A 52,906-nucleotide genomic window follows, 5' to 3' on the forward strand; every position below is an offset into this window, starting at 1 on the left:
GCCTCCAACTAGGCACGTCGACCCCCCCCGCCCCGGGGGGGGGGCGCCGGAGGTCTCAGGCGTCGTCGTCCGACACCCGGGACGTGTCCTTGCAGCCGGTGGGCGCGCCGCTCAGCACCGGCAGCAGCCCGCCGCAGGTGCTCACCGGAAGCGACACCGGCTCGACGATCTCGTCGTTGAAGACGATCACGTCGCCGATGAGCGGCCGCGGCCCCTGGGCGGGCGCCGCGCCCGGTGAGGCCGAGGCGTACGCGGGCGCCACGGACGCCAGCAGCCCCGCGCCGGTCAGCAGCGCGACCGCTAGGCTGCGGCGACCCGATCCTGCGCGACACCGCCGGGCTGCTGTTCCCGGTGCGCCTGCTGGACGTGCCGCCCGCCTGCCATGATCCGATCCATCACGGCCAGTGCGAGCGCCGAGACCACGAAGGTGAGATGGATCAGTGTTTTCCATACGAGTTCCCTGTCGGTGATGGCCGGCCGGGCGGCGTTGATGAAGATCTGCAGGAGGTGCACCCCCGAGATCCCGATGATCGCCATGGCCAGCTTGACTTTGAGGACGTTTGCGTTGACGTGGGACAACCACTCGGGCTGATCGGGGTGTCCGTCGATGCGCAGCCGTGAGACGAAGGTCTCGTAGCCGCCGATGATGACCATGATCAGCAGGTTCGAGACCATCACGACGTCGACGAGCCCGAGGACGATCAGCATGATCGTGGTCTCCGGAGGATTGCCGCCGAAGCCGAGTTCGACCAGGTGGGCGAGTTCGACCATGAACCGCCACACGTACACGACCTGGGCGACGATCAGCCCGAGGTAGAGCGGCGCCTGTATCCACCGGCTGAGGAACATGACGTAGCCCACGTGGTGCAGCATGCTCCGCGGCCGGGGAGCGGACTCGGACTCGGCCACGGTCAACTGTGGCGGCCTCACTACGACGTGAAGATGTTGACCCGGTCGACGATGGCCTGGACATTGATGTTCCCCGGTTCGTTTCGGCCCTCTGACCCGAGGACGATTGGGGGAACGGCGGCCGCCGCCGCCAGAGCGAGGACCGCTGCGCTGGTCAGGATTCGGAACTTCAATGGGGACTCCTCGACTGCTGCTGGTCGGGCACGGGGATGGCGCTGTCGGACGGGGGAAGGGCCGGGATCGGCGGTGCGGCATGGCGCGCCGCACCGCCTTGCGCGGTGGCCCGTGATGGCCGGTCAGGGATGCAGGCAGCCCGCCGCGGGGATCTCCGTCGGGGCCTGAGGGGCCATCGGGTCCACCAGCGTGGTCAGGCCGGTGGCGGACTCGGCGGCGCAGGTCACCGCGTGGGCGGGGTCGACGACGGCGTGAGCGGGCGCCGCGAACAGGGCGGCGGACAGACCGCCGGTCAGAGTGGCGGTCAGAGTGGCGGTCAGGACGGCCGCGGCAAGGGCGGCGCGGCGTGGGACGACAGGCATGAGTACCTCCTGGGGACGGTGGAATCAACCACCGACTTGCTACCCAGAGTAATCATCCAGTAACGCTGAGTTAAAGATTCCTCATGAAGCGGGGGATTGGCAGCCCGTCGACCGGTCCTGGGCGTCCATGACCTCGTCGGCGTGGTCGTGCGCCCAGACGCCGAACGCCTCGATCGGGCTCAGCAGGGTGCGGCCCAGGTCGGTCAGCGCGTACTCGACGCGGGGCGGGGCCTCGGCGTAGGACCGCCGGTCGACCAGGCCGTTGAACTCCAGGCGGCGCAACGTCTCGGTGAGCACTTTGGGGCTGATCCCGCCGATCTCCGCGCGCAGTTCCCCGGGGCGGCGCGGGCCGTGGCGCAGCGACCAGACGACGACCGCGTTCCAGGTGTTGGCGATCAGGTCGAAGGCCAGTCTGGCCTGGCAGTCGGCGAGGAACACGTGAGCCCTCCGATAGGCACCGATTGGTGTGTGACGACATTTCTACAGTCCTTGTCCTAGTAAAGCCCTTTCAGCTCACGGAGGACGACCATGAAGATCGGGATCTTGGGCGCCGGCGGCATGGCCGACGCGCTCGGCACGCAGTGGATCAGGGCCGGGCACGAGGTGACCGTCAGCGGACGCGACCCGGAACGGGCCCGCGCCCGCGCGGAGAGCATGAACGCCCAGGCCGGACGCCCGGCGGCACGGGCGGGGAGCTGGGCGGAGGCGGCCGCGTCCGGCGACGTGGTCATGGTGGGCGTCCGGGAGGCGGGGCTGGCCGACGTGCTGGCTGCCGCCGGCCCGGCCCTGCGCGGCAAGCCGCTCATCGACGTGACCAACGCCGCCGCCCCCGACAGGTACGACGCCACCCGTCCGCTCGCCCGCCGGATCGCCGACCTCACGGGCGGGCACGTGGTGAAGGCGTTCAACCTGTGCCACGTGGACGTGTGGCGGATGACACCGCCCGTGTTCGGCGGACGCCCGCTGGCGGTGCCCCTGTGCGGCGACGACCCCGGGGCGCTCGATCTGGTCCGGGGCCTGGTCCGCGACCTCGGCTGCACCCCGCTGGACGGCGGCGGCCTCGACCGGGCGGCGCAGCTGGAGGCGACGGCCGCGTTCGTGATCGGGCTCTGGTTCGGCGGCGCGGACGCCCAGGCGATCCTGCCCCCGCTGGCCTCCTCGGGGGCGCACGACCCGTCGTGAGCGTACGCCGCAGGGCGTAGCCGGGATGACGACGGAGGGCGGATGCCCGGCGACGGCGGCGGCGCGATCCTGGGGGCGTCCACCCGAGGTCGAAGGAGAGTCCAGTGGTCACCCAGGTCGTCAAAGGGAGCGGGTACCGGACCGCGTTCAAGGCCCTCGCCACGCTCAGCATGCTGGCGGTGCTGCTGCAGGCCGTCACGGCGGGGCAGCTCATGAGCGGGGCCGGCACGGGCCTGCACGGGGCGGGGGCGGGCGCGGTCCACCTGCTCGGGCTGCTCCAGCTCGTCGCGGCCGTGCTGATGTGGCGGCCGGGGCGCGGCGCCGGGTGGCCCGCGCTGGTCAGCCTGGGGGTGCTGCTCCTCGGCTTCCTGCAGTCGATGCTCGGCGGGTCGGGGGCGGTGGCCGCGCACGTGCCGCTGGGCATGACGATCTTCGGGCTCAGCGTGTGGCTCGTCGTCTGGGCCTGGCGGCGGTGACCGTCCCGGCGGGACCGGCCGAGGGGGCGGTCAGGTCCCGCCGGGGTGGCGGGCCAGGTGGTCGGCCTGGCGCACGGGCTCGGGGAGGCGGTAGCGGGGGGTGAGCAGCAGGGTCTGGGACGTGGCGGTGTCCAGGCCGATGCGGTGTCCCTGGGAGACGTAGACCGGTTTCGTGTCCCGCCGCGTGCGCAGCGCCCGGCCCACCGTGACGCCCTCGTGGACGATCGGCGTCCAGTCGCCGCGCTCCCGGCCCGGCGGCTCGTGCTCGCCCACGAAGGGCGTCTTGGCCACCCCGATCGCGGGCAGGCCGGTCAGCACGCCGAGGTGGCAGGCCAGGCCGAAGCCGCGCGGGTGCGCCAGGCCGTGGCCGTCGCAGACCAGCAGGTCGGGGGTGACGGCCAGGCGTTCGAGCGCCTCGACCAGGGTGGGCAGCTCGCGGAAGGCGAACAGGCCGGGCACGTACGGGAAGGCCGCCTTGCCGTGGGCCACCGCCCGCTCGACCGGTTCCAGGGTCGCCGCGTCCAGGACGACCGCCGCCGCCGTCACGTCGTCGTCGCCGTGGTAGTGCACGTCGAGGCCGGCCACCAGGGTGAACTCCGTGGGCCCGGAGAGCTCGACGCGTCCGCACAGCCGGTCCTGGACGGCCTCGGCCTCGGCGACGTCGCCCGGCCAGGGGTGAAGTCTGTTTACCCGCACCCTGCCCAAGTTAGGGCCTTTCGCGCCCGGCCTTGACCGCAAGGCGCCGGACCGGGCCGTCCCCGTGCCGGGACCGCCGAGCCGCCACCGCCCGGCTCGGGCCGCCGTGGCAGGGGCCGGGCGGTGGCGGTGGGTCAGTAGGCCTTGATGTCGTAGGAAGCCGCCACGGCCGTGGCATACCCCCAGGCGCAGTGCGCTTCCGACTGCGTGCCGACCCACTGCCACGAGCCGTAGGACTTGACGGTGTAGGAACCGTTGGAGCAGGTCGCGATGGCCCGCACGTAACCCGCACCGCCGGTGCAGTTCGCCCAGGAGTAGGCGGCGTTGTAACCGATCCCGGCGCGGCAGTTGGACGGGAGGGGCTCGGCACTGGCGGCGGAGGGGGTGAGCGAGACGGCGGCGGCCGCGGCGACCAGGGCGGCGGCAAACTTGATCTTCATGGCCAGACGCTAACTCACGGCGGCGGCCTTGACGCCTCTCTGGACCAGGGATGATCGTCCGGATCTCGTCATATGATCAGCGGCCGGGCTCCGTAGGCGCCCGCGTCGCCGACGGCCCATGAGAGCGGGCGCAGCGGGGAACTCCTTCGGGGGACTCCCCGTTCGCACGGTGAGGAGAAGGAGGCGCGCCATGAACGAGGAGGCACGAACAGGGCGCTCTCCTGGCCCGTGGAAGGCTGTCGTCACCGGCTTGGGGCTGGTCCTGGCGACGATAAGCGCAGCGGTGGGCATTCTGTCCTTTCTGGGCGACGAGGCGGAGCGGGCGGAGGCCCGGCGGGACCGAGCCAGGACGTCGCCGGCGGTTCAGCAGCCAGAGCCTGCCCCGACCGTCAGCCCCACGTCCGGCCCCACGTCCGGCCCCACGTCGCAGGCGCCCACCCCGGCACCGACGCCGCCCGTCCACGAGACCCTGCCGCGCTCCTTCCTCGGCGTGTGGTCGGGGACCCTCACCCAAGGCGGCAGCTCGTACCGAGTGCGGCTTCGACTGCGGAACGGAGAGGCGGGCGAGCCGGTGGGAACCGTCGCGTACGAGCCCTTGCACTGCGCCGGCGAGCTCACACTCCGGAGCGCCTCTCCCGAAAGCCTGGAACTGGCCGAGACGCTCACCAGCGGCACAGGGTGCACGCCCGAAGGGAACATCGCCCTCGACCGCCACGCGAACGGCACCCTGACCTACAACTACTTCCACATACGAGGCGCGGTCACCACCACGGGGACGTTGAAGAAGACGGGAAACTGACCCCCGCCAGGCCGGCGCCACCGGCCCGCAGTCCTGCCGTGGCGCTCAGGCCCGGTCGGCGGGCGTCCGGCCGCTGACGATCTTGGCGAAGCGCAGCGCCACCTCGCGCCAGACCGGCGTGGAGACCGGCTCGTCGGCCACCGCCCCGGCGTAGACCTCCGCGGGGTCGAAGCCGTCGGGCGTCCACTCGCGTACCCGCGCGGGCAGCACCTCGGGATGGAACTGCACCCCCCACGCCCGCTCGCCGACCCGGAACGCCTGGTACGGGCAGGCACGCGTCTCCGCCAGCCACACCGCCCCGGCGGGCAGCCGGGTGACGGCGTCCTTGTGGTGCTCGATCGCGGGCACCACCGGTGGCAGCCCCTGGAACAGCGGGTCGTCGGCCGCCTCGGGCCGGAGCGTGACCGGCAGGCTGCCGTTCTCCGGCGCGCCGGTGTCGCCGGTCACCTCGCCGCCGGCCACCTCGGCGAGCATCTGGCCGCCCAGGCAGATGCCGAACAGCGGCACGCCCTCCTCCAGCGCCTGGCCCACCAGCCGGCGGGCGCCGGCCAGCCACGGGGCCCGGTCGTCCTCGGAGGGCAGGTAGCCGCCGCCGAGCATGATCATGGCGTCGTGCCGGTCCAGCCGGTCGGGCAGCGGCGCGCCCTCGTGCGCGAGCACCACGTCGAGCCGCAGCCCGGCCTCCTCCAGCCAGCCGCCGAGCCGGCTCGGACCGCCGCTCCTGCTGTTCTGCACGATCAGGACGTCACCCATCGCGGGTCTCCACTCTCCGATGTCCGGGGTTCAGGGCAGGTTCGCCGCTCGGGCGGTGTGCCGCAGCAGCAACGCGGTGGTCACCGGGCCGACGCCGCCGGGCACCGGGGTCAGCGCGCCCGCCACCTCCGAGACCGCCGCGAAGTCGACGTCGCCGGTGAGCCCGCCGTCGTCGGTGGGGTTGGTGCCCACGTCGATCACCACCGCGCCCGGCGCGACGTGCGCGGCGCCGATGAGCCCGGCGCGGCCGACGGCGGCCACGAGCACCTCGGCCCCGGCGGTGACCGAGGCCAGGTCACGGGTGCGCGAATGGCAGACGGTGACCGTGGCGTGCCGGTCGAGCAGCAGGTGGGCCAGCGGCTTGCCGACCACCGTCGAGCGGCCGACGACCACCGCCCGCCGCCCTTCGAGCGGCACCTCGTAGTGGTCGAGCAGGGCCATGACGGCCGCCGCGGTGGCGGGCGGGAACGCGGGCAGCCCGGCGGCCAGGCGGCCGAGCGAGAGCGGGTTCGCGCCGTCGACGTCCTTGCGCGGGTCGATGGCGTCGGCCAGCGCCTGCGCCGAGGCCCCGGCGGGCAGTGGCGTCTGGAGCATGACCCCGTGGACGGCGCCGTCGGCGCTGAGCCCGGCCAGCGTCTCGTGGATCCTGTCGGGGTCCGCGTCGGCGCCGAGGTCGACGATGTCGCAGGCGACGCCGACGCCCGCGGCCGCCTTGGCGATCGAGCGCACGTACCACAGGCTGGCCTCGTCGGCCGTGGCGACCACGACGGCCAGCCTGGGCTGCGGTCCGGCGGACGCCTCGGCCTGCGTCTGGGCCTTGATCGCGGTGGCCAGGTCGCGGCCGGTCAGCGTCCTCATCGGGTGATCTCCTCGCGTACCTCGGCGGTGATCCGGTCGGCCCCGGCGACGGCCGCCTCGACCCCCGCCAGGCGGGCGGTCAGCTCCTCGCGGACCGGCTCGTCCTTGATGCCGCGCAGGTTGACCTCGACGTTGATCCGGGCGGTGGTGAGCGCGGCGCGGGCGGCGTCGGCGGCTGCGGCGACGTCGGTGACGACGTTGCGGTTGCCGATCGGCAGCAGCAGCTCGCAGAGCTCGACCAGCCGCGTGGCGGTCTCCACCACCCGGGCCGGGGGCTCGGCCGCGCCGGCCAGGGCGCGGGCGATGGAGACGCTGCGCTCCTCGCCCTTGGGCAGCCGGTAGGCGTCGGAGACCATGGTGAAGGCGGCCGCGTCCTCCTCGGCCAGCCGCAGTGCCCCGGCCCGCAGGGCGTCGGTCTCGCCGATCACCGCGGCGACGGTCTCGGCGTGCTCGGCGTACCGCTCGCCGGTGGTGTAGCGGGCCACCATGCCGAGCAGCGCGGCGGACTGCGCCGCGTGCAACGCGGCGGTGGCCCCGCCGCCGGGGGCGGGCACCTTGTCGGCCAGCTCGGCCAGGAAGTCGACGATCTTCGAGTCGCGCATGGCCGCATTCTGCCAGGCCCGGTACGCCGCTACTCGCGGTGCATCGGCCTGGTGACGTCATGGGCCGCGGTGCCCGGCGGCAGGTACGGCGACCCGGCCGCCCCGTAACCGGAGCCGTAGTCGGAGCCGTAGTCGGAGGTGTGGACCGACGGCCGCCCCAGGGACCGCCACCGCGACGGGAACAGCGACACGACCAGCAGGGCCACGCCGAGGAACAGCATGACCCCGGTGTACAGGGCGGTCTGCATGCCCGCCGCCAGCGTCCCGGTGACCAGCCCGTCGGGGATCACCCGGACGCCGGCGCTCAGCTCCACCGCGGGCACCAGGCCGAGCGCGGTGAGGGCGAGGCCGCCGAGGAGCGAGGCGATGGGTGACAGGCGCGAGCCGGCCAGGAACGCCAGACCGGCCCCGGCCGCCGCGACCACGCCGAGCCCCAGCCACGAGATGGTGTACCTGGTGGCCATGGTGAGGCCGATCTCGCCGATGCCGTACATGAGGCAGGCGGCGATCAGTGGAGGAAGGAGCAGCCCCGCGACCACTCCCAGACCATGACGGGCACCGTTGGACATGATTAACCCCGTTTGTTCGGCTGGCTCACCAACCTACCGTGATCGCCCGATCAGCGCTTGATGGTGTACTTGTCCCCGTACACCTTCCAGGTCAGCGGCGGCCTGAGGTCGAGGTTGCCCTTCCTGAGGAAGACGCGCTGCATGGTGTCGACCCGGGTGGTGTCGTCGTGGGCGTCCTCGGCCTTCATCGCCGCCTTCCTGGCGTCGAGGAACGCGTTGAGGTAGGCGACCTCGTCGCCGCCGCGGGCGGGGGAGGCGGCCCTGGCCAGCGCGGCCTTCCTGATGCCGCCGAAGCTCAGCTTGTCGGAGCCGGGGCCGTGCATGACCATGGCGTCGTAGTAGGCGAACTGGCCCAGCGCCCGCAGGCCGTCCTTCTTGGCCCGGCGGACGGCCGGGTCGAAGTAGACCCGGTCGCGCTCGTGGTTCTGGGCCCGCCGGAAGGCCGGGTCGGCGGCGGCCTTCTTCCAGTCCCTGACGAACGGCTTCCCGAGGCCCTTGTGGGAGTCGGTGCCGTTGACCTTGCGCAGCGCCGGCAGGTATTTGGCCAGCACGTTCCCTGGCCTGCGCCGGGTGTAGAGCTCGACCAGTTTCAGCATGTCGCCGGTGCCGGAGCAGAAGCCGATGATGCCCGCGGTGTAGCCCCGTTCGTCCTTGATGTCCTCGATGTAGCCGTACTGGGCCTTCCAGTCCAGCGAGGAGTTCTCCGCACTGGACACCAGCCGCATGGCGATGTCCTTCTTGTGCGGATCGTTAAGGTCTGGGGTAGACGCGCCGGTCAGGACGAGGGACAGCGAGAGGAACGTAGCGGTCAGCACCGCTGCAAACTAGCGCAGCGGGCGCAAAGCCGCGAGCTGCTCCGCAAACGGGACGACCTCCCCATCGTCTCCGGACTGCCGCGGAGCCCGGCCCGCCAGCAGGCCGGCCAGCTCACCGGCGGCCCGGTCGATGCGCTCGCCGAGCCCGTCGGTGAAGGCGTCACCGCCGCCGCCCCAGTCCTCCGAGGCGGCGTAGACAGCGGTCGGCACGACGATGGCCCGCAGGTACGCGAACAGCGGGCGCAGCGCGTGCTCCAGCACCAGCGAGTGGCGCGGCGTGCCGCCCGTGGCCGCGACCAGCACGGGCGTGCCCGCCAGGGCCGTGTTGTCGATCACGTCGAAGAACGACTTGAACAGGCCGCTGTAGGAGCCGCTGAACGTCGGCGTGACCGCGATGAGCCCGTCGGCCTCCGTCACGGCCTCGATCACCTCGCGCAGCCGGGCGCCGGGGAAGCCGGTCACCAGGTTGTTGGCGATGTCCACGGCCAGGTCGCGCAGCTCGACCACGCGCACCTCGGCCTCGCCGGCCAGCCGCCGCCGGGTGGCCTCGGCCAGGCGGTCGGCGAGCAGGCGGGTGGAGGACGGCTGGGTCAGACCGGCCGTGACGACGACGAGCTTCATGGGGGGATCTCCCTTTCTGGAGGTCAGACCTCGACGGCCTGGGACGTACGGGCCTGGAGCAGCGAGGCGTGCGTCGGCGCGTCCGGGACGCCGGCCGGGCGGTCCTTGGCCAGCTCCTTGCGCAGCACCGGCACGACCTCCTCGCCCAGGAGGTCGAGCTGCTCCAGCACGGTCTTCAGCGGCAGGCCGGCGTGGTCCATGAGGAACAGCTGGCGCTGGTAGTCGCCGAAGAACTCGCGGAACTCCAGCGTCCGGTCGATGACCTGCTGCGGGCTGCCCACGGTGAGCGGGGTCTCGGCGGTGAACTCCTCCAGCGACGGCCCGTGGCCGTACACGGGGGCGTTGTCGAAGTACGGGCGGAACTCGCGGACGGCGTCCTGGGAGTTCTTGCGCATGAACACCTGGCCGCCCAGGCCGACGATCGCCTGCTCGGGCGTGCCGTGCCCGTAGTGGGCGTACCGCTGGCGGTAGAGGTTGATCAGGCGGATGAAGTGCTCCTTGGGCCAGAAGATGTTGTTGGCGAAGAAGCCGTCACCGTAGTACGCGGCCTGCTCGGCGATCTCCGGGCTGCGGATCGAGCCGTGCCACACGAACGGCGGCACCCCGTCCAGCGGGCGCGGCGTGCTGGTGAACCCCTGCAGCGGCGTGCGGAAGCGGCCCTCCCAGTCCACGACGTCCTCGCGCCACAGCTGGTGCAGCAGCGCGTAGTTCTCGACGGCCAGCGGGATGCCCTGGCGGATGTCCTGCCCGAACCACGGGTAGACCGGCCCGGTGTTGCCGCGGCCCAGCATGACGTCCACCCGGCCGTCGGCCAGGTGCTGGAGCATGGCGAAGTCCTCGGCGATCTTGACCGGGTCGTTGGTCGTGATCAACGTCGTGGCGGTGGACAGGATCAGCCGCTCGGTCCTGGCCGCGATGTAGCCGAGCATGGTGGTCGGCGAGGACGGCACGAACGGCGGGTTGTGGTGCTCGCCGGTCGCGAACACGTCGAGGCCCACCTCCTCGGCCTTGAGCGCGATCGCCACCATCGCCTTGATCCGCTCGTGCTCGGTCGGGGTCCTGCCTGTGGTGGGGTCCATGGTCACGTCGCCCACGCTGAAGATTCCGAACTGCACTTTAGTCACCATCCATGACTGTTGAATCTTTGACAGGTACCGTAGCGTCCGGCCGCGTGCGGTTATTCCATCATCTCGTGGGGCGTCCCCGTCAGGCGCCCGCGCGGGCACGGAAGGCCGCCGCCTTGGCCCGGTTGCCGCAGCCGCGCATGTCGCACCAGCGGCGGGTGCGGCGGTGGGAGGCGTCGACGTACAGGCGGGTGCAGGGGTCGGCCTCGCACTCGCGGATCAGTGCCGCCTGCGGGCCGCCGAGCAGCTCGATCGCCGCCCGCGCCGTCGCGGACAGCGCGCCGCTCAGCCCGCCGCCGCGCCGCAGGCCGCGCTCGCCGAGCACGACGCCCGCGGGCGCGGGCCGGGCGGTCTCGTTGAGCAGGTCGCGGTCGGCCCGGTCGTACGGGCGGCCCTCGCGGGCGGCCGTGGCCAGCCGGTAGACCGCCTCGCGCAGGGCCGCCGCCCGCGCCAGGTCGTCGTCGCCGGTCGCGGGCGGCTCGTCGAGGAGCCCGGCGGCGACCGTCCAGCGGGCGAGGTCGGCGGGGGCGGCCATCAGGTCGATGCGCGCGCCCCGGCGGTGGCCGATGGTGCCGGCGAGGTCGAGGCCGAGGTTGCCGCTGACGAAGGTGAAGTCCACGACTCCGATGGTAACCGCATTGACAAGTTACTTTCGGCGCTGCGAAGGTTGCTAACCACTGAATGCGGTTATTTGGGGGCGTACGTGACGACACTCATCACCACTCGCGGCGGGACGCGCCGCTTCGGCGCGCGGCACCGATGGGTCGTGCTGTCCGTGGGCGTCGGCGCCCAGGCCGGCTTCTCGGCCATGTTCTCCGGCATCCCGGTGACCGCGGTCTTCATGCGCTCCGGCTACCACCTGTCGCTGGGGTCGCTCGGCCTGGTGCTGTCCTGCCTGGGGCTCGGCGTGGCCGCCTCCGACATCGCGTGGGGCATGCTGACCGACCGGTGGGGCGACCGCCGCGTGCTGCTCGCCGGCCTGACCGCCACGGGCGCGCTGCTGGTGATGATGGCCGCCGCCGTCACGCCGTCCGAGAACGTGGGGGTGGCCCTGCTGGCCGCGTGCCTGCTGGCCGCCGGTGCGCTCGGCGGCAGCGTGAACGGCGCTTCCGGACGGGCCGTCATGACCTGGTTCGCCGACGGCGAGCGCGGGCTGGCGATGAGCGTCCGCCAGACGGCCATCCCCGCCGGCGGCGCGGTCGGGGTCGCCCTGCTGCCCTGGCTCGCCGAGCGGTACGGGTTCCGCGCCGTCTACGCCGTACCGGCCGTGTTCTGCCTGCTGGCGGCGGCGGCCACCTGGCGCTGGCTGCACGAGCCGGCCCACGCGACCGCCGCGGCCGCCCCCGAGCCCGGCCCCTCACCGCTGCGCCGCTGGGACGTGTGGCGCCTGGCGCTGGCCAGCGGGCTGCTCACCGTGCCGCAGTTCGCCGTGCTGTCCTTCACCGCGGTCTTCCTGCACGACGTCAAGGGGGCCGGCGCCGCCCTGGCCAGTCTCACCGTGCTGATCGCCCAGCTCGGCGGCGGCGCCGCGCGCATCTGGACCGGCAGGCGCACCGACCGCCGCGGCGGGCGGCGCACCTGGATCCGCGCCATCGGGACGCTCTCCGGGGTCGTGATGGCCGCCGCCGCGGTGCTCACCTCCGCGCCCACGCCGGTCACCGTCGCCGCCCTGGCGCTCGGCGGCCTGCTGGCCAACTCCTGGCACGGCATCGCCTACACCGAGATCGCCGCCATGGCGGGAGCGGCCAGGGCGGGCACCGCGCTCGGCCTGGAGGGCACCGCCTGCTTCGCCTCGGGCTTCCTGACCCCGCTGCTCGTCCCCGTGGTGCTCGCCCTCGCCTCGTGGGAGGCGGTGTGGGGGCTGGCCGCGCTCGCCCCGCTGCTGGCCGTGCCGCTGGTGCCCGGGACCGCCGTCACAAGGCGTCGACGGCCGGGGATCGCCTTCACAGGGCGTTGATGGCCGCCGGGCCGAGGATGTGCTCGGGAGCGCCGCGCTCGGCCACGGTGATCATCGCCTGGCCGATGCGCTCGGTCGTCGTCACCTCCGCCGGGAACAGCCGGCGCAGCAGCGGGTAGAGCGGCGCGACCACGACGTAGGCCAGCCGGTACCAGCGGGTGCGCGAGGTGATGCCGTGCATCGGCTGGATGTATCCCGGACGGAACATGTAGGCGTGGAACGGCAGCGCGAGCAGCGCGTTCTCGGTCGCGCCCTTCACCCTGGCCCACATCGCGCGGCCGTGCGCGTCGGTGCCGGCGCCCGAGACGTAGACGAAGGTCGAGGACGGGCTCAGCCGGGCCAGCGTGGTGCCGGCCGCCAGCGTGTAGTCGTAGGTGACGCGCCGGTAGTCCCGCTCGCTCATGCCCGCCGAGGACACACCCAGGCAGAAGAAGCACGCGTCGTAGCCGGACAGCTCGTCCTCGATGGGGGACAGGTCCGACAGGTCGGCGTGGACGATCTCGCGCAGCTTGCCGTGGACCGTCCCCGTGGGCGACCGGCCGACCGTCAGCACGGCCGTCACGCGCTCGTCGAGCAGGCACTCCCTGAGCACGCCGCGCCCGACCATGCCGGTCGCCCCGAAGATGATCACTCTCATGGTTCAGCCAGATCCCACCCGCCGCGCCGCCGCAGCACCCCCAGATAGTACGCCGCCGACAGCACCGCGATCCCGGCCGTGACGTACAGGCTGGGCCGGCCGATCACCGGGTCCAGCGCGTTGAGGTAGATCACGTACGCCAGCGCGGCCAGCGCCGCCACCGGCGCGAGCGGGAACCACGGCATCCGGTACGCCGCGTGGCCGGTCGTGCCGTTGCGCCGCCCCGCGAGCGCGCCCAGGCACAACGCGGCGTACACGGCCACGATCGAGGTGCCGGTCACCACCAGCAGGAAGCGCTCGTCGATGAAGCAGCAGGCCGCGCTGACCACGCCGGTCAGCGCGGTGGCCACCCACGGCGAGCCGTACCGGGCGTGGATGGACGACAGCATGCGGCTGACCGGCGCGGGCCAGGCGCGGTCCCGTCCGGTGCTGAACAGCATGCGCGAGGTGATGAGGATGATGGCCAGCACGGCGTTGAGTATGGCCAGCGCGACGGCCAGGGAGATCACCGTGTTGGCCAGCGAACCGGCGCGGGCGGTGACGAAGTACTGCATCATGTTCTCCGCGCCGAACAGGCCCTCCAGCGTCGGCGCGCCCACCAGCACCGCCGTCACCGGCACCAGCTCGGCCGCCACGGTGACGCCCAGCGCCCACAGCACGGTCCTGGCGATGCTCTTCGGCGCGTCGTGGACCTCCTCGCCGAAGTAGACCGCCGAGCCGTACCCGTTGTAGGAGAAGATCGCCACGGCGGTCGCGGCGCCGATCAGCCCGAGCGAGGCGGGCACCAGCGCGCCGCCGTCCCCGGCGACCACGGGGTGGGCGATCAGCTCGATCGGCGACCGCTGCGGCCGGAACAGGCCGAGTGCGGACACGACCACCAGCGCGATCATCTCGATGGCCAGGAAGATGCCGGTCACCCAGGCGTTCAGCTTGATGTCGAAGACCGCCACGACCGTGGTGAGCAGGCACGTCACGGCCGCCACCAGCGGCCCGTCCAGGCCGGGGAGGACGACCGACAGGTACGCGCCCACGCCCAGCGCGATGACGGCGATGATGAGCAACTGCGTGATGAGGATCAGCCCGAGCACCACGAACCCGGGCAGCCGGCCGAGCGTCCGGGCGGTGATGGCGTACTCGCCGCCGGTGAGCGGGAACGCCGAGCCCAGCTCGGCGTAGACGAAGGCCATGAACACGCCCACGACGGCGCCGGCCAGGTAGCTGAGGATCGCGCCGCTGCCGGCCTGGGAGATCACGCCGGGGGCGATGATGAAGACCGAGGACGCGGGGGTGATGGCGGACAGGGTGAGGAGGAGGGTGCCGAGGAGCTTGAGTCCCCGGTGCAGGTGTGGATGGGCGGCCGTTGTTGCCACGACGCCTCCTTGGGGGGTTCCTTGAGCGAGTATCAAAGAACTAACCGGGGCCTGCGTCAAGGAGGGCTTGCGTTTTTTGAAGGGCCTATGAAGAATCTCGGCCATGGCGCGACCCAGCCGGGCCCGGGAGAAGCGGGCCGAACTCGTCACCGCCGCCCGCCGGGCGGTGCTCGAACGCGGCATCCTCGACCTGCGGCTGCGCGACGTCGCCGAGGTCGCCGGCATGTCGGCCGGCTCGGTGCTCTACTACTTCCCGAGCATGGCCGACCTGCTGCAGGAGGTGCAGCGCGAGGCGGTCGACCGGTTCTGCGCCGCCCGCGAGGCCGCCGCCGCGCGCGAACCCGACCCCCGGCGGCGCCTGGTCATCACCATCGGCAGCGGCCTGCCCGCCGGTCCGGACGACGAACTGTGCGTGCTGCTGTACGAGCTGGGGGCGCACGCCCGGCGCGACCCGGCGTACGCGGCCCAGCACATCAGGCTGTACGAACGGCAGGTGGGCCTGTACGCCGCGATCCTGGAGGCGGGCTCGGCGACGGGCGTCTTCACGTTGACGCGGGACGCCAGGACGATCGCCCGGAACCTGGTGGCGCTGGAGGACGGGCTGGGGTTGCACCTGCTGGACGCGGTGCGGCCGTTCGACACGGAAACCGCCCGCGACCTCCTCCTCTCCTACGCCACAGACACCACCCAATGCCCCCTCCCGACCCCATAGACCTCGCCCTTCTCCACGTCAGCCACGCGCCTCCCTCTCCGCGTTCCGGAGTGTGTGGCCCTGCTGCCCCCAGCCGCCCCGCGCCACCGACCAGTACGAGGGAACATTCGTCCAATCCTTCGCCGCACCCCGGCCGAGACAGTGGCCCCATGACCAGTTTCACCAGCGACAGCACCAAGAGCACGACCCTCTCCCTGGACGACGGCGACCTCCACGTCTACCGGGACGGCCCCCGCGACGCCCCCGCCCTCCTCCTCGTCCACGGTTCCGCGTCCTCGGCCCGCTCCTGGGACCAGTTGGTCCCCCTGCTCACGGGCTCCCACCACGTCATCCGCATCGACCTGCTCGGCCACGGCCGCTCCGCCAAACCGGACGACCGTGACTACACCACCCCGGATCAGGCCCGCCGGGTCGGCGAGGCACTGGACCGGCTCGGTGTACGGCGGGCCGTAATCGCAGGCCACTCCAGCGGCGGCGCGGTCGCCACCGCCCTCGCCGAGGAACGTCCCGACCTGGTGTCCGCGCTCGTCCTCATCAACACCGGCCCCAGCCTGGACGCCTTCATCGCCCCGGCCTCGGCCGCGTTCACCCCCTCACAGTGGCCGCCGACCGACGAACAGCTCCGCCGGTTCGCGAGCACCGGCTTCAGCCGTCCGGGCTACCAACTGCCGGACGAGCTCCTGGACGAGGTGCGCTGCATGACCCTCCACACGCTCGCCGCGACCATGCAGGGCACCCGCGACTACCTGCAACAACGGCCGCTCCCGGACCGGCTGGCGCCCCTCGGCGAACCGCTACTGGTGATCTTCGGCGAGGACGACCGCCGATGGCGTTCCTCGTCCGCCGCCGACTACCGCACCGTGCCTGGCGCGGAGGTCGAACTGCTGCCCGGCCTCGGCCACACCCCCATCCTTGAGGACCCCGAACGGACCGCCGTCCCACTCCTGGCCTTCACCACAACCCACGCCAACCAGCCCCACTGAACACACCGAAGCGGGCACACCGAACGCCCCCGCCGCAAAGCGGCTGCATGCACCGACAAGACGCCGACCCACAGCCGGCCACGCAGCCGCTCCGCCACCGGCCAAGGCGCAGACCGAGGGCCGGGCGGCTCCGTACGGGCCCCGGCAAGCTCACTGGGCCGTGCGCCAGCTCTGCTCCTCCACCAGTTCCTCACTCCGCCAGCCACCGGCCGTGCGCCGCATCCGGTGGTGGTACCACCCACCGCCGTGCACGAACCCCCTGGCATCGGACGCGGCCATCTCCCGGGTCGGGGCGAGGGTGTCGGTGAACGGCGCGCTCACCTGCGCCTGGTCACCGGTGAGGACGATCCGCGCGGCCCCGATCAGGTGCAGGCGTCCCGGCCAGTGCGGCAACACCTCGGCGAGCCAGCTCTTGACCTCCGCCAGACCGCCCCTGATCCCGCCCGCGGACCGGTAGTCGATGACCGCGTCGGGGCTGAACACCTCGTCGAGCAGGTCCCACTCACCGGAGTCGACGGCCCGCGAGTAACGGGCCAGCAGGTCGGCGATCTCCAGGCGGTCGGCGATTTCCTGAGCGTCCATGCCCCTGATCGAACCAAACGCTTGCTGCCAACACCAGGCCCGCAGTCCGGGAACAGCCGGAAACGCATCAGCCAGGCCGGCGATCCGCCGGCCTGGCTGATGAGAGATGGTGGACGATACTGGGATTGAACCAGTGACCTCTTCCGTGTCAGGGAAGCGCTCTCCCGCTGAGCTAATCGTCCTTGCAGAGGTGGCGACGGGATTTGAACCCGTGTGGACGGCTTTGCAGGCCGCTGCCTCGCCTCTCGGCCACGCCACCGAGCCGGAAGCTCCGAGCGGAAGACGGGATTCGAACCCGCGACCCTCACCTTGGCAAGGTGATGCTCTACCACTGAGCCACTTCCGCGTGCGCCCTGCTCGTGCCGGGCGACGAGAGAACTCTAGCGAATCCTCGCCGAGTCCCCAAACCGGAGCGCTTCCGCGCAGGTCGTCCTAGGTGTGGCCGCCGTTGACGGTCACGCGCTGGCCGGTGACGAACGCGCCGCCGTCCGAGGCGAGGAAGGACACCGTGGCGGCCACGTCGGCCGGCGTGCCCATGCGGCCGAGCGGCACCTCGGCCAGGTAGTCGGCCAGGGAGTCGGCTTCGTCGGCGCCCGCGTGCCGCTCCACCGGGATCCAGCCGGGGGCAACGACGTTCACCGTGATCCCGTACGGACCCAGCTCGCGCGCCCAGGTCTGGGTCATGGCGTGCTGGGCGGCCTTTGCGGCGATGTAGGCGGACATGCCGGGCAGCTTGCGGTCGACGATGTCGGAGCCGATCTGGATCACCCGGCCGCGTCCCCGTTCGCGCATGCCTGGCAGTACGGCCTGCACCAGCAGCGTGGGGCTCTTGACGAAGAACAGGAGCTGGTCGAGGTGGTCCTGCCAGGTCAGCTCCTCGACCGCCACCGACGGCTGCGGCCTGGTCGCGTTCACCACCAGCACCTCCACCGGCCCGAGGCGGGTCGCGACGCGGGCGACCAGGTCGGCGGTCTGGCCCTCGTCGGTGACGTCCCCGGCGAACGCCTCCGCCGCGCCGCCCTCGGCCCGGATCTCGGCCACCACCTTCTCCGCGCCCGCGCGGTCGGAACGGTAGTTGACGGCGACGGCCAGACCGTCGGCTGCCAGCCTGCGCGCGATCACGGCTCCCAGGCCGCGCGAGGCTCCGGTGACGAGGACGACACTCATGCCGCGCACTCTAACTCCCGCCCAACGCCGCCCGCGCGCCCCGGAGCGGGCCGTTCCGAGGGGGCGCGCACGGCCGCAGGGCGTCGGGTCCAGCGTGGAGGTGAAGGCATGGGGCCGCGTGAGGTGGTGCCGCGGCACCACCTCCCGTCAGCGGCCCAGTTGCATGCCCGCCGGATGCGGCCCCTCCGTCTCCAGCCGGTACTCCCGCCCCGACACCGCCCGGTTGTCATCGATGACCTGCTCCGAGGCCGGCTTCTCCCCGCCCATGACCGCCTCCTGCATCCGCGAGAAGCGCTCGTGGGCCTCCTGCACGTAGCCGGTGCCCAGGGTGGTGCAGTCGATCTGGGTGGCCAGCAGCTCCCGCAGGTACGCCTTGTTCGGCTCGAACGTCACCGGCGGCGGCAGCTCAGGAGCCAGCACCTGGTCGGGATCGCGCCCGTCGAACCGCTTGAACAGCTCGCAGGCCAGCCGCAGGTGCTCGATCTCCATGTTCAGGTGCAGCTCCCAGACGGCCTTCACCTTCGGGTCGGACTCGGTCTCCATGAACGAGTGGTACAGGTAGCACTCGTTGTACTCGTGGTTGAGCAGCATCTCCCACCAGCTCTCGCCCGGGTCGACCAGCGACTCGTAGTGGGTGACGTGCTCCTCCTCCACCATGCCGATCTCCTGGTAGAGGCGGCGCGCGATCGGCTCCATGGCCATCGGCCCGACGTTCATGTAGTAGTTCATGGTCTGCTGCTCGGCGGCCATCACGGTCAGGGCGTGCAGCTTGGACAGCGGCTCGGTGCGGTGCCGGTCGTAGGGCTCGCGCACGTTGTCGACCGGGTCGCGGTGGTGCAGGTACGTCGGCCGCCCCGGCATGACCTCGGTGACCCCGTCCACGATCTTCTCGGCCTTGCGGTGCTCGATCATCTCGTAGAGGTTGGCGTACCGGTAGAGGTGGTCGAAGTCCTCCAGCACCCCGAACTGGTACGCCTGCGTCAGGTACGGGTCCGGCTCCATCCGGGCCACCCACGCCGTCAGGTCCACGGCGACCTGCTCGTACGCGATCGTGGTCTCCAGCACCGACGAGACGCCGGGCAGCAGCCAGTTGACCACCTTCTGCTGCTGCGCCTCGATGTAACGCACCCGGGCGAGCTGCCGCTTGAGCTCCAGGTCGGTGCAGTGGCGGGCGAGCTGGTGGCTGAACAGGATCGCCTCGGTCTCGATGCCGTTCATCGTGATGATCCGGCAGCGGGTGTAGGGATCGACGTGGTCGGGATCGATGGGCGGGACGTCGAGCTCCCGCCAGTTGCGCAACTGCTCGTCCAGCGGGATGCCCCGCTCCTGGAGTGGGTCGAAGGCCATGTCGCTGCGCCTACCCGCGCCATAGTGGGGCAACCTCCGCGTTGCGTCGCCGAACGACCCGCGTTCGGTAAGGAGGAGCGTGCCGGACCGGCGCCCGGGTAGGCCGCTGGACGTGGCTGAACACGATGTCATCGACGTGCTGATGGCCCAGCACGGCCAGATCAGGGACCTGTTCGACGAGGTGGAGCAGGCGCCGCCGGAACGGGTGGAGGAGGCGTTCGAGCGGCTGATCCGCCTGCTGGCCGTGCACGAGACCGCCGAGGAGGAGATCGTCCACCCGTACGCGCGCAGGAAGGTGGACGGCGGTCCCGGCGTGGTGGCCGACCGGCTGGCCGAGGAGAACCGCGCCAAACACCTGCTCGTCGAGATCGACCGGGCGGGCGTGGACGATCCGGCGTTCTGGGAGAAACTGGCCGAGCTGCGTACGGCGGTCACCGCGCACGCCCGCAGCGAGGAGCGCTACGAGTTCGCCCAGCTCCGCCACCACACCTCCGTCGTGGAACGCCGGGCCATGGCCGCGGCGGTGCGGGCGGCCGAGGCGGTCGGGCCGCTGCGGCCGCGTCCCGGCGTGGAGTCGGCGACCAGGAACGTGCTGGTGGGCACGCCCCTCGCGCTGATGGACCGGGCCCGCGACATCATCAGGAAGGCCCTGGGGAACCGCGGCTGACACTTCGTTCCTGAGCGAAATGTCGGTGTATTAGCGTCGTGAGCATGGAGTACATCGCTCGCGACGCCGACATCGCGCCCGTGGCCGCGCTGATCGCCGACCCCACCCGTGCCGCCATCCTGACGGCGCTGCTCGGCGGCCGGGCGCTGGCCGCCGGCGAGTTGGCCAGGGTCGCCGGGGTGAGCGCCGCCACCGCCAGCGCCCATCTGGCCAGGCTGCTCGACGGCGGCCTGGTCGACGTCGTCCGGCAGGGCCGCCACCGTTACTACCGGCTGGCCGGGCACGAGATCGCCGAGGTGCTGGAGACGCTGGCCAGGGTGAGCGCCCGCCCGCCGGTGCGCTCCCTGCGGCAGTCCCGGCAGGCGCGGCTGCTGGAGGAGGCCCGCACCTGCTACGACCACCTGGCCGGACGCGCCGGCGTCGCCCTGCTCGACCACCTCAAGGACGGCGGCCACTACGACCGCCAGGACCTCACCCCGGACGGCGAGCGGCTGCTCATGGGCCTGGGCGTGGACGTCGAGGGCGCCCGCAGGGCCAGGCGGCGCTTCGCCCCGGAATGCCTCGACTGGACCGAACGCCGGTCGCATCTCGGCGGCGCCCTGGGGGCCGCGATCACCGACGTCCTGCTGGAACGCGGCTGGTACCGGCGTGGATCGGTGCCCCGCGCGGTGGTCCTCACCGACGAAGGGAGGGAAGGGCTGGCGGCGATCTTCCCGAGTAAGGAGCTAACATCGGGTACGCCGGTTACCTAAGTGAGAGAGACGATCATGCGCGACAACGGAGTCGTGAACGTCGGCCCCGAGCCCTTGAGCTTCGACGACGTCATCAGGGTGGCCCGCCACGGCGCCCCCGTGCAGCTCACCGACGACGCGGTGGCCGCCATGGCGGCCGCCCGCCAGCGAGTGGACGAACTCGCCGAAAGCCCGGTGCCCGCCTACGGCGTCTCCACCGGGTTCGGCGCGCTGGCCACCCGGCACATCGACCCCGCGCTGCGCGCCCAGCTCCAGCGCTCGCTGGTGCGCTCGCACGCGGCGGGCAGCGGCCCGGAGGTGGAGACCGAGGTCGTGCGCGCGCTCATGCTGCTGCGCCTGCACACCCTGGCCACCGGCCACACCGGCATCCGGCCGGGCACCGCCAAGACCCTGGCCGCGCTGCTGACCACCGGCATCACGCCGGTCGTGCACGAGTACGGCAGCCTCGGCTGCTCCGGCGACCTCGCGCCGCTGGCCCACGTGGCGCTGACGCTGATGGGCGAGGGCGTCGTCCGCGACGCCGCCGGTGAGCTGCGGCCGGCCGGGGACGCGCTCAAGCAGGCCGGCATCGAGCCGGTCGAGCTGGCCGCCAAGGAGGGCCTGGCCCTCATCAACGGCACCGACGGCATGCTCGGCATGCTCATCCTGGCCATCTCCGACCTCACCAAACTGGTCAGGACCGCCGACATCAGCGCGGCGATGAGCGTGGAGGCGCTGCTCGGCACCGACCGCGTCTTCATGCCGGAGCTCCAGGCGCTGCGCCCGCATCCGGGCCTGGCCAGGTCGGCCGCCAACATGACCAAGGTCCTGGCCGGCTCCGGCGTCATGGCCAGCCACCGCGACCCGCAGGCGTGCACCCGCGTCCAGGACGCGTACTCGCTGCGCTGCGCGCCGCAGGTCGCCGGCGCCGCCCGGGACACGATCGCGCACGCCGCCACCGTGGCCGGCTGGGAGCTGGCCAGCGCCGTGGACAACCCGGCCGTGCTCGACGACGGCCGGGTGGAGTCCAACGGCAACTTCCACGGCGCGCCCGTGGGCTACGTGCTCGACTTCCTCGCCGTCGTGGCCGCCGACCTGGCCTCGATGTCCGAACGCCGCACCGACCGCTTCCTGGACGTGGCGCGCAACCACGGGCTGCCCGCGTTCCTGGCCGACGACCCCGGCGTGGACTCCGGCCACATGATCGCCCAGTACACCCAGGCCGCGATCGTCTCGGAGCTGAAGCGGCTGGCCGTGCCCGCCAGCGTCGACTCGATCCCCAGCTCGGCCATGCAGGAGGACCACGTCTCCATGGGCTGGTCGGCGGCGCGCAAGCTGCGCAGGTCGGTCGACGGGCTGACGAGGGTGCTGGCCGTCGAGGTGCTCACCGCGGCCCGCGCGCTCGACCTGCGCGCCCCCCTGGAGCCCGCGCCGGCGACCGCGGCCGTGGTCAGGGCGCTGCGCGAGAACGTGCCCGCGCCGGGCCCCGACCGCTTCCTCGCGCCGGAGATCGAGTCCGCCGTGCGGCTGGTGGCCGAGGGCGGCGTCGTGGCCGCGGCGGAGTCGGTCACCGGGCCGCTCGAATAGCCCGTCCCGCTCAGCGGGGGAGGGCGACGATCAGGTCCATCTCCATCACGAGCCCCGGCCGGAACAGCTTCGAGACCTCGACGGTCGTGCTGGCCGGGGGAGTGCCGGTGACGTACCGGTTGCGCACGTCCCTGAGCTGGAGGATGTCGTCCATGTCCGTCAGGTACGTGCGGATGAAGGCGACGTCCTGCCAGGACGCGCCCTGGTCGGCCAGGATGCGCGTGGTGACCGCGAAGATGTGCTCGGCCTGGTCCTTCAGCGAGCCGGGGGCGACCACCGTCCCCTGCTCGTCGAAGGCGGCCTGGCCGGAGACGTAGAGCATGTCGCCGACCCGCACCGCGTGCGAGTAGGCGCCGTTCGTGGCCGGGATCGTGGACAGGTTCAGCGGCACCGCCCGGGTGGCCGGGGCGCCGCCGACGTGCTCGGCGACCGCCGTCAGGTCGCGGTCGCCCAGCCCGGCCGCCCGCGCCTCCTGAAGGCGCTGCCGGGCGGCCGTCGCCAGCGACGCGCCCTCCCACGCCGCCAGCTCCAGGTCCTTGGCGGCCAGGCCGAGCGCGTACCGGGTCTCGGTCGCGGGTGTGCGCAGCCGTTCGGCGACCTGGCCGAGCGGGGTGCCCGCCAGCACGTCGAGCAGCGCGTCCCGGTCCACGCCGTGCGCCGCCCCGTACGCCAGCGTCTCGGCGACCAGCACCTGCGCGGGCACGATCGCGCTCATGACGGCGATCTTCATCGCCGCGCCGGACCCCAGTGGCCCGGTCTCGCGCACCTTGCCGAAGACCGACAGCACCTCGCGGCAGCCCGAGACGTCGCCACCGGCCAGTACCACCAGCGAGCCGTCCGCCGCCGGGCCCACACTGCCCAGCACCGGCGCGTCCACCAGGCCGACCGACGCCGGCAGCAGCGCGCGCAGTTCACGCACCGCCTCCGGGCCGATCGTGGACATCTCCACCACCGTCGCGCCGGGCCGCAGGCCGGGCAGCGCGGCCGTCAGCACCTCACGCACCGCCGCCGGATCGCTGAGCATGGTGATCACCAGCTCGGCGCCGTCCACCGCCTCGGCGGCCGGCACGCCGGTCCCACGCCGCCACGTCGTCACCTTGTGCCCGGCCTCCACGAGTCGCCGAGCCATGGGGACGCCCATGCGTCCCTGTCCGAGAAATGCAATCACGGGAACAGTCAACAGGGATGCGAGGTATTCCACCACCGACTAGATTGCATGGCAGCCATGCATGACACGAATGCCTTCGACCTCCAAGCCCTCCGCCTCTTCGACGAGGTGGCCAGGAGCGGATCCTTCACCGCCGCCGCCGAGCTGCTCGGCTACACCCAGTCGGCGGTCTCCCGGCGCATCGCCGCGCTGGAACGGACCGGCGGCGGCCCGCTGTTCGAACGCCTGCCGCGCGGCGTGCGCCTGACCCCCGCCGGCACGGCCCTGCACCGGCACGCCGTCGCCGTGCTCGACCGGCTGGCCCGCGCGGGCGAGGAACTGGCCGCGATCCACGGCGGACGCGGCGGCACACTGCGCGTGGGCGCGTTCGCCACCGCCAACGTCGACCTCATGCCGGACACACTGCGACGTTTCATGGCCGCCCATCCCGGCGTCGAGCTGCGGATGACCGAGGGGCTGACCGCGCGGCTCGTGGAACGCCTGCACGCCGGGGCGCTCGACGTGGCCGTGATCAGCGACTACCCGGCCGGGCTGCCCGCCGAGGGCGCCCGGCTCGTGCGGCTGCGCGAGGACCGGCTGTTCGTCGCGCTGCCCGCCGGCCACCGGCTGGCCCCCGACGCCGACGTGGACCTGCGCGACCTGGCCGAGGAGAGCTGGATCGAGGCGGCGCCGCGCGGGCAGCCGACGCCGCTGGTGGCCGCGTGCGCCGCCGCCGGGTTCACACCGCGAGGCGGGCTGCGGGTGGCCGAATGGTCGGGGAAGTTCGGGTTCGTCGCCGCCGGGTTCGGGGTGACGCTCGTACCCGAACTGGCCGCGCGGGCGGTGCCGCCGAACCTCGTGCTCAAACCGCTGCGCGGCGCCACCCCCATCCGTACGGTGTACGCGGCCCTTCCCGAGATTCCCCTCCCCGCCGCGCTGGAACTGGTCGAAATGCTGGGACAATGGGAGATGTGTACGACGGTTTCGCCCACTTAAACGGTCATCTCGCCACCGGACTCCGCGACGTGACGACCGACCTGGCCGCGCTCGACAGCGAGGGCTGGTGGGCCGTCGTCGCCGACTACGAGGGCACGGTGACGTGCGCCCGCTTCGACCGCGTGCGCCCGTCCGCGCTGCCCGAACCCAAGGCCGCTTGGCACGGTCCACATGTCGGTCAGTGGCGTACCTCGCTCGACCGCGCCGCCTACGAACGCGGCGTACGCGCGATCCGCGACCATATCGAGCGGGGTGAGGTCTACCAGGCCAACCTCTGCCGCGTCCTGTCGGCCCCCGTCCCGCCCGGCGCCGACCCGCTGGCGCTGGCCGCCCGGCTGGCCGAGGGCAACCCGGCCCCGTACGCCGCCGTCATCGACGTCCCGGGGCTGAGCGTGGTGTCGGCCTCGCCCGAGCTGTACCTGTCGCGCGAGGGCGACGTCGTGGAGTCCGGCCCCATCAAGGGAACCGGCGTCACCGCCGCCGACCTGCTGGAGAAGGACTACGCCGAGAACGTCATGATCGTCGACCTGGTCCGCAACGACCTGGGCAGGGTCGCGGCGGTCGGCTCGGTCGAGGTGCCCTCTCTGTGCGCGGTCGAGGAGCATCCCGGTCTCGTCCACCTCGTCTCCACCGTGCGGGCCAGGCTCGCGCCCGGAGCGGGCTGGCCGGAGCTGTTCGCCGCCACATTCCCGCCCGGATCTGTCACGGGCGCGCCCAAGTCGTCCGCTCTGCGCATCATCAATGAGCTCGAACCGGTCCCCCGGGGGCCCTACTGTGGTGCCGTGGGCTGGGTCGACGCCGACCGGGGCAGGGCGGCGCTGGCCGTGGGCATCAGAACATTCTGGATCTCAGCAGGCGAGATCCGCTTCGGCACCGGTGCGGGCATCACGTGGGGCAGCGACCCCGCGCGTGAATGGTCCGAGACGGAGCTGAAGGCAGCCAGGCTCATCGCACTAGCATCCTCAGGAGGAAACCGATGAACATCCCTGTCTGGGTCAACGGGGAGCTGATCGACCCCACGCAGGCCACCGTCTCCGTGTTCGACCACGGGCTCATGGTCGGCGACGGCGTCTTCGAGACGATCAAGATCGTCGACGGCGAGTCGTTCGCGCTCACCCGCCACCTCGACCGGCTCACGCTCTCGGCCCAGCGCATGGACCTGCCCGACCCCGACGTCGAGGCCATCGCCGAAGGCGTCGGCAAGCTCCTGGCGGTCGCCCCCGCCTGGTCGCTCGGCCGCATCCGCATCACCTATACCAGCGGCCCGGGCCCGCTCGGCTCCGACCGCGGCAACCAGGGCACCACCTCGATCGTCATCGTCGACGAGCAGAAGCCGTTCCCGGAGACCGCCAACGTGGCCGTCGTCCCCTGGCCGCGCAACGAGCGCGGCGCGCTGTCCGGCGTCAAGAGCACCTCCTACGGCGACAACGCCAAGGCCCTGCTGCACGCCAAGAACCAGGGCGCCGGCGAGGCGATCTTCGGCAACCTCGCGGGAAACCTGTGCGAGGGCACCGGCTCCAACATCTTCATCGTGCGCGACGGCCGTCTGATCACCCCCACGCTCGACTCCGGCTGCCTGGCCGGCGTCACCCGCGCGCTGGTGCTCGAATGGTGCGGGGGCGAGGAGACCGACGTCCCGCTGCAGGCCCTGTACGAGGCCGAGGAGGCGTTCCTCACCTCCACCACCCGCGACATCCAGCCGATCAGGCTCGTCGACCGGACCGAGCTGCCCACCGCGCCCGGCCCGATCACCGCCAAGGCCATGCGGATCTTCGCCGAGCGCGCCGCCGCCGACCTCAACCCCTGACCCGCCGGCGACAGGGCCCCGCCTCCGGGGCCCTGTCCCTTGGTCTCGTCAGTACGACTTCTGCGTCTGGACGTTGAACTCGTCCATCTTCACCTGCTTGGCCGGATCCGTGATCGGGTCGTCGATGCGCAGCACGTCCAGGCCCTCGCGCATGTCGCTGGAGTAGATGTAGCCGTTGTAGTAGTAGGCCGACCACGAGCCGGCGATGCCGCCCCCCGGGTACGGACGCCGCTCGAAGAAGCCGATCTCCTTCGGGTTGGCCGAGTCGGTGAAGTCCCAGATCGACACCCCGCCCTGGTACCAGGACTGGACCATGACGTCCTTGCCCTTCACCGGGATCAGCGAGCCGTTGTGGGCCACGCAGTTCTCGTCCTGCTCCTGCTCGCGCGGGATCTTGAAGTAGCCGCGGCGCTCCAGCTTGCCGTTCACCAGGTCGTACACGGCGTCGGCGCCCTTGGTGCGCGGGGTGCCGGAGTCGCAGGTGGCCTGGCTGCCGCCGCCCAGCTCGTCCCCGAAGACGACCTTCGTCGCGTCGTTGTTGAACGTCGCCGAGTGCCAGATCTGGAAGTTCTCGGTGTCGCGGATCTGCTGGATCACCCGGGGTTTGACCGGGTCGGAGATGTCGAGCAGCACGCCGTCGCCGAAGCAGGCCGCCGCGGCGAGCTTCTTCTCCGGGTAGGCGGTGATGTCGTGGCAGCCCGCGAACATCTCGGTGTCTTGCTGCTGGGGGAAGATGTCCGGCTGCGCCACGACCTTGGCGGACTTGGGGTCGTCGAGAGGGATCTCCACGATCTGGATGTTCTGGTGCGGCGGCGAGCAGGTCCGCGAGTCCGGCTCAGGGCCGGGGGAGGAGACGTAGACGTAGAGCTTGTCGTCGGTGGGCACCATGGTGTGCGTGTGGGAGCCGCAGTCCGTCAGCACCGCGCCGACGTAGCGCGGGCTCTTCTTGTCGCTGATGTCGAACAGGCGCAGACCCTCCCAGTCGCGGGTCTCCTCGTTGGAGTCGCAGTCTGCGCTGCCGCGCGGCTCGTCGACCGAGAGGATCAGCAGATCGCCGTGCACGCTGACGTCGTTCTGCTGCGCCGGGCAGGACACCTGGCTCACCGTCTTCGGCTTGGCCGGGTCGCTGATGTCGTAGATCACGAATCCGGCGAAGTTCCCGACGAATGCGTAGTCGTCCTGAAAGGCCAGATCGGTGTTGAAATTGTCATCCCCGGCGAACGGGCCGGTGCGCGGGACGTTCGCCACGTGCTTGACGTTGGGGCTGGTCAGCACGTCGCCCGAGCCCGATGCCGTACCGGACGCCGTGCCGCTCTCGCGTGAGGAGGCGGCCCCTGGCTCACCGGCCGACGGCGGTTCCCCCGCGCACGCCGAAGCCAGCAACAACACCGCGCACAACACCGCTCCGCGCAGCTTGGCGAAGATCAACACGCGTCCCCTTTGTCTCTCGTGACTCACTATGGAAGTTATGCCAGCACGTTGGTGGCCGCGTACGGTCTTCATCACAGTTGTGATGACATTTGCTCTTTCGGCCTGCTCCGAGCCACCCGCCCCGGACGTCCAGGTCGTCGGGACGGACGCCCCCGTCCTGGTGCCCGGCAGCCCCGGAGCCCCGGCCCGTACGGCGAAGCCCGGCGACCGGATCGGCCCCAGCCCCGCCCCGACCCTGGCCGCCGACGTGCGCTTCGCCGAGGCGATGATCCCGCACCACCGGCAGGCGCTGGAGATGACCGCCCTGGTCGAGGCCCGTACGACCACCCCGGTCATCCGCGCCTTCGCGCGCTCGATCACCGCCGCCCAGACCCCCGAAATCAGGGCCATGACCGTCTGGCTCGCCGAACTCGGCCGCCCGGCCCCCGCCGACCACGCCCACGGCGCGGCGACCGGCTACGGGATGGCCACCGAGCAGGAGCTGAACACCCTCAGAGCCGCCAGGGGAGCCGCGTTCGACCAGCTGTTCCTGCGCCTGATGACCAGGCACCACCAGGGCGCGGTGAAGATGGCGGGGGAGGAGCTGGCCGGCGGACGCGACCACCGCATGCGCCTGCTCGCCAGGGACGTCTACTCCGGCCAGAGCATAGAGATCGAACGCATGCGCCAGGCCCGGACCACGCTCCCGTCCTGACGCCGCGCATGCCGAGGCCCCGGCGTCGGGGTGGACGCCGGGGCCTCGGGTGCAACGGTTCAGGACGGCCAGAGCATGTTGGTGAGCTCGGCGTCCAGGTCCATGAAGTCGGTCTCGCGCCCCGCGGGCACCTTCTCGTACGTCCGGTGGAGGAACTCCGTGAGGGGGGCCAGCGGCACTTCGAAGAGCGCCTGCCCGAACGGCGAGGTGAGGCTGATGTGCAGGGTGCGCTCGCCATCGGCGCGTGCGGGCCAAACCTGCACGTCGCCGTCGCCGACCCGCCGCACGATGCCTACGGTCAGCAGTTCACGAGCAAAGATCCACTCGACCGGCTCGTCGTTCCCTACGTGGAAGGCCATGCGGATGGCATACGGATCGTCGGCTGTGTAGCTCAGTCCGGCGAGCAGGGGGACGGTAGTACGGTCGGGGACCACTAGCCGAAGGCCAAGCTCGGCGGAGACGGTGGTGCTGTTCATCGTCAGCCAAACCTTTTCGTCGTAGGTCCCCTCTTCGGGGCTTTCACTGCTCTGACGGACTTCGTCCTGAGCTATGACGCGGAACGAAGAAACCTGTAGGAAAGATTCCGCCTCAAGGGCCTTCTGTAACGCACATCACAGCTGGACATTTAGGCATCTACCTGGCTAAACGGCATCAATCGGGTCGTATTTGCGAGGGTTTTGCTGTTGTAGAGCCTGCCCCGACGGGCCCGACCAAGAACGTTTCTACTGAAAAGATCGCGATCGGTGCCTTACGGCACACGTCGATGGTATGACACCGACCCACCATGCCGGTGGGCAACCGCCGCCTTTCGCTCGAATCCCTCCTACCCGGAGCTCCCGAAGATCGCCCTCGGACGCTCCGTTTCGCCAGCACCCCCAGAGTGCGGTATGGTTTTCCCCGTCAGCACCGCAAGGCGCCGACAGGGCGGGCGATTAGCTCAGCGGGAGAGCGCTTCGTTCACACCGAAGAGGTCACTGGTTCGATCCCAGTATCGCCCACTCGTAAGGTGCAGGTGGAGGGGTTTCGGAGATCATCCGAAGCCCCTTCTCTCATGTCTGAGGGTCGACGGGGGCCAATCGGGGAGCCATCCCACTCGGATGCTCAACCCGTCGGCTTCTCACCGAAGATGGTGTTCATCGTCTGGGCACCCTTGGTGATCACCGGCCGGAGCTGATGGCGGTAGACCGCCTCGGTGACACTGGTGCCCGCGTGTCCGACGAGATCCGCGATCGTCTCGATCGGTACGCCCTGATCGTTCATGATCGAGACGAACGAGTGACGCAACTCTCGTGGGCTCCATGTCGTTCCGAGCCTGGCCTGCCTGGTGATCCTGCGGAAGGTGCGCCGCACGTTCGACGCGTCGAGCGGGGTGCCGACGTTCGTGCAGAACACCAGATCGTGGTCCGCCCATGCTTCGCCGGCCTTGAGCTTCTGGGCGGCTTGGTGGATGTGGTGCTGTCTGAGCGCTTGGGCCGCCGGCTTCGGCAGCTCCAGCGTGCGGCGTGACTTGCGGGTCTTGGTGTCTCCTCCTTCCCGGACGGTCCGCCAGACGTAGATGGCGAACTTCTTGTGCTTGAACCCTGCCTCGGTGACTGGCCGCCACTGCTTGAGGCTCATTCGCGGGGCCAACGAGTCGCCGTCGATCTTCGCCTTGGGCAGGCGCGGAATATCCCCGCGCGGGGATCGTTCCGCCTCCACCTCCTCCGGTACCGGCGGCAATGGGTCGGCCCCGCACGCGCGGGATCGGTCTGTCATCGGACTGCCAACGGAGAGGGGCCGTTGGTGCCTTTTCGGAAAGTGAGAGAAGTCACGGGAGTCAATTTGGGAGCCACCACCTTGTGACTCCATCAGTGTGCCCACGCTCTTCTCGGGGCTATATCGGAAGGTGAGAGGCGCCCCGATCGACTCACGTCGACCTGTTCAGACTGGCCTGCGTTCCTTCACGCCGAAGGGGTCACTGGTTCGATCCCAGTGATCATCCGAAGCCCCTTCTCTCATGTCCGAGGGGTGACGGGAGCTGTCCCATTCGGCTGCTCGACCTGTCGGCTTCTCGCCGAAGACTGGGCGCTCTTGGGAATCTGGTGATGCCTCGACGGCTTGCTGTGCGGGCCGTCATGGGCGGCGGTGTGTGGCCAGGATGAGTGGTGGTACCAGGAGGGTCAGGGTGGCGCCTATCCACAGGACGCTCGCCGGGCCGGCGGCATCGACCGCCAGGCCGCCCGCGAAGGCGCCGAGGGCGATGGACAGGTTGAACGTCGAGACGTACAGGGAGGACGCGGCCTCGGTGGCGGTGGGGGCGGCGTTGAGTATCCAGGTCTGGAAGGTGACCGGGACGGCGCCGTACGCCAGCCCCCAGACGACCAGGATCGCGGCCGCGGACCGGACGTCGTGGCTGCCGATCGCGACGGCGGCCATGGCGGCGGTGAGCAGCAGGCCGATGCCGCACACGGTCTGGCGCAGGCGCGTGGTGACCAGGGCGCCGGCGAGGAAGTTGCCGCAGATGCCGGCGACGCCGAAGACGAGCAGCAGCACACTGATCAGGCCGTCGGCGACGCCGTCGTCCTGGAGGATGGGCCGCAGGAAGGTGTAGGCGGTGAAGTGCCCGGTGATGGCCAGGAAGGTCATGGCGATGCCGGTGCGTACGGCACGGTGGGTGCGCAGCACGCGCGGCAGGTCCGCGAACGTCATGGTGCGCTCCGGCGCCACCTTCGGCATCACGATGACCATGCAGGCCAGCGAGATCAGGCCGAGCACGCCGACGGCGGCGAACGCGGCGCGCCAGCCGGCGAGGTCACCGGCCAGGGTGCCGGCGGGCACGCCGAGCACGGACGCGGTTTCGACGCCGCCGAAGACGACCGCGGTGGCGCGGGCGACGTGGCGTTCGGGCACCAGGCGCAGGGCGATGCCGCCGGCCAGGGACCAGAAGCCGCCGACGCTGATGCCGATCAGGAAGCGGGCCAGCAGGACGACGGCGAAGCTGGTGGCGAAGGCGGAGGCGAGGTTGGCCGCACCCACGATGCCGATCAGCAGGGCCAGCACCAGGCGGCGGTCGATCCGGGCGGTGGCCACGGTGACCAGCGGCGCCGCGACGGCGGCGACGAGTCCGGGCACGGTGACCATGAGCGCGGTGGTGCCCTCGGACAGGTCGAGGGCGGTGCCGATGGGGGTGAGCAGTCCGACGGGCAGCAGCTCGGACGTCATCAGGGCGAAGATGCCCAGCGTGACGGCGAGGATCGCGAACCACCCCCGGACGGGTGACGGGCCGGGACCCTGGGCCGCGTCCGACGGCCTGGTGCCGATGGTGGTCATGGGTGGGGGCCTTTCCAGGCGTGGTCAAGGCGCGGGCGGCGGCCACGCGGGCGGCGGCCACCGCCCGGAAGCGGGGAAGCGGGGAAGCGGTGGGGCTACTCGGTGCCGGGGGTCTTGCGCGTGGTCACGTTCATGCGGTTCCAGGCGTTGACCGTGAAGATCAGCGCGATGAGGTGGGCCAGTTCGTTGTCGTCGAAGTGCCGGGCGGCCTCGTCGTACACCTCGTCCTCGACTCCTCGCGGCAGCAGGGTCACCGCCTCCGTCAGCGCCAGGGCGGCGCGCTCCTTCGCGGTGTAGAGGCCGGCCTCCTGCCAGGCGCTGAGCTGGTAGATCCGCGCCTCGCTCTCACCCGCCCGGCGGGCGTCGCCGGTGTGGTAGTCGATGCAGTACGCGCACCGGTTGATCTGCGAGGCGCGGATCTGCACCAGCTCGACCAGCACCGGGTCCAGCCCTTCGCGGGCCACGGCGTCCAGGGCCAGCACGGCCTTGAAGACCTTGGGGGCGACACGCGACAGGTTCATTCGTTCGGCGATGGCGACGTTCGTCATGGCCACCACGCTAGGAGCGTGATCGGCCCACGGTATGGTGCATTCCCGTGACGCTTTTCTGGGCCAATTCGTGAGCGGCAGCGACCTGCATCTGGAGCTCACCGGCAGCGGCGGCGCGCGCGTGCGGCTGATGCGGGCCCTGCGCGAGGCCGTCGGCTCGGGACGGCTGGCCCCCGGCACCCGGTTGCCGCCCTACCGCGCCCTCGCCCTCGACCTGGGCATCGCCCGCAACACGGTGGCCGCCGCCTACGCCGAGCTCGTCGAGGAAGGCTGGCTCACCGCACGTCAGGGCTCGGGCACCGAGGTCGCGCACCGCGCCGCGCCTCTGGAGCCGGACCTGTGGCGGGCTCCCGCGCGTCCGTCCCGCCCGCGGGTCGTCCACGACCTGATGCCCAGTTCCCCCGACGCGGCCGCCTTCCCCCGCTCGGCCTGGGCCGCCTCGGCCCGTCGGGCGCTGACCGCCGCGCCCAGCGACGCCTTCGGCGTCGGCGATCCCCGCGGCCGGCTCGAAGTGCGTCAGGCGCTGGTGGACTATCTGGCGCGCACCAGAGGTGTGCGCACCACGGCGCGGCACATCGTGATCTGCTCGGGCTACGCGCACGGGTTGCGGCTGGTGTGCCAGGTGCTGCGCGGCCCGGTCGCCGTCGAGTCCTACGGCCTCGCCTTCCACCGCTCTCTGCTGACCGAGGCGGGGCTGAGCACCGTCCCGCTCACCGTGGACGCCCACGGCGCCCGGGTCGAGGACCTTCCCGCCACGGACGCGCGAGCGGTCCTGCTGACGCCGGCGCACCAGTACCCCACCGGAGGCGCGCTGCACCCACGGCGGCGGGCCGCGGTCATCGACTGGGCCCGCGCCACGGGCGGCCTGGTGCTGGAGGACGACTACGACGGCGAGTTCCGCTACGACCGCGAACCGGTCGGCGCCGTGCAGGGCCTCGACCCCGACCGGGTCGTCTACTTCGGCTCGACCAGCAAGAGCCTGTCTCCCTCGCTGCGGCTCGGCTGGATGGCGCTGCCCACCCGGCTGGTGGACGACGTGCTCGCCGCCAAGGGCGCGCGCGAGTTCTGGTCGGGCGTCACCGACCAGCTCACCCTGGCCGACTTCATCGCCGGCGGTGCCTACGACCGCCAGCTGCGCCGTATGCGCGCGATCTACCGGCGCCGCCGGAGCCTGCTCACGGCCACGCTCGCCGAGCGCGCCCCGCACATCACCGTCAGCGGCATCGCCGCGGGCCTGCACGCCGTGCTCGACCTTCCCGCCGGTACGGAGGAGGCCACCCTGCGCGCCGCCCGCCGTCTCGGCCTCGCCCTGGACGGCCTGGGTCCCTACCGGCATCCGGACAGCGCCATGCCGGCCCGCGACGGCCTGGTCATCGGGTACGGCACACCGGCTGAGCACGCGTTCGCCGCCGCGCTGGACGCCCTGTGCCTGGCCCTGCCCGACCCCGGTGACACCGAGGTCGACGAAGAACGGCCGTTCCGGTCCATGGGGGCAGAGGCCGGCGTGCCCGGCGCCGGATCGACGGGAGCCGGGGCGGTGAGGACGCCGGAAAGCACATGACGCGGGGACCCGGTGACTGCTCGGCCGGGTCCCCGCGCCGTAACCGGCTCAGGTCACGGTGAAGACGACCGGGCCGGCCAGGATGGTGTAGCCGTCGTCGTGGAAGTACCAGGCCGCGTAGGAGCCCGGTCCGGGCACCTTGCCGGTGTCCAGGGCGGCGCTGCCGCTGGCGTCGGGCGTGTACGTCCAGACGAAGGACTCCTCCTTCGTGATGGTCGCGCCGTTGTTGTCGGGGTAGACGCCGACCCAGTTCTTGCCGCTGACAGTGTTCGCCGGGGTGGAGTAGCGCACCGTCAGGGGCGCCCCCTTGGCCACGGTGGGCGTGGCGGTGGTGAGGGAGCTCTTGGCGGGGGGCGGCGGTGTCTTCTGCGGTGGCTTCGTGGGCTGGACGGTCAGTTCGCCGGGTCGCACGGGCTTCTTGTACACGTCAGGCAGGGAGTCGAGCCCGGACGGCACCTGGGCCCAGGTGCCGACGATCCTGGGACCGAGGGTCCAGTGGAAGATCATCGCCTTGTCGCCCTTGATGATCAAGGTCTCGTCCTGCAGCTGGTCCGGTGAGTTGATCATCACGGCGTGGTCGAAGTCGCCGCGCATGTCCGAGGGCGCGTTCCCCCGGCTCCATCTGGGCATGTCGGCCAGGGCGCCCTTGTAGGTGCAGCCGCCCTGGGCCCCCACTGGACGGCCTCGGGGAAAGATCACCGTAAACATCGCCCTCACGTGGCCTCATCCGGCCACCACCGGCAGGGGGTGGCGCCCACGCGGGCCCACCCCTCTGTCGCGGCTCGGGACAGAGGGGTGGGCCTGAGCCCTACCGCCGGTGTGCCTTGGTGGCGTTCCTTGAGGCGGCGTCGCCGTTCATCGGGAGGCAGGACGGGGTCTGGAAGACGACGCCGTCCAGGAAGTTGCCGAATGTCGGCCTTCCGCCTGCCGCCGAGACCGACTCGAAGGCGAATCGGGTGACGGTCTGCCCGGCGGGGACGACGTAGGTGCCGGTGTAGTGGCCCCAGGCGTTGTTGTCGTCGGAGATGTCGGGGGAGGCGGCCCCGTCCGGGTTCTGGGGGGTGGTGGCGGTCGGGGCGCCGATGAGCACCTGCATGACGTCGGTGCCCAGGCGGCCGCGGTGGTAGAGCGACCAGGTCATCACGGTGCCGGGGACGGTGGGGACGTCCTGGTAGAGGGTGGAGGCCTCGTTGGCGTTCAGTTCGGCGAACTGCCGGCCGTCGGCGGCCGGGACGCCGCTGGCGCTGTTCCAGAACTCCAGCTTCCGGTCGGAGGCGGTGGTGTGCCAGCCGACGGCGGGGTTGGTGGAGGCGTCGGGGATGTCCCAGTCGTAGCGGGCGACGGCGGGCGTCTCGAAGCTGCCGTTGACCAGGTTGATGGGCTCGCGGGTGCACTCGACGGTGACGGTGACCGTGGCGGTGCTGGTGCCGCAGGCGGTCTCGATGGTGTACGTGAAGGTGTCGGTGCCGGCGCGGTCCTTGTCCGGGGTGTAGATCACCTTGTCCCCCGAGATGGTCACCTTGCCGTAGGCGGGCTGGGTGACGGCGCTGATCGTCGGGGCCGTCCCGGTGTCGTTGGCCAGGACGGGCACGGTGACGGGCGTGTTGTCGGTGGTGGTGGCGGTGTCGTCGGCGGCGTTGGTGGGCGAGATGGAGTTCCCGCTGACGATCTGGATGGGCGGGGCCGCGGTGTTGTTGCCGAGCTGGCCGGGGAAGGCGATGACGCTGCTGATGCCGCTCGGCCGGATGGTCATGCTGCGTCCGACGGTGCCGGGGTTGACGCGGAAGGTGATCACGGTCGGACCCGGGTCGGTCTTGGTGCCCGGCGACTGGACGCTCAGGGTGTTGCCGCTGAGGGTGCCGTTGCTGACCGATCCCACGACGGTGGCGCTGGCCAGCAGGGACGACACGTCCCACATGGTGGTGTAGGTGCGGACCAGGGCCGGCCACTGCGCCGTCTGGTGCCGCAGGGTGAGGGTGAAGGTGCTGCCCGGTGCGATCTGGCCGCCCCACAGACTGGGCGAGGTGGTGACCGAGATGGTCCCGCTGCCGAGCCGCCAGCCGAGCGCGTTCTTCCAGTAGTACTCGACGGGGTAGTTGGCCTGGCCGTGCCGGACGCAGGGACCGGCGGCCTGGTGGACGACTCGGCGCGGCGCGGCGGCGGCCTGCGCCGGGGAGGTCGCGGCGAACAGGGGGAGCAGGAGGGCTCCGGTGAGGGTCGCCGTCGCCATGATCTTGACGCGGGAGGCGAGGCGGCGTCGGGGACGCGATGTGGGGGTCACTTGCCATCCTTACTTTGAGTAGTTGGCAAATAACTATCTGTGATCGCGCAAAGGCGCAAGGGGTTCCTTGCTCACCTCAAGCGGTTCAGGACGTGGTGTCGCGGGTTCGGCGTTGTGCGCCCAGTACGGAGTCGAGCAGGCCGGGGAACAGCGCATCGAGATCCTCCCGGCGCAGCCGGACCAGCCGGGACCGGCCCTGTACCTTCGTCCAGGTGACGCCGGCCTCGCGCAGCACCCGGTAGTGGTGCGACAGCGTCGTCTGGTGCACGTCGATCTCGGCGCCGATCGCGTTGCAGAAGTCCTCGCCCATCCGGTCGAGCCGCATGACGAGGTCGAGCCGTACCGGATCGGCCAGGGCGCGCAGCACCTCCACCAGTCGGATGGCCTCGGTCGCCGGTTGTGACACCTCACGCATGGCCGCCACGCTACCAATATATGGATACATGGACAAGCATCCATATATTGCCTAAGGTTCCCCTCGTTGCTTCCGAGGTTCCTCTGGAAAGGCGGCACCACCCGGTGTTGAAACGACTGCTTCCCCTGGCCCTGGCGACCTTCGCCGTCGGCACCGACAGCTACGTCATCGCGGGCCTGCTTCCGGCCATAGCCGCCGACCTGCGGGTCTCGACCCCCGCCGCGGGGCAGTTGGTGACGGTGTTCGCCCTGGTGATGGCCCTGTCCGCGCCCGTCATGGGCGCGCTCACCAGTGGGCTGGACAGGCGGACCGCGCTGCTGATCGCGTTGGGCGTCTTCGTGGCCGGCAACGCCGCCACCGCCCTGGGCGCCGGTTACGGCGTGGTGATGATCGCCCGTGTCGTCACCGCGGTCGGGGCCGGCATGATCAACTCCGCCGCCTCCAGCGCCGCCGGGGCCATCGCGGCCCCGGAACGCCGAGGCAGGGCCCTGGCCTTCGTGCTGGGCGGCCTCACGTCGGCCACGGCGCTGGGCCTTCCTCTCGGTACGCTGATCGGCCGTACCGACTGGCACCTCACCCTGTGGGCGGTCGCCGGGATCGGCCTCGTCGCGGCCCTCGGGATCGCCGCCGGCCTGCCCAAGGTGACGCTCCCCGCCGCCTCGCTGGGCGACCGGCTGCGCCCGCTCGGGCAGGGCCGGGTCCTCGCGCTGCTGGCCGTCACCACGCTGGTCTTCCTCGGCGCCTACACCCTCTACACCTACATCGGCCCGGCGCTTCAGGAGGCGACCGGCGGCTCCGGACCGCTGCTCGCCGTCGTGCTGCTGGCCTGGGGGATCGGCGTCCTGGCCGGGAACATCGTCGCCGGACGGCTGGTCGACCGGCACGACCCCGCGCACGTGCTGACCGGTCCCCTCGTCGTCGCCGCCGTCGCCCTCGCGCTCACTTCGGTGGCGACCGCCACGCTGGCGTCCACCCTGGTGTGGGCCGCGGTCTGGGGCGCGGCCCTGGGCGTTGTCGTCGTTCCGCAACAGCACCGGCTCATCGCGCTCGGCCCGGCCGCGGCGCCGGTTCTGCTCGGCCTCAACTCCTCGGCCATCTACCTCGGGATCGCTCTCGGTGGCGGACTGGGCGGGCTGGTCCAGGAGTGGTTCGCCGTCGTGCCCGCCGCGCTGGGGCTGCCGGCCGCCGGTGTCACGACCCTGGCGCTGCTCCACCATCTGACGACCGCCCGCCGCCGCGCGTCCGCGGCGCCTCGGCCGGCTCCCTCCGCCCCGGAGAAGGCCGAGGCGTGACGCCTCCGCCGCCGCAAGGGTGTCACTCCGGCAACCAGTCCAGGAACTGGCCGTGCGGTCCGGTGAAGGCGACCGGCTCCTCGTCCAGGGCCAGGACGAACGCGCCACGGTCGGTCGACGGGCTCCTGGGGAGCCGAGCGGCCACGCCGGGCAGTACGCCGGGCGCCTCGTTGGAGATCCACCGGGCGGGCAGGCCGCGCATCGTCCGGACGAACCGATCGCGTTCGTCCTGCGGCAGGTAGGCCAGCACCGCGCTGTGGAACACGACCAGCGTGGCGTCCGGCGGGGCCTGCCCGGCCAGGTCGGCGATGCCGGCGTTCAGATCACCCCGGACGAGGTGGGGAGGTTCGGCGCGCGCGATCCGCGCCGCGGCGCGCAGCCGTACCAGCCGATCTTGCTGCTCCGGCCAGACCAGCGCCTCCAGCCAGCGCAACTGGTCGGCATCGGCGACGTCGAGGGGGTTCAGGTCGATCCCGGCCCGCCACACCACCGACGGCACCTGCTGCGGGATCGGCACCGCTCCGCTGGTCCGGCAGGTCAGGACGACCGGGCCGGCCGGACCCAGGACGGGCCGGTCGTCGAAGCGGTAGGCGTACCGGTCCGGGTACAGGCACAGCCCGGCCGAGGCGCCGACCTCGATCAACGCCAGCGGCTGCGGCAGGCGTGCCAGCAGCGGCAGCAGCGTCGCACACCGGCCCGGCTCGTTGGTCTGGGTGCTGCGGGACAGCATCTCGGTGCTGACCTCCGTCCAATGGTCGAGCACCCAGGCGCGGAACGCCCCGAGATCATGCACCGGGCCGCCGAGGAAGCGGACCGCGCCGAACAGGAGGTTGGGTTGCCGCTTGGCCGCGGGCAGCGTATCGGCCAGGGCCAGGAGTTCGGGGTCGGCGGCGACGCCGGCGCACAGCCGCTCGTAGCTGGGGGAGTGACCCCGTGCCTCCATCTCCCCGAACGTCCGGTACCGCTCCGCCGTGGTCGTTTCGGCCATCCCGTGCACGATGATCCACCTCTCCCTGGGGCGGGCAGGACTCACAGTTCCTGACCGTCCGTGCCAGCATGATTGATCATGTCGGGATACGAGACCAATGACGCGACCCTGGCCGCCATCGCCGGCCTGCTCGGGACCACCGCCGAGCACGTACGGCCCCTCCCGCAGGGGGTGGCCAACCAGGTCTTCCTTCTCGGGGACGACCTGGTCCTGCGCGTCCCACGGGCCGAGCAGTTCCTTCCGGACCTGGTCAAGGAGGCCGCGGTCATCCCGTACGCCCTGCGCGCCGGTGTGCGCACTCCGGAGATCGTCGCCTTCGACGACACCTGCTCGGTGGTGGACGTCCCGTACATGGTGCTCACCCGGACGCGGGGAATGGATCTCGCGCGCCTTGAACTGTCCGACGCGGACACCGAACGTCTCCACCGGCAGGTCGGGCGCGAGCTGGGCAGACTGCATCGGCTCACGCCGGACACCGCACCGGCCCTTGCCGGCGTCCCCGCGGACGACGGCGCCGCGGACCCCTGGGCGCTCACCGACGGCCTCGCCAAGGACGGCTGGATCGACGCCGAGACCGCCCGCTGGCTCAGCGGATGGCTCGACCGGCTTTCAACGCATCTCCCCACGAGCGCGCCGACGGTCCTGATCCACGGCGACATCGCGCCCCAGAACCTGCTCGTCGCCCCGGAGACGGCCCAGCTCAACGGGATCGTGGATTGGGGCGACGCCGAATGGGCCGACCCCGCTGCCGACTTCGCCAAGATGCCCCTCACCGGCGTCCCGTCCATGCTCGACGGCTATCGGCGGGAAACCGGCCAGGAGAGCTCGACGACCTGGGAGGCCCGCGTGTTGTGGTGCCACCTCACCTGGGCGCTGGGACGCCTGAAGGATCCCGTCCCGCGTCCGGGCGAACGCCACTGGACCGCCCCTCCGGCCAGCCGGCTCCTCGGCCTGCTCCGCTTCTTCGCCTCGGCTCCACCCGCTCCTTGGGCCGATCTGTCCTGACGGCCCGCCGGAGCTCCTGGTTCCCCGATCGGGGAATTCAATGTAGGTTAGCCTAACCTAAGTAAGGAGCCCTGTGGTGGTTGACCCTTTTCGTGCCTTCGATGTCCAGGTTCGAGGCCTGCGGCGGCTGAGCCCGTCGTTTCTCCGCGTGACCTTCACAGGGGATGATCTGCACGAGTTCGCCGACAACGGGTACGACCAGCGCATCAAGCTGGTCCTGCCGATCCCCGGCGCGGGCGTGACACGCTTCCCGCGCGGCGCCGACTGGTTCAGGCAGTGGTACGCCCAGGGCGACGAGCGCAACCCGCTGCGCACCTACACCGTCCGCGCGGTCCGGCCCGAGGCCGCCGAGGTCGACATCGACGTCGTCCTGCACGACGACTGCGCCGGACCCGCCGGACCGGCCGCCCGCTGGATCGCCGCCGCCGCACCCGGCTCCCAGGCGGCTCTTTTCGGCCCGAACGGCCTCCACGACGGCTTCCACGGCGGCCTGGAGTTCCGGCCGCCCGCCGGTTTCGGCAACGTGCTGCTCGCCGGGGACGAGACCGCCGTCCCGGCGATCGTCGGCATCCTGGAACGCCTGCCCGCCCACGTCACCGGCGAGGCCCTGCTGGAGGTGCCGCACGAGGAGGACGTCCTGCCGGTCGTCACCGGGTCGGGCGTGAAGGTCACCTGGCTCGCCCGCGGCGACGCCCCCTGGGGCGCCCGCCTGGAACCCGCCGTCGTGGAGGCCGCCGCCAGGCTCCTGCCCGCGGGCGCGGCAGGCGTCGAGCCCGAGGAGGTCGACGTCGACACCGAGATCCTCTGGGAGGTCCCCGAGGACGGCGACAGCCCCTGCTACGCCTGGCTGGCCGGCGAGGCGGCCGTGATCAAACGCCTGCGCCGCCACCTCGTCTCCGAACGCGGCATGGACCGCAAGGCCGTGGCCTTCATGGGCTACTGGCGCCAGGGCCGCTCCGAGGACGCGTGAGCCCGCCGTGACCGACCTCTTGCTCCCGGGCCGCTCCGACCACGCGCTCACCGGCACCGGCCTGTGCCTCGGCTACGCGGGCCGCCCCGTCGTCGACGACGCCTGCATCAGCCTGGCCACCGGCGCCGTCACCGCCCTGGTCGGCCCGAACGGCAGCGGCAAGTCCACCCTGCTGCGCGCCCTGGCCCGGCTGCACCGCCCCGACTCCGGCGAGGTACGGCTGGCCGGCGGCGCCGACGCCCTGGCCCTGTCCGCCCGCGACTTCGCCCGCCGGGTGACGCTGCTGGCGCAGAGCCGTCCCACCCCGACCGGCGTACGCGTCAAGGACGTCGTCGGCTACGGCCGCCACCCCCACCGCGGCCGCTGGCGCGCGGGCGACCCCGGCGGACCGGCGGCGATCGAGCACGCCATGGAGCTGACCGGCGTCAGCGCCATGGCGGGACGCCCCGTCGACGAACTGTCCGGCGGCGAGATGCAGCGCGTGTGGCTGGCCACCTGCCTCGCCCAGGACGCCGGCGTGCTCCTGCTCGACGAGCCCACCACCTTCCTCGACCTGCGCTACCAGGTCGAACTGCTCGAACTCGTGCGCGACCTCGCCGACCGGCACGGCGTGGCCGTCGGCGTCGTCCTGCACGACCTCAACCAGGCCGCCGAGATCGCGGACCGGGTCGTGCTCCTCCAGGGCGGCCGGGTCCGCGCCGACGGCGCGCCGCACGAGGTGCTCACCGAGGACCTGCTCACCGAGGCCTACGGCATCCGCGTCGAGGCCACGATCGACTCCCTCACCGGACTGGTCCGCACCAGGCCGCTGGGCCGCCATCTGGCGATGAAAGGCTGAAAGATCCCATGCGTTCCCTCCCGGCGGTCATGGCCGCCATGCTGCTGCTGACCGCCTGCGGCACCACCGAGGCTCCCGTGGCTCCCGCGACCCCCGCGGCTCAGGAGCCGTCGGGCGGTGCCGCCGCTCCGGTCACCGTGACCGACGCCCGCGGCAAGCAGGTCACCCTCGACCGGCCCGCGACCCGCGTCGTCGGCCTGGAATGGGGCGAGGTCGAGATGCTGGTCGCGCTCGGGGTCCAGCCGGTCGGCGCGGCCGACGTCAAGGGGTACGGCACCTGGGTCACCGCGGCCCCGCTCGACGCCTCCGTCAAGGACGTCGGCACCCGCCAGGAGCCCAGCGTCGACTCCATCGCCGCCCTCCGGCCGGACCTCGTCGTCATGGAGTCCGACGACTCCGGGCTCATCGGCCAGTTGGAGAAGATCGCCCCGGTCATCGTCGCCAAGGGCAGCGACGCCGCCGCGAACCTCACCCGCATGCGCGACGACCTCACCCTGCTCGCCACCGCCGTCGGCCGGACGGAGCAGGCGACCAAGGTGATGGCCGACTTCGACGCCGCGATGGCCGAGGGCAAGGCCAAGATCGCCGCCTCCGGCTCGGCCGGGCAGAAGTTCATGATGGCCGACGGCTGGAAGGACGGCAGCAAGATCTCCATCCGCCCGTTCGGCAAGGGCTCGCTGGTCTCCGACGTGGCCGAGCGGCTCGGCCTGGCCAACGCCTGGACCGGCGAGGTCGACGAGCAGTGGGGCCTCGGCAGCACCGACATCGAGGGCATGACCGCCGTCAAGGACGAGAACCTGCGCTTCTTCTACAACGCCTCCGACGGCGCCGACGTCTTCGCCGACCTGGCCGGCAACGCCCTGTGGAAGTCGCTGAGCTTCGTCAAGCAGAACCGCGTCACCAAACTCCCCGACGGCATCTGGACCTTCGGCGGCCCCCTGTCGTGCCGGCAGTACGCCGACGCCCTGGTGAAGGCCTACACCGGGTGATCACCGCAGTCGAGGCCCCCACGACGCCGCTGCGCAGGCTCGGCGTCGCGGGGGCCTTCCTCGTGACCTTGGCCGTCATCGCCGCCCTCGCCGCGCTGCACCTGACGCAGGGCACCTCCGACACCGACCTGTTCGCCCTCGACGACCAGGCGATGAACGTGCTGGTCGCCTCCCGGCTGCCGCGCCTGCTGGCGGCGGTCAGCGTCGGCGTCGCGCTCGGCGCGGCGGGCGCGCTGCTGCAGTCGGTCGCCCGCAACCCGCTGGCCTCGCCCGACACCCTCGCCGTCAGCAACGGCGCCTACCTGGCGGTCGTGCTGGCCGCCACCTTCGGCCTGAGCCTGCCGGCCTTCCTGTCCGGCGGCCTGTCCTTCCTCGGCGGCCTGGCCGCCGCCGCCCTGGTGCTCGCCCTGTCGGCGGGCGGCAGGACCGGCACCACCCGGCTGATCCTCGCCGGCTCCGCGACCGCGCTGGCCCTGCAGTCGGTGACCACCCTGCTCATGATCCTCTTCCAGGAGGAGAACACCGGCCTGTTCGCCTGGGGCAGCGGCTCGCTCGTCCAGAGCGACCTCGGCGGCGTCACCCAGATGGCCCCGGTCGTCGTGCCGGCGATCGGGGCGGCCGTCGCCCTCGGCTCCCGCCTCGACATCCTCGGCCTGGGCGACGACACCGCGACGGTGCTGGGCGTCAACGTCCGGCGGCTGCGGCTGACCGTCATCGTGCTCGCCGTCCTGCTCTCGGCCGCCGCGGTCACCGTCGCCGGGCCCGTCGGCTTCGTCGGCCTGTGCGCGCCGGTCATCGTCCGCCTGCCGGCCCGGCGGCTGCCCGAGCTGAGCCGGCACCGCGCCCTGGTGCCGCTCTCGGCGCTGGCCGGCGTGGTCATCCTGCTCGCCTCCGACCTCGCGCTGCGCTTCGTGCTCGGCGCCCGGGCCGGGGTGGACGTGCCGCCGGGCGTGGTGACCGCGATGCTGGGCGCGGGCGTGCTCCTGTGGCTGGCCCGCCGGCACCGCGACGCCGGCCCGACCAGGCAGCCGCCGACCGTCCGCACCGCCGACCCCGGCCGCGCCGCCTTCGCGCTGATCCTCCTGTCCGGTACGGCGCTGCTGGCCGGCGCCGTCGTGCTGGGCCTGCTCGGCGGCGACACCTGGCTGCTGCTCGGCGACGTCGCCAACTGGCTGCAGGGCAGGACCGGCAAGGCGCTGACGTACGTGCTCGATCAGCGCTGGCCCCGCGTCGCCGCGGCGGTCCTGGCCGGTGCGGCGCTCGCCGTCTCCGGCGCGGCCTTCCAGGCCGTCTCCCGCAACCCGCTGGCAGAACCGGGCGTGCTCGGCATCACCGCGGGCGCCGGCGCGGCGGCGGTCGTGACGCTCACCCTCGTGCCCATGGCCGGGATCGCCGCGGTGTCCGGCGCCGCCGGGCTCGGCGCGCTCGCCGCCTTCGCCCTGGTCTACCTGCTGGCCTGGCGCGGCGGGCTCAGCTCCGACCGGCTCGTGCTCATGGGCATCGGCGCGCACGCGCTGTTCAACGCGGTCACCGTGCTGATCATCGTCAGGTCCGACCCGTGGAACACCGCCAAGGCGCTCACGTGGCTCTCCGGTTCCACCTACGGACGGGTCCCCGCCCAGCTCCTGCCGGTCGCCGTGGCGCTCGCGCTCTTCCTGCCACTGGCTCTGTGGCTGCGGCGCGACCTCGACCTGCTCGCGCTGGACGAGGACACGCCCCGGGTGCTCGGCGTGCCGCTCGAACCCGTGCGGCTGCTGGCGCTGGGCGGCGCCGTGCTCCTCACCTCCACCGCGGTCTCGGCCGTCGGCGTGGTGGGGTTCGTCGGGCTCGTCGCCCCGCACGCCGCCCGCGCGCTCGTCGGCGGCAGGCACGTCCGGCTCCTGCCCGCCGCGGCGGTGCTCGGGGCGGTGCTGGTGAGCCTGGCCGACACGCTGGGCCGTACCGTCATCGCACCCGCCCAGGTGCCGGCCGGGCTGGTCACCGCGCTGCTCGGCACGCCGTACTTCGTGTGGTTGCTCTGGCGCTCGCGCGCCGCTTCCGCCACATGATCTACGTTGTAAAGGGGTGCGGCTGAACCGCCTGGCGCACCCGGTCCGGTGAGGTGCGCCAGGGGGCGCCGTGGCCGGGGAGCACCCAGGACGCCGGCAGTCCGGCGATCCGGTCGAGGGAGTCGAGCGTGGGCCCGGGACGTATGGGCCCGGCCGTGACCTTGGGCTTCTCCCCGGTACGGGTGCGGACGGCGTCGGCGGCGTGCACGAACACCGGCACGCCGTGGGCGCTTCGCAGCCGTTCGGCGAAGCCGATGTGGTCGGAGTCGCCGTGGGTCAGGACAAGTCCGCGGATGTCGTTCACGGATTTGCCCAGAGAGCGAAGTTCGCGTTGCAGGTCCCGCCAGTGGCCGGGCAGCCCGGCGTCGATGAGCGTGATGCCCTCGGCGGTGTCGACGAGGTAGCAGGCCACGATGTCGTTGCCGAGGCGGTGCAGGTGGGACGCGAGTTTCATGGGACCTCCGGCGCCGGGACGCCGATCGCGATCGAGATGGATGTCTGCTGCATGCCGTCGCCTCAGAACATCCCGTGGGGAACCTGCGCCGCCTCCGGCACCGGCTGGACCACGTCCCAGTGCTCGACGATCTGCCCGTCGGCCAGCCGCCAGACGTCGATGACGGCGACGCCGCGCGGGTCGTCGTCCGTGACCATGAGGTAGTGCATGACCACGTGATCGTCGTCGGCGATGACCCGCTTGAGGTCGAGCCGGGCGCGGGCCACGGGCGCCTCGGCGATGAACTCGATGAACGCCTCCCGCCCCGAGGGGTTGCCCGGGCTGTGCTCGACGAAGTCCTCGTGCAGGAGGGTGCGGAGCACGTCGATGTTCCCCGCCGCGAACCGGGTGAAGCCGTCGAGAACCAGGTGCTTGTTGCGTGTGGCCTTGCTGCTGTCGTTCATGCGGGCCACCGTCGCGGCAGCCACCCGGCCCTGTCGATTACATGCCATGTCATCGAGATGATCGACGAGGCGCGGGGATAATCGCCGCATGACTCAGGACCGGCCGGTCGGCGAGCTGCTGCGCGAGTGGCGGCACCGCAGAGGTCTCAGCCAGCTCGACCTGGCGATTCAGGCGGACGTGTCCGCCAGGCACGTCAGCTTCGTGGAGACGGGACGGACCGTTCCCAGCAGCGCGATGGTGCTGCGCCTGGCCGAGCAGCTGGGCATCCCGCTGCGGCAACGCAACCGTCTGCTGGTCGCGGCCGGGCACGCGCCCGTCGTCCGCGAACGGTCAACATGATGCGGCTCGGCCTGCATCCGGGCGGGTTCGCGCCGCGGCTGCGCAACCTCGGACAGGTCCGCGCCTACCTGCTGCCCCGGCTCGCCCGTCAAGTGGCGCAGAGCGGTGATCCCGAGCTGAGCGCGCTCTATGAGGAACTGCTGTCCTACGGCCCCGCGGGCGATCCGCCGCCACCCGATCCCGCCGACATCGCACTGCCCATCCGCATCCGCCATCACGGAGCGGAGCTGTGTTTCATCAACACCATCACGACGTTCGGCGCCGCCTTCGACGTCACGCTCGAAGAGATCGCCGTGGAGGCGTACTTCCCCGCCGACGACGACACCGCCCGCTTCTTCCGCACGGAAGCCGCAGCGCCCTCCGCATAGACGACGTGCTCAGAGGGCGGCCAGGGCGAGAGCGGCCGGGAGCCGGCGCCACGCCTGGCGCCCGTCGTTCGACTGGGCCGTACGAAGCATCGCGAGCAGACCGGCTCGCTGGTCGGCGTCGAGCGCCGAGATGATCGGCGCCTCCTCGAACAGATGCTTCAGGAGGCGCCCTCTGAGTTCCTGCCCGGCCTCCGTGAGGAAGAGGCGCTTGGCCCTGCGGTCGTCCGGATCCGGCTCTCTGCGCAGGAAGCCGCCGGCTTCGAGGGAGTCGGCGATCGCGGTGACGTGCGAGGGCTCACAATGCAGGTGGCCGGCCACCGTCCCCATGCGTTGGGGCTGTGCCCCAGGCTCACACGGTGATCCAGTTGCAGGAGCTCGAAGTGGGCCCGCAGGGCCGCGTTCGCGGCGAACAGCCGCTCCACGATCTCCTGGCCCGCCGGATCCGGCCATTCGATCCGTATCTCCGCCGTGATCCCCACACCCCCGGCCATTACTTCGGTCAATGAACTTTCCTGGGACGACCCCCGCCGGACTGCCGCAGAGCGTCGAGGCACAGGGGCGCCATCGGGGCCGAGCCGAAGGGCGGGTCGCCCGGGACATCACGAAGCCTGGCTGTAGTACTGGTCACCTGTGCTTGTTCTCGCCGATGACAAGCCGCCGGGAAGAGTGGGGGGCTGTTCGATGGACCGTCTGAAGGGCAAGGTCGCACTGATCACCGGGGCCGGCAGCGGCATCGGCCGCGCGGCCGCGCGGCTGATGAGCGCGCAGGGTGCGCTCGTCGCCGTGGCCGACCGTGACCGGAACGGCGTCGAGGAGACGGCCCAGGGGATCGAGGACTCCGGCGGCCGCTCGCTGGCGCTGACGGTCGACGTCACGGACGAGGGCTCCGTGGCCGACATGGTGAATGCCGCCGTCCGCGAGTTCGGCCGCCTGGACGTGCTCTGCAACCATGTCGGCGGCACGAATCCGCGCGTGGACCTGGACCTGATGCGGTTGGACATGACCGAGTTCGACCGTGCCGTCGACCTCAACATACGAAGCACGCTCCTGGGCACCCGGCACGCACTTCCGCACCTGATCAAAGGTGGCGGCGGCTCGGTCGTCAACACCGCCTCGGTGGCCGGTCTGGTGGGAGACGTGCTCCAGATCGCCTACGGCGCGGTGAAGGCCGCCGTCATCAACATCACGAAGTCGATCGCCGTGCAGTACGGCCCGCAGCGCGTCCGCTGCAACGCCGTGGCGCCGGGCGCGGTGGTCACCCCCGCCCTGCTGGGCAATCTCCCTGAGGGGGTCGTCGAGAGCCTCAAGCGGGTGAACGCCCTGCCCTATCTGGGCGACCCGGAGGACATCGGCCACACCATGGTCTTCCTCGCCTCCGACGAATCGCGGTACATGACGGGCCAGCTCCTCGTCGTCGACGGCGGCATGACGATCCGCTCCCCTGCCGCACAAGGGCGCCAGGACATGCTCCCACCCAGTGGTTGACGCCGCCGTGCCCCGGTGAGAGGACGCGGCGTGCGCGCTCAGGGGGTGGTCGGGGCCCACCATGTCAGGTTGGCGGCGGCCTGGGAGACCGGTTCGATGATCTCCCACGCCTCGGCGATGAGGCCGCCGTCCAGGCGCCAGATGTCGACGACCACGATCTCCGGCCCGCCGCCGGGCGCCCACCGGCGCGAGTGCATCACGACGTGGTCGCCGTCGGCCAGCACGTGGTCGATCTCCACGCGCATGCCGGCCAGCGGGGTGAGCGCGGAACGCACGGCGTCCAGCCATTCCGCCTTGGTCGAGTTCTCCGCATCGGGCCGGTGATGGAGGAAGTCGTCGTGGAGCAGCGGCGCGAGCGCGTCGACGTCGCCCGTTCCGATCAGTTGCGTGAGCGCGCGCTGAACGATGGCCTTGTTGTCGGTCGTCATGGAAACAGTGTTTCCAGCCCTGCGGAGGATGTCGATGAAAAGGGATTTCATGGCGGGCGGCGAGTAATCTCGACGGCCATGCGCACTGTCGGGGAAATGTTGCGGCACTGGCGGCACCGCCGCAGGCTCAGCCAGCTCGATCTCGCGATCGCCGCCGACGTCTCGGCCCGTCACGTGAGCCTGGTGGAGACCGGCAAGTCGAACCCGAGCGCCGACATGATCCTGCGGCTCGCCGACCAGCTCGACATTCCGCTGCGCGAACGCAACCGGCTGCTGCTGGCCGCCGGTTTCGCCCCCCGGTACGCCGAACGTCCGCTCACCGGGGACGCGCTGGCGACGGCCGGGGACGCGATCGCTCGGGTGCTGCGCGCCCACGAGCCGTACCCGGCGGTGGTCCTCGACCGCCGGTGGAACATCGTGATGGCCAACCGCGCCATCGACGCGTTCCTCGTGGACGTCGCGCCCGACCTGCTGCGTCCGCCGATCAACATCCTGCGGCTCGGGCTGGAGGGCCGCGGGCTCGCTCCCCGGATCGTCAACCTGCCCGAGGTGCGCGCGGTGCTCCGGGCCCGGATCTCGCGCCAGCTCGCCGTCGCGCCCGACGCCGAACTCCACGCGATCTACGAGGAACTGCTCGCGCCGGGTCCCGAGGAACAGCCCGCGCGGGGCTTCGAGGAGCCGGGCCGGTCGATCGGGTCCGAGGTCACCGTTGCGATGATCTTCCGGTTCGGCGACGTCGAACTGCGGCTCTTCTCGACCACCACCACGTTCGGCACCCCGATGGACATCACCCTGGACGAGATCTCGATCGAGTCGTACTATCCGGCCGACGCCGAGACCGCCGCCTATTTCACGAAATTCGGGGCGGACGTACTGGCGGGGGAGTGACCGTCCGCCGCCGGGGCCGTCATCGTGACGGCAGTCGTGCCCACCCCGCTCACCAAGTCGAGAATCCGGACCGGGGACCCAGGTCGTCGTCACCCCCGCCGTCCAGACGTTCGACGGCCCGTACACGCCGGGCCTCAGGCGCCCACCAGGGCTTCAAGATCCGCTTCAACGAGGTCCTGGTGACCGGCACCGTCAAGAGCGGCGGCTACCACGCCGTCGAGACCGTCGGCTGGATCGCGACGACGGTCTGGCGGGCGCGGGCCGTTCTCCGGCCGACGGCCAGGGGGCGTTGGGGGGGGTGGTGTGTGGTTGCCCCTCGTGGACGAGGGCTTCTGGCGGGGGCGGGGGGGGGGGGGGGCGCGCTGAGGGGCGGGCCGGGGGGCGGCGCCCTGTCGAAGTGGGGGGCGGGGGCGGGTCCCGGCCCCCGGCCGGGGGGGTTTCGGGTTTTCGTTTTCTAATCCCCCAATCGTCCACTTCTGCATCTGCCGGTCGCGCGGCGGCGCGACGACACTTTCCGGCGACGACGGCTTCCCGGCACTTTCACAGTTCCCTGAGGGAACTCCGAATGGTACGGTCGTGAAGTCTCCTCAGGGAACCCCGGAAAGGATCACAGAGATGAGCAAGGTCATCAGCGCCCACGCCGTGTCGGTCGACGGCTACATCACCGGCCGCGACCCCGGCGCCGGACGCGGCCTCGGCGACGGGAGCACGCTGTTCGACTGGTACTTCGACGGCGACACCCCCAGCCAGGTCTTCGACGGGTTCAAACTGAGCGGGCCCAGCGCCCGGTTCTTCGACACCCTGGCCGCCCGCGTCGGCGCGGTCGTCGCCGGTCGCCACACCTACGACGACTCCGACCACTTCGGCGGCGGCGGCCCCCATCCGGGCGTGCGGCTGGTCGTCCTCAGCCACCGCCCGGCGCCGGAGATCACCGACCGCCAGACCCTGGTCAGCACCGGCATCCAGGACGCGATCGCCGCCGCCCGCGAGGCCGCCGGCGGCAAGGACGTCGGCCTCATGGGAGGGGGGATGGTCACCGAGGCGCTGAAGGCGGGCCTCGTCGACGAGGTGGTCCTACACCAGGTGCCCGTTTTGCTCGGCGGCGGCCGGCCGTTCTTCCAGGAGCTTCCCGGGCACGTACGCCTGCGCCTGGCCGAGGTCGTCCCCGCGCCGGGCGTGACCCACCTGCGCTACGAGGTGACCCGATGATCCTCGTCACCGGAGGGCTGGGCATGATCGGCGCGCACACCGCCCGCGCGCTCGCCGACCTCGGACACCGGGTCGTCGTCACCACGCACCGCCGGACCGAGGTCCCCTCCTTCCTCGCCGGCCGGGTCACCGTGGAACCGCTCGACGTCACCGACCGCGACGCCTTCCTGGCCCTGGCCGCCCGCCACGACGTCGGCGACATCGTCCACCTGGCCGGCGGCATCCCCGGCGAGGACCCGCTGGACTTCTTCCGCACCGACACGACCGGCCTGCTCAACGCGCTGGAGGTGGCCCGCGTCCGGAGGGTGCGCCGGTTCGCCGTCGCGGGCAGCCTCGGCGTCTACGCCGGACGCCCGGAAAGCCGGTGGCACGAGGAGCTCGCGCTGCCCGCCGCGGACCTGCCGCACCCGATCGTCGCCTTCAAGAAGGCGGTCGAGCCCCTGACCACGCAGGGCCTGCGGGGGAGCGGGGTACAGCCGGTCGTGCTCAGGATCGGCAGCATCTGGGGGCCGCTGATGGACCCGGAGTCGCCGTTCAACCACATCCCGCCGTACATCAGCGCCGTGCTCCGCGGTGAGTCACCGCCGCCGCCGCACACCGGCGACGGCGGCGACAGCTGTTACGCGCCCGACGCCGGGCGCGCGATCGCCCTGCTGACGACCGCGCGGGCGCTGCCGCACACCACCTACAACGTCTCCAGCGGCAGGCCCTTCACCAACCGCGACCTCGCCGAAGCCGTACGGGCGATCGTCCCCGGCCCACCGCTCGACCTCCTGCCGGGAAGACCCGGCGGCCCCGGCGACAATCCGTTCCTCGACATCGCCCGGCTCACCCGCGACACCGGCTTCGAACCGGCCTTCGACCTGGTCAAGGCGGTCGCCGACTACGTCGCCTGGCGCGCCGGCAACCCCCGTTAGAACGACCGGGCGCGGCGTCAGGAGACCGTCCGGGTGATCGAGTCGACGCGGCGGACCCGCCCGTCGGGGGCGAGCCAGGCGAACACGTGGGCCTCGATCCGCAGCGTCCTGTCCTTCCTGGTCAGGACGGTCATGGTGAAGCGGGCGGCGGCCCGGTCGCCGTCGAGCAGCGTCTCGTGGACCTGGACGTCCAGCTCGCGCGCGTTCCTGCGGGCCGGACCGGCGTGGTCGATCAGCCGCCGGCGGTCCAGGACGACGCCGTCGTTGCGGTATTCGAGGTCGGGGGTGTAGTAGCGGTCCACGATCGCGGCCGGGTCCTCCTCGCTGAAGGCCAGCTCGTGCGGCAGCCGCGTCAGAAAAGCGTGGAAGTCGGGCATCAGACCACCTCGAAGGTGCTCATCATGGCCATGTCCTCGTGTTCGAGATTGTGGCAGTGCATGACGTACCGGCCGCGGTAGCCGGTGAAACGGGTGATGATCTCGACGGTCTGCGCCTCCCGCAGTTCGACGGTGTCCTTCCACTCCGGTGGGCCCTCCGGCCGTTCGCCGCCGACCGAGAGCACCTGGAAGGGCGCCAGATGCAGATGGACGGGATGGGCGACGTCGCTGGTCAGCCGCCAGACCTCGACCTGGCCGAGCTTGGGCCGGGCATCGACGCGGCGGACGTCGAAGGGCTTGCCGTTGATCAGCCAGCCGGTGTGGCCGCCCAGGTCGCCGCTGCTGAACTCGAAGTCGCGGGTCGCCGTGGCCGCCGCCGGGTCGAGACGCTCGACGGTGGACAGCGTCGCGGGGATCGCCGAGTCGTCGCGGGCGTCGCGCTCGACGGTGAAGCGCATCACCTGGGCCTGCGGGCCCTCGCCCAGGAGGTTGCGCAGTTCGACGTGGTCGCCGACCCGGTAGGCGGCGAAGTCCACGATCACGTCGGCGCGTTCGCCGGGCGCCAGCCGTACCTGCCGGGCGGGACGCGGCGCCGCCAGCAGGCCGCCGTCGCTGCCGATCCGGGTCAGGGTGCCGCCGGGCGACAGGGCCAGCTCGTACGTGCGGGCGTTGGAGGCGTTGAGCAGCCGCAGCCGGTAGCGGGCCCGGTCCACGCCGAGCCGCGGCCAGGGCGCGCCGTTGACCAGGATGACGTCGCCCAGCACGCCGCCCATGAACGGCTCGCGGGAGCCGGGGCCGTCGGGCCTGGCCGGGTAGGGCATCGTCCCGTCGGCCTGGAAGGACCGGTCGCAGATCAGCAGCGGCACGTCCCGTTCGCCCGACGGGAGCGGCAGCTTGTCCTGATCGTCGTCGTCCACGAGGAAGAAGCCGGCCAGGCCGCGCCAGACCTGCGGCCCGGTGTAGTCCATGCGGTGGTCGTGGTACCAGAGCGTGGCCGCGCGCTGCTCCAGCGGGAAGACGTAGTCGCGCCGGGCGCCCGGCTGGACCAGGTCGGTGGGGAAGCCGTCGGACTCCGGCGGGGTGTGCCCGCCGTGCAGGTGGGTGACCGTCGGCGCGGGCAGGCTGTTGGCGACGCGCACGACGGTCCTGCGGCCCGAGCGCGCGCGGATGGTGGGCCCGGGGAACTGCCCGTCGTACCCCCAGATCGGGGTGCGCAGCCCCGGCAGGATCTCCACCTCGGCCGGACGCTGGGCGAGCTCGTAGTAGTCGGCGCCCGCGTCGGTCCTGGACGGCTTCGCCACCGCGGGCAGCGGCAGCGGCACGGCGTACGGCGCGGGCAGCGGCGCGGTGCTCGTCAGGAGCTGCGGCAGCGGGGTGCGGGTCAGCAGCGAGCACCCCGAGACGCCCAGCGCCGCGCCCATGCCGAGCAGCCGCAGCGCCTGACGTCTCGTCATGCCGGTCACGCCGGTCATGCCGCCGACGCCGTCCGGAGGCGGCCGGCGGCCCAGATCCGCGTGGTCTGCACCAGGCTCCCGCCGAACATGAGCACGCCGAGCGG

At 71.9% G+C, this 52,906-nt stretch carries 64 protein-coding genes and 4 tRNA genes (1 of these 68 cut by a window edge); 28 read left to right on the top strand and 40 right to left on the bottom strand.

The genetic code is table 11. From position 1 onward, the window contains the following. Positions 1–55: 55 nt before the first annotated feature. The 5 genes from ABZ815_RS28360 to ABZ815_RS28380 all read right to left on the bottom strand — a co-directional run bounded on the left by ABZ815_RS28360 (position 56) and on the right by ABZ815_RS28380 (position 1,883). Positions 56–262 (bottom strand): hypothetical protein, encoded by a 207-nt coding sequence (locus ABZ815_RS28360; protein WP_357703072.1) that lies wholly within the window; start codon positions 260–262, stop codon positions 56–58. 38 nt (positions 263–300) lie between these two features. After that, on the bottom strand, positions 301–873 hold the full coding sequence (locus tag ABZ815_RS28365; protein ID WP_357703074.1) for a TIGR00645 family protein: 573 nt from the start codon (positions 871–873) through the stop codon (positions 301–303). Positions 874–929: 56 nt separating this feature from the next. Continuing rightward, complete coding sequence (locus ABZ815_RS28370; RefSeq protein WP_357703076.1) at positions 930–1,082, bottom strand: hypothetical protein; 153 nt, start codon at positions 1,080–1,082, stop codon at positions 930–932. Positions 1,083–1,205: 123 nt separating this feature from the next. Beyond that, positions 1,206–1,445 (bottom strand): hypothetical protein, encoded by a 240-nt coding sequence (locus ABZ815_RS28375; protein WP_357703078.1) that lies wholly within the window; start codon positions 1,443–1,445, stop codon positions 1,206–1,208. A gap of 81 nt (positions 1,446–1,526) precedes the next feature. Next, complete coding sequence (locus tag ABZ815_RS28380) at positions 1,527–1,883, bottom strand: helix-turn-helix domain-containing protein (RefSeq protein WP_357703080.1); 357 nt, start codon at positions 1,881–1,883, stop codon at positions 1,527–1,529. A gap of 90 nt (positions 1,884–1,973) precedes the next feature. On the opposite strand from ABZ815_RS28380, the gene ABZ815_RS28385 reads away from it, so the two are divergent. After that, complete coding sequence (locus ABZ815_RS28385) at positions 1,974–2,627, top strand: NAD(P)-binding domain-containing protein (protein ID WP_357703082.1); 654 nt, start codon at positions 1,974–1,976, stop codon at positions 2,625–2,627. 104 nt (positions 2,628–2,731) lie between these two features. Further along, positions 2,732–3,103, top strand: a complete 372-nt coding sequence (locus tag ABZ815_RS28390; RefSeq protein WP_357703084.1) for a hypothetical protein — start codon at positions 2,732–2,734, stop codon at positions 3,101–3,103. A gap of 30 nt (positions 3,104–3,133) precedes the next feature. Here ABZ815_RS28390 and ABZ815_RS28395 read toward each other — a convergent pair whose 3' ends face one another. Together ABZ815_RS28395 and ABZ815_RS28400 are read right to left on the bottom strand one after the other, a co-directional pair. After that, positions 3,134–3,799 carry an endonuclease V gene (locus ABZ815_RS28395; protein ID WP_357703086.1) on the bottom strand — a complete coding sequence of 222 codons (666 nt, stop codon included), beginning with the start codon at positions 3,797–3,799 and terminating at the stop codon, positions 3,134–3,136. A 134-nt stretch (positions 3,800–3,933) separates the two neighbouring features. Continuing rightward, a complete protein-coding gene (locus ABZ815_RS28400; RefSeq protein WP_357703088.1) occupies positions 3,934–4,239 on the bottom strand; it encodes a hypothetical protein in 306 nt (101 codons plus the stop codon). Positions 4,240–4,429: 190 nt separating this feature from the next. On the opposite strand from ABZ815_RS28400, the gene ABZ815_RS28405 reads away from it, so the two are divergent. After that, positions 4,430–5,038 (top strand): hypothetical protein, encoded by a 609-nt coding sequence (locus ABZ815_RS28405; RefSeq protein ID WP_357703090.1) that lies wholly within the window; start codon positions 4,430–4,432, stop codon positions 5,036–5,038. A gap of 45 nt (positions 5,039–5,083) precedes the next feature. On the opposite strand, the gene ABZ815_RS28410 is transcribed toward ABZ815_RS28405, so the two are convergent. The 8 genes from ABZ815_RS28410 to ABZ815_RS28445 all read right to left on the bottom strand — a co-directional run bounded on the left by ABZ815_RS28410 (position 5,084) and on the right by ABZ815_RS28445 (position 10,999). Continuing rightward, positions 5,084–5,791 (bottom strand): type 1 glutamine amidotransferase, encoded by a 708-nt coding sequence (locus ABZ815_RS28410; RefSeq protein ID WP_357703092.1) that lies wholly within the window; start codon positions 5,789–5,791, stop codon positions 5,084–5,086. Positions 5,792–5,821: 30 nt separating this feature from the next. After that, positions 5,822–6,649, bottom strand: a complete 828-nt coding sequence (locus ABZ815_RS28415) for a bifunctional 5,10-methylenetetrahydrofolate dehydrogenase/5,10-methenyltetrahydrofolate cyclohydrolase (RefSeq protein WP_357703094.1) — start codon at positions 6,647–6,649, stop codon at positions 5,822–5,824. Then, the gene (locus tag ABZ815_RS28420; RefSeq protein WP_357703096.1) at positions 6,646–7,251 is read right to left on the bottom strand and encodes a cyclodeaminase/cyclohydrolase family protein; all 606 of its coding nucleotides are present in this window, start codon (positions 7,249–7,251) and stop codon (positions 6,646–6,648) included. The genes ABZ815_RS28415 and ABZ815_RS28420 overlap by 4 nt, the downstream gene beginning before the upstream one ends. 29 nt (positions 7,252–7,280) lie before the next feature. Then, positions 7,281–7,820 (bottom strand): hypothetical protein, encoded by a 540-nt coding sequence (locus ABZ815_RS28425; protein WP_357703098.1) that lies wholly within the window; start codon positions 7,818–7,820, stop codon positions 7,281–7,283. 50 nt (positions 7,821–7,870) lie between these two features. Continuing rightward, positions 7,871–8,635, bottom strand: a complete 765-nt coding sequence (locus ABZ815_RS28430; protein WP_357703100.1) for a chitosanase — start codon at positions 8,633–8,635, stop codon at positions 7,871–7,873. Positions 8,636–8,644: 9 nt separating this feature from the next. Then, positions 8,645–9,256, bottom strand: coding sequence for an FMN reductase (locus ABZ815_RS28435; protein ID WP_357703102.1), 612 nt, complete (start codon positions 9,254–9,256; stop codon positions 8,645–8,647). Between the two features lie 23 nt (positions 9,257–9,279). Continuing rightward, positions 9,280–10,371, bottom strand: coding sequence for an LLM class flavin-dependent oxidoreductase (locus ABZ815_RS28440; protein ID WP_357703104.1), 1,092 nt, complete (start codon positions 10,369–10,371; stop codon positions 9,280–9,282). A 91-nt stretch (positions 10,372–10,462) separates the two neighbouring features. Beyond that, the gene (locus ABZ815_RS28445) at positions 10,463–10,999 is read right to left on the bottom strand and encodes an ABATE domain-containing protein (RefSeq protein WP_357703106.1); all 537 of its coding nucleotides are present in this window, start codon (positions 10,997–10,999) and stop codon (positions 10,463–10,465) included. 84 nt (positions 11,000–11,083) lie between these two features. Between ABZ815_RS28445 and ABZ815_RS28450 the strand changes: the two genes are divergently transcribed. Further along, complete coding sequence (locus tag ABZ815_RS28450; RefSeq protein ID WP_357703108.1) at positions 11,084–12,337, top strand: MFS transporter; 1,254 nt, start codon at positions 11,084–11,086, stop codon at positions 12,335–12,337. Here ABZ815_RS28450 and ABZ815_RS28455 read toward each other — a convergent pair. Both ABZ815_RS28455 and ABZ815_RS28460 read right to left on the bottom strand, forming a co-directional pair. Beyond that, positions 12,324–12,974, bottom strand: a complete 651-nt coding sequence (locus ABZ815_RS28455; RefSeq protein WP_357703110.1) for an NAD(P)H-binding protein — start codon at positions 12,972–12,974, stop codon at positions 12,324–12,326. The two genes, ABZ815_RS28450 and ABZ815_RS28455, sit on opposite strands and share 14 nt — an antisense overlap. Further along, positions 12,971–14,344, bottom strand: coding sequence for an APC family permease (locus ABZ815_RS28460; protein WP_357703112.1), 1,374 nt, complete (start codon positions 14,342–14,344; stop codon positions 12,971–12,973). Before ABZ815_RS28460 ends, ABZ815_RS28455 begins: the two co-directional genes overlap by 4 nt. Positions 14,345–14,447: 103 nt before the next feature. Here ABZ815_RS28460 and ABZ815_RS28465 point away from each other — a divergent pair, with 103 nt between their 5' ends. Together ABZ815_RS28465 and ABZ815_RS28470 are read left to right on the top strand one after the other, a co-directional pair. Continuing rightward, a complete protein-coding gene (locus ABZ815_RS28465; protein WP_357703114.1) occupies positions 14,448–15,056 on the top strand; it encodes a TetR/AcrR family transcriptional regulator in 609 nt (202 codons plus the stop codon). A gap of 149 nt (positions 15,057–15,205) precedes the next feature. Next, positions 15,206–16,039, top strand: coding sequence for an alpha/beta hydrolase (locus ABZ815_RS28470; RefSeq protein ID WP_357703116.1), 834 nt, complete (start codon positions 15,206–15,208; stop codon positions 16,037–16,039). Between the two features lie 150 nt (positions 16,040–16,189). Here the strand turns inward: ABZ815_RS28470 and ABZ815_RS28475 are convergent, their stop codons facing one another. The 6 genes from ABZ815_RS28475 to ABZ815_RS28500 form a co-directional block, all read right to left on the bottom strand. Beyond that, complete coding sequence (locus tag ABZ815_RS28475) at positions 16,190–16,621, bottom strand: nuclear transport factor 2 family protein (protein WP_357703118.1); 432 nt, start codon at positions 16,619–16,621, stop codon at positions 16,190–16,192. Positions 16,622–16,728: 107 nt separating this feature from the next. Continuing rightward, a tRNA-Val gene (locus ABZ815_RS28480) sits at positions 16,729–16,803 on the bottom strand. 6 nt (positions 16,804–16,809) lie between these two features. Next, a tRNA-Cys gene (locus ABZ815_RS28485) sits at positions 16,810–16,880 on the bottom strand. A gap of 15 nt (positions 16,881–16,895) precedes the next feature. After that, positions 16,896–16,967: transfer RNA gene (locus ABZ815_RS28490), tRNA-Gly, on the bottom strand. 86 nt (positions 16,968–17,053) lie between these two features. Next, a complete protein-coding gene (locus ABZ815_RS28495) occupies positions 17,054–17,788 on the bottom strand; it encodes an SDR family oxidoreductase (protein ID WP_357703120.1) in 735 nt (244 codons plus the stop codon). A gap of 147 nt (positions 17,789–17,935) precedes the next feature. Further along, on the bottom strand, positions 17,936–19,135 hold the full coding sequence (locus tag ABZ815_RS28500) for a hypothetical protein (RefSeq protein ID WP_357703122.1): 1,200 nt from the start codon (positions 19,133–19,135) through the stop codon (positions 17,936–17,938). A 112-nt stretch (positions 19,136–19,247) separates the two neighbouring features. On the opposite strand from ABZ815_RS28500, the gene ABZ815_RS28505 reads away from it, so the two are divergent. The 3 genes from ABZ815_RS28505 to hutH are packed head-to-tail and all read left to right on the top strand — an operon-like array spanning position 19,248 to position 22,120. Further along, a complete protein-coding gene (locus ABZ815_RS28505; RefSeq protein WP_357703124.1) occupies positions 19,248–19,802 on the top strand; it encodes a hemerythrin domain-containing protein in 555 nt (184 codons plus the stop codon). A gap of 44 nt (positions 19,803–19,846) precedes the next feature. Continuing rightward, positions 19,847–20,554, top strand: a complete 708-nt coding sequence (locus ABZ815_RS28510; protein WP_357703126.1) for a helix-turn-helix transcriptional regulator — start codon at positions 19,847–19,849, stop codon at positions 20,552–20,554. 15 nt (positions 20,555–20,569) lie between these two features. Beyond that, positions 20,570–22,120 (top strand): histidine ammonia-lyase, encoded by a 1,551-nt coding sequence (gene hutH, locus ABZ815_RS28515; protein ID WP_357703128.1) that lies wholly within the window; start codon positions 20,570–20,572, stop codon positions 22,118–22,120. A 10-nt stretch (positions 22,121–22,130) separates the two neighbouring features. Here the strand turns inward: hutH and ABZ815_RS28520 are convergent, their stop codons facing one another. Beyond that, positions 22,131–23,324 (bottom strand): Rid family hydrolase, encoded by a 1,194-nt coding sequence (locus tag ABZ815_RS28520; protein ID WP_357703130.1) that lies wholly within the window; start codon positions 23,322–23,324, stop codon positions 22,131–22,133. 21 nt (positions 23,325–23,345) lie between these two features. On the opposite strand from ABZ815_RS28520, the gene ABZ815_RS28525 reads away from it, so the two are divergent. From ABZ815_RS28525 to ABZ815_RS28535, 3 genes are read left to right on the top strand one after another with little or no spacing between them, the layout of a single operon-like run. Continuing rightward, positions 23,346–24,263: a LysR family transcriptional regulator gene (locus ABZ815_RS28525; RefSeq protein WP_357703132.1), complete on the top strand. Its 918-nt coding sequence runs from the start codon at positions 23,346–23,348 to the stop codon at positions 24,261–24,263. A 29-nt stretch (positions 24,264–24,292) separates the two neighbouring features. Continuing rightward, entirely contained in the window at positions 24,293–25,243 is a 951-nt protein-coding gene (locus tag ABZ815_RS28530) for a chorismate-binding protein (RefSeq protein WP_357703134.1), read from the top strand. Further along, positions 25,240–26,070 (top strand): aminotransferase class IV, encoded by an 831-nt coding sequence (locus ABZ815_RS28535; protein WP_357703136.1) that lies wholly within the window; start codon positions 25,240–25,242, stop codon positions 26,068–26,070. Before ABZ815_RS28530 ends, ABZ815_RS28535 begins: the two co-directional genes overlap by 4 nt. Before the next feature lie 48 nt (positions 26,071–26,118). Here the strand turns inward: ABZ815_RS28535 and ABZ815_RS28540 are convergent, their stop codons facing one another. After that, the gene (locus ABZ815_RS28540) at positions 26,119–27,501 is read right to left on the bottom strand and encodes a hypothetical protein (RefSeq protein ID WP_357703138.1); all 1,383 of its coding nucleotides are present in this window, start codon (positions 27,499–27,501) and stop codon (positions 26,119–26,121) included. 82 nt (positions 27,502–27,583) lie between these two features. Between ABZ815_RS28540 and ABZ815_RS28545 the strand changes: the two genes are divergently transcribed. Further along, complete coding sequence (locus ABZ815_RS28545; RefSeq protein WP_357703140.1) at positions 27,584–28,195, top strand: DUF305 domain-containing protein; 612 nt, start codon at positions 27,584–27,586, stop codon at positions 28,193–28,195. A gap of 59 nt (positions 28,196–28,254) precedes the next feature. Here the strand turns inward: ABZ815_RS28545 and ABZ815_RS28550 are convergent, their stop codons facing one another. Beyond that, a complete protein-coding gene (locus ABZ815_RS28550) occupies positions 28,255–28,671 on the bottom strand; it encodes an SsgA family sporulation/cell division regulator (protein ID WP_020547189.1) in 417 nt (138 codons plus the stop codon). Between the two features lie 450 nt (positions 28,672–29,121). Between ABZ815_RS28550 and ABZ815_RS28555 the strand changes: the two genes are divergently transcribed. Next, positions 29,122–29,193, top strand: a tRNA-Val gene (locus ABZ815_RS28555). A gap of 103 nt (positions 29,194–29,296) precedes the next feature. Here ABZ815_RS28555 and ABZ815_RS28560 read toward each other — a convergent pair. The 3 genes from ABZ815_RS28560 to ABZ815_RS28570 form a co-directional block, all read right to left on the bottom strand. Then, positions 29,297–29,893, bottom strand: a complete 597-nt coding sequence (locus tag ABZ815_RS28560; RefSeq protein WP_357703142.1) for a tyrosine-type recombinase/integrase — start codon at positions 29,891–29,893, stop codon at positions 29,297–29,299. Between the two features lie 414 nt (positions 29,894–30,307). Beyond that, positions 30,308–31,504, bottom strand: a complete 1,197-nt coding sequence (locus tag ABZ815_RS28565; RefSeq protein ID WP_357703144.1) for an MFS transporter — start codon at positions 31,502–31,504, stop codon at positions 30,308–30,310. Between the two features lie 95 nt (positions 31,505–31,599). Beyond that, complete coding sequence (locus tag ABZ815_RS28570) at positions 31,600–32,052, bottom strand: carboxymuconolactone decarboxylase family protein (RefSeq protein WP_357703146.1); 453 nt, start codon at positions 32,050–32,052, stop codon at positions 31,600–31,602. A gap of 70 nt (positions 32,053–32,122) precedes the next feature. Here ABZ815_RS28570 and ABZ815_RS28575 point away from each other — a divergent pair, with 70 nt between their 5' ends. Further along, on the top strand, positions 32,123–33,613 hold the full coding sequence (locus ABZ815_RS28575; protein WP_357703148.1) for a PLP-dependent aminotransferase family protein: 1,491 nt from the start codon (positions 32,123–32,125) through the stop codon (positions 33,611–33,613). Between the two features lie 48 nt (positions 33,614–33,661). Here ABZ815_RS28575 and ABZ815_RS28580 read toward each other — a convergent pair whose 3' ends face one another. The 3 genes from ABZ815_RS28580 to ABZ815_RS28590 form a co-directional block, all read right to left on the bottom strand. Then, a complete protein-coding gene (locus ABZ815_RS28580) occupies positions 33,662–34,312 on the bottom strand; it encodes a hypothetical protein (RefSeq protein WP_357703150.1) in 651 nt (216 codons plus the stop codon). Between the two features lie 109 nt (positions 34,313–34,421). Further along, a complete protein-coding gene (locus tag ABZ815_RS28585; RefSeq protein ID WP_357703152.1) occupies positions 34,422–35,894 on the bottom strand; it encodes an Ig-like domain-containing protein in 1,473 nt (490 codons plus the stop codon). A gap of 85 nt (positions 35,895–35,979) precedes the next feature. After that, positions 35,980–36,309: a helix-turn-helix domain-containing protein gene (locus ABZ815_RS28590; RefSeq protein ID WP_357703154.1), complete on the bottom strand. Its 330-nt coding sequence runs from the start codon at positions 36,307–36,309 to the stop codon at positions 35,980–35,982. Positions 36,310–36,413: 104 nt separating this feature from the next. Here ABZ815_RS28590 and ABZ815_RS28595 point away from each other — a divergent pair, with 104 nt between their 5' ends. Further along, complete coding sequence (locus ABZ815_RS28595) at positions 36,414–37,601, top strand: MFS transporter (protein ID WP_357703156.1); 1,188 nt, start codon at positions 36,414–36,416, stop codon at positions 37,599–37,601. A 22-nt stretch (positions 37,602–37,623) separates the two neighbouring features. Here ABZ815_RS28595 and ABZ815_RS28600 read toward each other — a convergent pair whose 3' ends face one another. After that, positions 37,624–38,589 carry a DUF2332 domain-containing protein gene (locus ABZ815_RS28600; RefSeq protein WP_357703158.1) on the bottom strand — a complete coding sequence of 322 codons (966 nt, stop codon included), beginning with the start codon at positions 38,587–38,589 and terminating at the stop codon, positions 37,624–37,626. A 78-nt stretch (positions 38,590–38,667) separates the two neighbouring features. Between ABZ815_RS28600 and ABZ815_RS28605 the strand changes: the two genes are divergently transcribed. The 5 genes from ABZ815_RS28605 to ABZ815_RS28625 all read left to right on the top strand — a co-directional run bounded on the left by ABZ815_RS28605 (position 38,668) and on the right by ABZ815_RS28625 (position 44,439). Continuing rightward, a complete protein-coding gene (locus ABZ815_RS28605) occupies positions 38,668–39,594 on the top strand; it encodes an aminoglycoside phosphotransferase family protein (protein ID WP_357703160.1) in 927 nt (308 codons plus the stop codon). Between the two features lie 76 nt (positions 39,595–39,670). Beyond that, positions 39,671–40,564 (top strand): siderophore-interacting protein, encoded by an 894-nt coding sequence (locus ABZ815_RS28610; protein WP_357703162.1) that lies wholly within the window; start codon positions 39,671–39,673, stop codon positions 40,562–40,564. A 7-nt stretch (positions 40,565–40,571) separates the two neighbouring features. Then, on the top strand, positions 40,572–41,402 hold the full coding sequence (locus tag ABZ815_RS28615; RefSeq protein ID WP_357703164.1) for an ABC transporter ATP-binding protein: 831 nt from the start codon (positions 40,572–40,574) through the stop codon (positions 41,400–41,402). An 8-nt stretch (positions 41,403–41,410) separates the two neighbouring features. Then, positions 41,411–42,391: an iron-siderophore ABC transporter substrate-binding protein gene (locus ABZ815_RS28620; protein ID WP_357703166.1), complete on the top strand. Its 981-nt coding sequence runs from the start codon at positions 41,411–41,413 to the stop codon at positions 42,389–42,391. Next, complete coding sequence (locus ABZ815_RS28625; protein WP_357703168.1) at positions 42,388–44,439, top strand: iron ABC transporter permease; 2,052 nt, start codon at positions 42,388–42,390, stop codon at positions 44,437–44,439. The genes ABZ815_RS28620 and ABZ815_RS28625 overlap by 4 nt, the downstream gene beginning before the upstream one ends. 1 nt (position 44,440) lies before the next feature. Here ABZ815_RS28625 and ABZ815_RS28630 read toward each other — a convergent pair whose 3' ends face one another. Together ABZ815_RS28630 and ABZ815_RS28635 are read right to left on the bottom strand one after the other, a co-directional pair. Next, a complete protein-coding gene (locus ABZ815_RS28630; protein WP_357703170.1) occupies positions 44,441–44,893 on the bottom strand; it encodes an MBL fold metallo-hydrolase in 453 nt (150 codons plus the stop codon). 62 nt (positions 44,894–44,955) lie between these two features. Further along, complete coding sequence (locus ABZ815_RS28635) at positions 44,956–45,336, bottom strand: nuclear transport factor 2 family protein (protein ID WP_357703172.1); 381 nt, start codon at positions 45,334–45,336, stop codon at positions 44,956–44,958. 88 nt (positions 45,337–45,424) lie between these two features. Here ABZ815_RS28635 and ABZ815_RS28640 point away from each other — a divergent pair, with 88 nt between their 5' ends. After that, entirely contained in the window at positions 45,425–45,676 is a 252-nt protein-coding gene (locus ABZ815_RS28640; protein ID WP_357703174.1) for a helix-turn-helix transcriptional regulator, read from the top strand. Continuing rightward, positions 45,676–46,044, top strand: coding sequence for a hypothetical protein (locus ABZ815_RS28645; protein ID WP_357703176.1), 369 nt, complete (start codon positions 45,676–45,678; stop codon positions 46,042–46,044). The genes ABZ815_RS28640 and ABZ815_RS28645 overlap by 1 nt, the downstream gene beginning before the upstream one ends. 9 nt (positions 46,045–46,053) lie before the next feature. On the opposite strand, the gene ABZ815_RS28650 is transcribed toward ABZ815_RS28645, so the two are convergent. Then, a complete protein-coding gene (locus ABZ815_RS28650; RefSeq protein WP_357703178.1) occupies positions 46,054–46,371 on the bottom strand; it encodes a MarR family transcriptional regulator in 318 nt (105 codons plus the stop codon). A gap of 29 nt (positions 46,372–46,400) precedes the next feature. Here ABZ815_RS28650 and ABZ815_RS28655 point away from each other — a divergent pair, with 29 nt between their 5' ends. Both ABZ815_RS28655 and ABZ815_RS28660 read left to right on the top strand, forming a co-directional pair. Further along, entirely contained in the window at positions 46,401–46,550 is a 150-nt protein-coding gene (locus tag ABZ815_RS28655; RefSeq protein ID WP_357703180.1) for a hypothetical protein, read from the top strand. Between the two features lie 175 nt (positions 46,551–46,725). Then, positions 46,726–47,529 carry an SDR family NAD(P)-dependent oxidoreductase gene (locus ABZ815_RS28660; RefSeq protein ID WP_357703182.1) on the top strand — a complete coding sequence of 268 codons (804 nt, stop codon included), beginning with the start codon at positions 46,726–46,728 and terminating at the stop codon, positions 47,527–47,529. A gap of 38 nt (positions 47,530–47,567) precedes the next feature. Here the strand turns inward: ABZ815_RS28660 and ABZ815_RS28665 are convergent, their stop codons facing one another. After that, positions 47,568–47,957, bottom strand: coding sequence for a nuclear transport factor 2 family protein (locus tag ABZ815_RS28665; RefSeq protein WP_357703184.1), 390 nt, complete (start codon positions 47,955–47,957; stop codon positions 47,568–47,570). A 78-nt stretch (positions 47,958–48,035) separates the two neighbouring features. On the opposite strand from ABZ815_RS28665, the gene ABZ815_RS28670 reads away from it, so the two are divergent. The 3 genes from ABZ815_RS28670 to ABZ815_RS28680 all read left to right on the top strand — a co-directional run bounded on the left by ABZ815_RS28670 (position 48,036) and on the right by ABZ815_RS28680 (position 50,971). Further along, positions 48,036–48,845, top strand: coding sequence for a helix-turn-helix transcriptional regulator (locus ABZ815_RS28670; RefSeq protein WP_357703186.1), 810 nt, complete (start codon positions 48,036–48,038; stop codon positions 48,843–48,845). A gap of 615 nt (positions 48,846–49,460) precedes the next feature. Next, complete coding sequence (locus ABZ815_RS28675) at positions 49,461–50,054, top strand: dihydrofolate reductase family protein (protein ID WP_357703188.1); 594 nt, start codon at positions 49,461–49,463, stop codon at positions 50,052–50,054. Beyond that, on the top strand, positions 50,051–50,971 hold the full coding sequence (locus ABZ815_RS28680) for an NAD(P)-dependent oxidoreductase (RefSeq protein WP_357703190.1): 921 nt from the start codon (positions 50,051–50,053) through the stop codon (positions 50,969–50,971). Before ABZ815_RS28675 ends, ABZ815_RS28680 begins: the two co-directional genes overlap by 4 nt. Before the next feature lie 17 nt (positions 50,972–50,988). Here the strand turns inward: ABZ815_RS28680 and ABZ815_RS28685 are convergent, their stop codons facing one another. The 3 genes in view from ABZ815_RS28685 to ABZ815_RS28695 are tightly spaced (each overlapping or abutting the next) and all read right to left on the bottom strand, a layout consistent with a single transcriptional unit that may run on beyond the window. Beyond that, positions 50,989–51,348 (bottom strand): nuclear transport factor 2 family protein, encoded by a 360-nt coding sequence (locus ABZ815_RS28685; RefSeq protein WP_357703192.1) that lies wholly within the window; start codon positions 51,346–51,348, stop codon positions 50,989–50,991. Then, entirely contained in the window at positions 51,348–52,820 is a 1,473-nt protein-coding gene (locus tag ABZ815_RS28690) for a multicopper oxidase domain-containing protein (RefSeq protein WP_357703194.1), read from the bottom strand. The genes ABZ815_RS28685 and ABZ815_RS28690 overlap by 1 nt, the downstream gene beginning before the upstream one ends. Further along, positions 52,817–52,906, bottom strand: partial view of a hypothetical protein gene (locus ABZ815_RS28695; protein ID WP_357703196.1) — the 3' portion only. 261 nt of this gene lie beyond the right edge of the window; the window shows 90 of its 351 coding nt (coding positions 262–351); its start codon lies beyond the right edge, outside the window; its stop codon occupies positions 52,817–52,819. The genes ABZ815_RS28690 and ABZ815_RS28695 overlap by 4 nt, the downstream gene beginning before the upstream one ends.

The sequence above is a fragment of the Nonomuraea sp. NPDC047529 genome (genome assembly GCF_040642995.1).
Classification (GTDB): Bacteria; Actinomycetota; Actinomycetes; order Streptosporangiales; family Streptosporangiaceae; genus Nonomuraea.

What these genes read in the sequence shown, in the direction of transcription:
- ABZ815_RS28365 (WP_357703074.1), bottom strand. Translation starts at nt 873, where the DNA reads ATGCTGCACCACGTGGGCTACGTCATGTTCCTCAGCCGGTGGATACAG.
- ABZ815_RS28375 (WP_357703078.1), bottom strand. Translation starts at nt 1,445, where the DNA reads ATGCCTGTCGTCCCACGCCGCGCCGCCCTTGCCGCGGCCGTCCTGACC.
- ABZ815_RS28385 (WP_357703082.1), top strand. Translation starts at nt 1,974, where the DNA reads ATGAAGATCGGGATCTTGGGCGCCGGCGGCATGGCCGACGCGCTCGGC.
- ABZ815_RS28400 (WP_357703088.1), bottom strand. Translation starts at nt 4,239, where the DNA reads ATGAAGATCAAGTTTGCCGCCGCCCTGGTCGCCGCGGCCGCCGCCGTC.
- ABZ815_RS28405 (WP_357703090.1), top strand. Translation starts at nt 4,430, where the DNA reads ATGAACGAGGAGGCACGAACAGGGCGCTCTCCTGGCCCGTGGAAGGCT.
- ABZ815_RS28410 (WP_357703092.1), bottom strand. Translation starts at nt 5,791, where the DNA reads ATGGGTGACGTCCTGATCGTGCAGAACAGCAGGAGCGGCGGTCCGAGC.
- ABZ815_RS28415 (WP_357703094.1), bottom strand. Translation starts at nt 6,649, where the DNA reads ATGAGGACGCTGACCGGCCGCGACCTGGCCACCGCGATCAAGGCCCAG.
- ABZ815_RS28420 (WP_357703096.1), bottom strand. Translation starts at nt 7,251, where the DNA reads ATGCGCGACTCGAAGATCGTCGACTTCCTGGCCGAGCTGGCCGACAAG.
- ABZ815_RS28425 (WP_357703098.1), bottom strand. Translation starts at nt 7,820, where the DNA reads ATGTCCAACGGTGCCCGTCATGGTCTGGGAGTGGTCGCGGGGCTGCTC.
- ABZ815_RS28435 (WP_357703102.1), bottom strand. Translation starts at nt 9,256, where the DNA reads ATGAAGCTCGTCGTCGTCACGGCCGGTCTGACCCAGCCGTCCTCCACC.
- ABZ815_RS28455 (WP_357703110.1), bottom strand. Translation starts at nt 12,974, where the DNA reads ATGAGAGTGATCATCTTCGGGGCGACCGGCATGGTCGGGCGCGGCGTG.
- ABZ815_RS28465 (WP_357703114.1), top strand. Translation starts at nt 14,448, where the DNA reads ATGGCGCGACCCAGCCGGGCCCGGGAGAAGCGGGCCGAACTCGTCACC.
- ABZ815_RS28470 (WP_357703116.1), top strand. Translation starts at nt 15,206, where the DNA reads ATGACCAGTTTCACCAGCGACAGCACCAAGAGCACGACCCTCTCCCTG.
- ABZ815_RS28475 (WP_357703118.1), bottom strand. Translation starts at nt 16,621, where the DNA reads ATGGACGCTCAGGAAATCGCCGACCGCCTGGAGATCGCCGACCTGCTG.
- ABZ815_RS28495 (WP_357703120.1), bottom strand. Translation starts at nt 17,788, where the DNA reads ATGAGTGTCGTCCTCGTCACCGGAGCCTCGCGCGGCCTGGGAGCCGTG.
- ABZ815_RS28500 (WP_357703122.1), bottom strand. Translation starts at nt 19,135, where the DNA reads ATGGCCTTCGACCCACTCCAGGAGCGGGGCATCCCGCTGGACGAGCAG.
- ABZ815_RS28510 (WP_357703126.1), top strand. Translation starts at nt 19,847, where the DNA reads ATGGAGTACATCGCTCGCGACGCCGACATCGCGCCCGTGGCCGCGCTG.
- hutH (WP_357703128.1), top strand. Translation starts at nt 20,570, where the DNA reads ATGCGCGACAACGGAGTCGTGAACGTCGGCCCCGAGCCCTTGAGCTTC.
- ABZ815_RS28525 (WP_357703132.1), top strand. Translation starts at nt 23,346, where the DNA reads ATGCATGACACGAATGCCTTCGACCTCCAAGCCCTCCGCCTCTTCGAC.
- ABZ815_RS28535 (WP_357703136.1), top strand. Translation starts at nt 25,240, where the DNA reads ATGAACATCCCTGTCTGGGTCAACGGGGAGCTGATCGACCCCACGCAG.
- ABZ815_RS28545 (WP_357703140.1), top strand. Translation starts at nt 27,584, where the DNA reads ATGACATTTGCTCTTTCGGCCTGCTCCGAGCCACCCGCCCCGGACGTC.
- ABZ815_RS28550 (WP_020547189.1), bottom strand. Translation starts at nt 28,671, where the DNA reads ATGAACAGCACCACCGTCTCCGCCGAGCTTGGCCTTCGGCTAGTGGTC.
- ABZ815_RS28565 (WP_357703144.1), bottom strand. Translation starts at nt 31,504, where the DNA reads ATGACCACCATCGGCACCAGGCCGTCGGACGCGGCCCAGGGTCCCGGC.
- ABZ815_RS28570 (WP_357703146.1), bottom strand. Translation starts at nt 32,052, where the DNA reads ATGACGAACGTCGCCATCGCCGAACGAATGAACCTGTCGCGTGTCGCC.
- ABZ815_RS28590 (WP_357703154.1), bottom strand. Translation starts at nt 36,309, where the DNA reads ATGCGTGAGGTGTCACAACCGGCGACCGAGGCCATCCGACTGGTGGAG.
- ABZ815_RS28600 (WP_357703158.1), bottom strand. Translation starts at nt 38,589, where the DNA reads ATGGCCGAAACGACCACGGCGGAGCGGTACCGGACGTTCGGGGAGATG.
- ABZ815_RS28605 (WP_357703160.1), top strand. Translation starts at nt 38,668, where the DNA reads ATGTCGGGATACGAGACCAATGACGCGACCCTGGCCGCCATCGCCGGC.
- ABZ815_RS28620 (WP_357703166.1), top strand. Translation starts at nt 41,411, where the DNA reads ATGCGTTCCCTCCCGGCGGTCATGGCCGCCATGCTGCTGCTGACCGCC.
- ABZ815_RS28630 (WP_357703170.1), bottom strand. Translation starts at nt 44,893, where the DNA reads ATGAAACTCGCGTCCCACCTGCACCGCCTCGGCAACGACATCGTGGCC.
- ABZ815_RS28635 (WP_357703172.1), bottom strand. Translation starts at nt 45,336, where the DNA reads ATGAACGACAGCAGCAAGGCCACACGCAACAAGCACCTGGTTCTCGAC.
- ABZ815_RS28640 (WP_357703174.1), top strand. Translation starts at nt 45,425, where the DNA reads ATGACTCAGGACCGGCCGGTCGGCGAGCTGCTGCGCGAGTGGCGGCAC.
- ABZ815_RS28645 (WP_357703176.1), top strand. Translation starts at nt 45,676, where the DNA reads ATGCGGCTCGGCCTGCATCCGGGCGGGTTCGCGCCGCGGCTGCGCAAC.
- ABZ815_RS28650 (WP_357703178.1), bottom strand. Translation starts at nt 46,371, where the DNA reads ATGGGGACGGTGGCCGGCCACCTGCATTGTGAGCCCTCGCACGTCACC.
- ABZ815_RS28660 (WP_357703182.1), top strand. Translation starts at nt 46,726, where the DNA reads ATGGACCGTCTGAAGGGCAAGGTCGCACTGATCACCGGGGCCGGCAGC.
- ABZ815_RS28665 (WP_357703184.1), bottom strand. Translation starts at nt 47,957, where the DNA reads ATGACGACCGACAACAAGGCCATCGTTCAGCGCGCGCTCACGCAACTG.
- ABZ815_RS28670 (WP_357703186.1), top strand. Translation starts at nt 48,036, where the DNA reads ATGCGCACTGTCGGGGAAATGTTGCGGCACTGGCGGCACCGCCGCAGG.
- ABZ815_RS28675 (WP_357703188.1), top strand. Translation starts at nt 49,461, where the DNA reads ATGAGCAAGGTCATCAGCGCCCACGCCGTGTCGGTCGACGGCTACATC.
- ABZ815_RS28680 (WP_357703190.1), top strand. Translation starts at nt 50,051, where the DNA reads ATGATCCTCGTCACCGGAGGGCTGGGCATGATCGGCGCGCACACCGCC.
- ABZ815_RS28685 (WP_357703192.1), bottom strand. Translation starts at nt 51,348, where the DNA reads ATGCCCGACTTCCACGCTTTTCTGACGCGGCTGCCGCACGAGCTGGCC.
- ABZ815_RS28690 (WP_357703194.1), bottom strand. Translation starts at nt 52,820, where the DNA reads ATGACCGGCGTGACCGGCATGACGAGACGTCAGGCGCTGCGGCTGCTC.